Origin of the sequence: Actinocrispum sp. NPDC049592 (assembly GCF_040675465.1) — a bacterium.
Taxonomy (GTDB): Bacteria; Actinomycetota; Actinomycetes; order Mycobacteriales; family Pseudonocardiaceae; genus Kibdelosporangium.
This window is the reverse complement of the sequence record NZ_JBFAPA010000012.1, coordinates 1-57,255: the sequence shown is the minus strand read 5'-3', so window position 1 is coordinate 57,255 and position 57,255 is coordinate 1. Positions and strand designations below refer to the sequence as shown.

Genomic DNA, 57,255 nt, shown 5'->3' with positions numbered 1-57,255 from the left:
GTGGTAGACCGAACCCGGGTTGGCCGGGTGCAGGATCTCGCGGTCGATGTCGCCGTCCGGGGTGGGCACCTTGACCGTCAGGTAGCCCTCGGGGATCGGTGCCGAGCCGGACCAGCCGTAGCCGTAGACGCCCATCGTGCCAAGGTGGACCAGCGCCGCGTCGACTCCGGTGGTGACCATGGCGGACAGCAGGTTGTGTGTCGCACGCACATTGTTGTTCACGGTGTAGCGCTTGGCCCGCGGCGAGCGCATCGAGTACGGCGCGGCCCGTTGCTCGGCGAAGTGCACGATCGCGTCCGGACGCAGCCCGGCCAGCAGGCTGACCAGCAGGTCGTGGTCCTCGGCCAGGTCGAGCCTGCTGAACCCGATCTCCCGGCCGGACACTTCCTTCCACGCGCGCAGGCGTTCCCCGATCGGGCGGATCGGGGTGAGCGACTCGACCTCGAGCTCCAGGTCGATGGCCCGGCGGCTGAGGTTGTCCACAATGGTCACTTCGTGGTCACGTGCGGACAGGTGCAGTGCGGTCGGCCAGCCGCAGAAGCCGTCGCCGCCCAGGACAAGGATGTGCATGTTCGGTTCCCGTCTCTCTTCTCTGCAGGGGTGAAGCGAGATGCCCGGGGGCGGTCCTGGCGCGTCCCGAGCTGGGTTTATTAGGAAACCTTCTTTACTATTGATACTCCGCCTGTCGGGAACCTGTCAATCACCAAGCGTCTCGATTCGGTAGCGGGCGGTGTCCTGCCACCGGGGTTGACGTCAAGGTCGATGTTGGGGTACCTATGTGCCAGGTTTGTTAGGAAACAAAGTTAACAATTGCCCGGTTCGTCGCATCTGGCCTGCCTGTGCGGGTCCTGAGCCCGGTCCTGAGCGGTTCTCACGCGGCGGCGGGCGCGACATCCTCTTTCTGTTCATTGTGTTCAGCCGCCAGCGGGATCCCGGTGCCCTGTCCGTACCGGGCTGTGCCGTGCCCTGCCGCACGGATGCTGGAGGAGGCGAACGTGGCCGCTGCCGGAGAACTCGGCGCGCACGCCGGAACCACCGCCGAGGACGTCATGGCCTGGACGGCCGACGTGTTCGGCGACAAATGGATCGTCGCGTCGAACATGCAGGACGCGGTGCTCATCCACCTTGCGGTGCGAGTGAAACCGGATGTCGAGGTGCTGTTCCTGGACACCGGCTACCACTTCGCCGAGACGATGGGGATGCGGGAGGCCGTCACGCTGGCCTATCCCCGGATCCGCGTGGTGGACGCCCGCGCCGAGCGGTCGGCCGGCGAACAGGAAGCCGAAATGGGACAGCTGTACCGGGACGATCCGGACAGGTGCTGCCATCTTCGGAAGGTCGTGCCGCTGCGACGGGTGCTGTCCCGGTATGACGCGTGGGTGACCGGGGTGCGCCGGGCGGACTCGCCCGCGCGGGCCGGCACCCCGCTCATCGGCTGGGACGAACGCAATGGTCTGGTGAAAGCGAATCCGCTCGCGCTGTGGTCGGACGCCCGCCTGCGGGCCTACATCGACCACCACCGGATTCTCGAGAACCTGCTTGTCTCACAAGGATATCCGTCGATCGGCTGCGCGCCGTGCACGGCCAGGCCCGACCCCGGCGCCGATCCGCGCAGCGGGCGCTGGGCCGGCCGCGCGAAGACCGAGTGCGGACTGCATGGATAGGGGATGCGGGATGCCTGTTACGACTGTACAGACTGCGATGGGCAAGCTGGACGCACTGGAGTCCGAGGCGATCCACATCGTCAGGGAGGTGGCCGGCGAGTTCGACCGGCCGGTGCTGTTGTTCTCCGGCGGCAAGGACTCGACGGTCCTGCTGCACGTTGCGGTGAAGGCCTTCTGGCCCGGCCGCATACCGTTCGGACTGTTGCACGTGGACACCGGGCACAACTTCCCCGAGGTGATCTACTTCCGGGACCGGACGGTCGAGCGCCACGGGCTGCGGCTGGTGGTCGCGAACGTGCAGGACTGGATCGACGACGGGCGGATGAGCGAGCGGCCGGACGGCACCCGCAACCCGTTGCAGACCATCCCGTTGCTGCACTCGATCACCACGAACGGGTTCGACGCCGTGTTCGGCGGCGCTCGGCGCGACGAGGAACGCGCCCGGGCCAAGGAGCGGATCTTCAGTGTCCGCAACGGTTTCGGCCAGTGGGAGCCGCGCAGGCAGCGCCCGGAGCTGTGGAACATCTACAACGGCAAGCACAAGCGCGGTGAGCACGTGCGGGTGTTCCCGTTGTCCAACTGGACCGAGCTCGATGTCTGGCACTACATCGAGCGGGAGGGGATCGACCTGCCGTCGATCTACTTCGCCCACCCGCGCGACGTGTTCCGCCGCGACGGGATGTTGATGACGGCCGGCCCGTGGGGCGGTCCACGCGAGGGCGAGGAGGTGCTCAGTGCCACCGTGCGCTACCGGACCGTCGGCGACGGTTCGTGCACCGGGGCGGTCGAGTCGGCGGCGGCGACCGTGCCCGAGGTGATCGCCGAGATCACTGCCAGCAGGCTGACCGAACGGGGTGAGTCGCGTGCGGACGACCGGTTGTCCGAGGCGGCCATGGAGGACCGGAAAAGGGAGGGCTACTTCTGATGAGCAGTCGAATCGGCACTGGACTGTTGCGGCTGGTGACCGCTGGGAGCGTGGACGACGGCAAGTCCACTCTGGTCGGACGGCTGCTGTACGACACGAAGTCGGTGCTCGCCGACCAGCTCGACGCCGTGCACCGGGCCAGCGAGCACCGCGGTCTGTCCACTCCGGACCTCGCGCTGCTGGTCGACGGCCTGCGCTCGGAACGCGAGCAGGGCATCACCATCGATGTGGCCTACCGTTACTTCGCCACTCCTGAGCGGTCTTTCGTCCTGGCGGACACTCCCGGGCACGTCCAGTACACGCGCAACACAGTCACCGGCGCGTCGACCGCGCAGCTCGCGATCGTCCTGGTCGACGCGCGCAAGGGCGTGCTGGAACAGACCCGGCGGCATGCGGCCGTGCTCGCGCTGCTCGGCGTGCCACGGATCGTCCTGACGGTCAACAAGATCGACCTCGTCGGCTTCGAGGAGACCGTGTTCTCCGTGATCGCCAAGGAGTTCCTGGACCATGCCACCGGTCTGGGCTACTCGGAGGACGACGTCCTGGCGATCCCAGTGTCCGCTTTGGACGGTGACAACGTGGTCACCCCGTCGCTCCGGACGCCGTGGTACTCCGGGCCGACGTTGTTGCGGTACCTGGAGACCGTGCCGGTGGACGCCGAGTCCGGCCATGGCCCGCTGCGGTTCCCGGTGCAGTACGTGATCCGCATCCCGGACTACCGTGGCTACGCCGGGCAGATCGCCGCCGGCAGGGTCACGGTCGGCGACGAGGTCGTCGTCCTGCCTTCGCAGCGGCGCAGCCGGGTCACCGGGATCGAGACGATGGACGGCTCGCTTTCCGTTGCCGGCACTGGACGTTCGGTCACGCTGCTGCTGGCCGACGACATCGACATCACCCGCGGCGACATGCTCGTGGCCGCGGACAGCCTGCCGGAGCTGACCGACTCGTTCGAGGCGACGTTGTGCTGGCTGGGCGACCGGCCGCTGTCCTCCGGTGATCGCGTGCAGGTCAAGCACGGCACCCGCACGGTGACCGGGCTCGTGACGGACCTGCTGTCCCGGTTCGACGAACAGTCCTTGTCTCATGTGGAGAGTCCGAACTTCCTGTCGCTGAACGAGATCGGCCGGGTCCGGCTGCGCGTGGCGGAGCCGTTGCCGACGGACTCCTACCGGGCCAGCCGTCCGACGGGATCGTTCGTCGTGATCGACCCGGCCGACGGCGGCACCCTGGCCGCGGGGTTGATCGGGGCAGGCAGATGAGGACGCCCGCGGTCGCCCTGTCCGGCGTGGGCAAGACCTTCCGTCCCGACGTGACCGCACTGTCCGGTGTGGACCTGTCGGTCGCGCCCGGCGAGTTCGTCTGCCTGGTCGGCGCTTCCGGCTGCGGCAAGTCGACGCTGCTGAACCTCGTGGCGGGCCTGGACGATCCGACGGCCGGGCGGGTCGAGCTGAACTCTGGCCGCCCGGCGGTGATGTTCCAGGAGGCGGCCCTGCTGCCGTGGCTGACCGCGGCGCGCAACGTCGAACTGGCGCTGCGGCTGGCCGGGGTCGGCCGGGTGGCGCGCCGCCACCGGACGATCGAACTGCTGGACCTGGTGCGGCTGGGCGGATCGGCGCGCAAGCGTCCCCACGAGCTGTCCGGCGGCATGCGCCAGCGAGTCGCCCTGGCCCGCGCTCTGGCCTGCACCGGTCCCGGGGCTTCGTTGCTGCTGATGGACGAGCCGTTCTCGGCGCTCGACGCGATCACCCGGGACATGTTGCAGGGCGAGCTGTTGCGGATCTGGCGGAGCACCGGCTGCGCGGTGCTGTTCGTGACGCACGATGTCCGCGAGGCCGTCCGATTGGGACAACGCGTTGTCCTGCTGTCCTCCCGTCCCGGCCGTGTGGTGCGGGAATGGAGCGTCGATGGCCTGACCGTCGTGGGGGCGGCCAGGACCACCGACGAGATCAACATCCAGCTCCGCGAGGTGATCTCCCAGCATGCCTGAAGCCCTGCTCGAAGCCCCGGACGAGGTGGTCGGCGCCGGCCTGGACGCACTCGAACTGCCCGTCGCCGCTCCTCGCCGCCGATCCGTCCTGCGCCTGGTCCTGCCACCGTTGGCCGCCATCGCTCTGCTCATCGCCGTGTGGCAGGCGTTGTGGGCGGCCGCTTTCTGGCCGGAGTACCAACTCCCCGCGCCACTCGATGTCGGAAAGGAGCTGTGGAGCCAGATCGTCTCGGGCGACGTGTGGTCGATCATCTGGACATCCGTGCACCGGGCCGTTCTCGGCTTCGTCACCGGAGTCCTGATCGCCACCCCGGCGGGCCTGGTCATCGCCAAGGTCTCGTGGTTGCGGTCGGCACTGGGACCATTGCTGTCCGGGCTGCAGAGTTTGCCTTCTGTGGCCTGGGTTCCCGCGGCGGTCCTGTGGTTCGGGATCACGCCCTCGGCGATCTACTTCATCGTCCTGCTGGGCTCGGTCCCGTCCGTCACGACCGGCCTGATCTCCGGCATCGACCAGATCCCGCCCATCCTGCCGCGGGTGGCCAAGGTGCTGGGTGCGGGCCGGTTCGCAACGGCCTGGCACATTCTCCTACCGGCCGCGTTGCCCGGCTATCTCGCCGGGCTGAAACAGGGCTGGGCCTTCTCCTGGCGTTCCCTGATGGCCGCCGAGATCATCGCCACCTCGCCGCAGCTCGGCGTCGGCCTGGGCGCGTATCTCGACCAGGGCCGGAACTTCAATGACATGCCCACTGTCATCGCCGCGATCGCCCTGATTCTGCTGGTGGGCATGGGAATCGAGCTGCTCGCGTTCCGGCCCGTGGAGAAGGCGGTGCTGCGCGCCCGGGGTCTGCGGGTCTGAGCGCGAGCCGAGGCGGACGCCCTGATCGGGCGCGAGATCAGGGTGCCGTCTCCCAGAACCGGACGATGTTGTCACGGCCCTGGCCCGCCAGCAGGGATCCGTCCGGGGCGAAGGCCAGGGCGTCGACGCTGGCGTCGAACATCTGCAGGCGTGCGCCGGTGGTGGTGTCCCAGAGGCGGACGGTGCCGTCGCCGCCGCTGGACGCGAGCAGGGTGGCGTCGTCGGACCAGGCGACCTGCCAGACGTCGTTGTCGTGCCGTTCGGCGGACTCGGCGATGAGCGAACCCTTCCGCCAGAACTGGATCAGGCCGTCGTCATCGCCCGTGGCCAGAATGCCCGAGAGCGAGAACGAGGCCGCCACGGGACAGGCGCGGCCGGGCAGCTCGACGGACCGCAACCCGCCGGTCTTCGAGTCCCACCAGGTGATCTCGCCGATTCCGCAGGCCACCATCGTCCTGCCATCGGGCGAGAACAGCACGCGGGTCAGCCAGCCCTCGCGGCGGGCCGACGCGATCAGCGCTCCGGATCGGGTGTGCCACAACCGGATCTCGTGCGGGCTCACCGCGCCCAGGAGACTGCCGTCGGGGGACAGGGCGTGGTCCTCGATGTCCTCGCCGCCCACCCGGAACGCGCCCACCCGTTGTCCATCCGGGACAGTCCACACCGTGACGGTGTCACCCTGTGTCACAGCCAGATCGCCGCCGTCGGCCGAGAAGACCAGCGAGCCGACGATCTCCACGTCGAACGGTTCACGCAGGGCGTCACCGGTGTCGGCGGCCCACAGCCACAGGTTGTGGTCCATGTCGTTGGTCGCGAGCAGGCATCCGTTGGGGGAGAACGCGGCCTCCTCGAACGGCTCGATCGCCTTGGCGTCGATGACGTGATTTTTGCCGACATCCCACCAACGTACGACGCCGTCCTCCGACGCGGACATGAACATGCTGCTGTCCAGGGAGAACGCGATCGCGGCGATGTCCTCGTCGTGCGCGGGCAACTCGATCACGTCAGGGAGTGTAGGACGGATGGTGCGCCACAGTTTCACGGTGTGGTCGCGGCACCTGGTGGCCAGCAGGCCACCGTCCGGAGCGAACGCGATGCCGTCCATGTCGCCGGGGACCGGTTCCTGGAGCGGATCACCCGTCCGCGGATCCCAGAGCCGGGCGGTGCCATCGCAGGACGCGAGCATTGTGCCGTCCGGCGACCATGACAGTTGCCAGATGGTGTTGTGATGCTTGGCGGTGGCGGCCCGGATGCGTCGCCGGTCGGCCACCGACCAGAACTGGATCGTGCCGTCCCAGCAGCCGGTGGCGATGACGGTTCCGTCGGGGGAGAAGGCCATGCTCGAGGGATGGCCGGGAACCTCGATGCTGGTCGTCCCCAAGGCGAGTTCGTCCCCGCAGGTGGCCATCAGATCGCCGCTGAACACCACCCGCATCGGTTGCGGCACATAATGTTCGGCGACGACCGCGGCAGAGCTGGTGTCCCAGACCATGGCCGACTGGTCCTGGGTGACGAACGCGGCGAGCCGCCCATCGGACGACAGGGCCGCGTCGACGATCATGTCGTCCGTGGCCAGAACGGCGATCGGCTGCCCATCCGGGATCCGGACCACGTGCAGGTCGCTCTCGTTGTTGATGGCCACAACCTTGCCGTCGGCCGAGAACGCCAGCGTCCCCAAGGCACCGACCCGGAACGGCGAGCGGATCTGCGAGCCGGTCGCCGCGTCCCAGATCCACAGCATGCGATCGCCGCCGTTGAACACGATCAGGCTGCCGTCCGGCGTCACACCCGCATCGGAGAACGGATCGCCGCTCCGCGAGCGCACCGGCTCACCGGAGACCGGGTCCCACCAGCGAACCACACCGTCCACACTGGCCGTGACGAACTGCGTGCCGACGAACCCCATCACGGCGACCCGCGAGGAGTGCGGGCCGAAGGTGTGGACCAGTTCCGGCACAGTTCCCGGCGGCAACCGGTCCTGCACGTATTTCACCCCGGCCGGGGTGAGGTAGAGCTCGCGGTGCTGGTTCTCGGTGAGCAGGCCCAGTTCCTTGCCGCGGTCGACGATCGCGTCGCCGTCTTCCTGGCTCAGCTCAAGGTAGTGGTAGCAGGTGGCCCGCCACCGTCCCCGCGTAGTGACCCCAGGGCCCAAGGACGTGTAGAGCCAGTGCAGGAACTCGTCGATCACGAACGAAAGCGTAGCCGTCAGGCCAGGACCGCTGAACCCATCGCATAGACGGCCCGGGGGCGTTGCAGCGCGGCCGGATCCGCCAGCGGGTCACCGTCCACAACGAGCACGTCGGCGTCGAACCCCGCCGCCAGACGGCCTTTCCGGTGTGCGAGCCCGACGACGTCCGCGGCCACAGAGGTCATCGTGCGCACGGCGTCCAGCGGGGACATGCCCATGGCCAGCAGGTCCGTGGTGGCACGAGGAAGGACGTTGTGCGGCTTGACCGGCCCGATCCCGGCGTCCGTCCCGGCCACGATGACGGCACCGGCCTCGTACAACCGCCGGCTGGTCTGCTGGAACATCGCCATCCTGGCCAGGATGGCCGGCGGTGGCGGGGTGCCGTCGCCGGGGACGAAGCCGATGGTGGCGCCGACCGCGATCCGCCGGAACGCGATCTCCTTGATCAGGTCCGGCCGGTCGTCGATGCCGTCCGCGGTCCAGAACGACACGTGTTCCATGCCGTCGACCCCGGCCTCGATCGCGTCGGCGATGGCCTGCGACCCGTGCGCGTGCGCGGTGACCGGCAGGCCGTGCCGATGCGCCTCCTCGGTCGCCGCCCGCAGGTCCAGCGCGGTGAACTGCGAGTCCTCCTGCCGGGTGCCGGGGGTGAGGGTGCCGCCACTGGCCATGATCTTGATGACGTCACAGCCGCGTTCGACGTGTTCCCGCACCGCGGCCCGCACGTCCTGCGTGACCCCGCCGAGGTAGTGGCAGTGCCCGCCCGGCGTGGTGATCGGCGGTCCGGCGGCGACGATCGTCGGCAGGCCCGGCCGGTCCCGCAGCTGCAGCGACAGGTAGTCGCGGTCGCCGAGGTCGCGGATGGTCGTGATGCCGGCCCGCACCGCCAGCCGCGCGGCCTGGTCCATGGCCGCAAGCGCTTCACTGTCGTCGCGAGCCGCGAGCGCGCCCACACAGTCAGGGCTGGCGTCGAATGCCAGGTGGACGTGGGTGTCGATCAGGCCGGGCAGCAGGGTCGTGCCGGGCAGGTCGATGACGTCCGCCCCGGCGGGAACGGTGCCGATCGAGGCGATTTTGGTTCCGTCGAGCACGACGACCGCGTCGGAACGGTGGGTGGTGCCGTCGAACAGCCACTGGCCCCGCAGTGCGGTGAGCCGTGGCCGGGGAGTGACTGTGCTGGTCATGGCGTTGAGACTCGTCGTCGCGCGGGCCTCGCACATCGGTGCTTGTACGGATACGTACTACGGACTTGTGGTTCGTAGGGCGCCGGACAAGGCTGTCTGCCGGAGGTGCGAGATGCGGATTCTGACGCAAGCCTTGATCGTCCCCTTTGTCCTGGTCGCCGGTGCTGTCCCCGCCGTCGCCCACCCGGACCGGGGCATTGACCACATCGTCGTGATCTACGAGGAGAACCACAGCTTCGACAACCTCTTCGGCGGCTGGGAACGGGTGGACGGCCTGCGCGGCGCCCATCCACAGACCCAGGTCGCCCCGGACGGCACGCCGCTGTCCTGCCTGCCACAGAACGACGTCAACCTCACCTCGCCGCCGCTGCCGGTGACCTGCACGGGCCCGATCAGCTCCGCGTTCGCGAACCGGCCGTTCAAGATCGACAGCTACATCGACGCGGCCGACAAGACCTGCCCGAAGCCGGGCCAGTTCGCCGCGAACGGCATCCCGAAGGGCGAGGGCCTGCCCGGCGGCTGCACGCGGGACATGGTGCACCGGTTCTACAACGAGCAGTACCAGATCAACCACGGCGCCATGAACCGCTACGTCGCCGGTAGCGACGCCGTCGGCCTGACCATGGGTTACTACGACACGCGCGGGCTGCCGATCTACGAGTTCCTGCACGGCAAGCACGCGCCGAACTACGCCATCGCGGACCGGTTCTTCCAGGGCGCGTTCGGCGGGTCGTTCCTCAACCACCAGTGGCTGATCACCCCGCACACCCCGACCTGGCCGGGCGCGGTCACCTCGGGACCCGATGACCTGCACTCCGTCGTCGGACCGGATGGCTTCCCCGCGGGCACGCCGCTGCACCCTGCCACCCCGGGTACGGCAGACCGTGCGTTGACCCAGGCTGCTAACGCCGACGGCAGTTGCGTCGTGCCGACGGGTGTGGCGGCACCTCCGCGCGGTACGGCGTGTGGTGACTACGCCATCAACACCATCCAACCGCCGTACCAGCCGTACGCGCCTGGCACTGCTGTGTCACGACGGCTGCCCCCGCAGACCACGCCGACCATTGGTGATCGTCTGTCGGCCGCGCACATCGACTGGGCCTGGTACTCCGGCGGCTGGGACAACGCCAACGGCAACGTCGGTGGCCCTGGCTGGACCAACGGCACTACCCCCGGTACCTGTACCAGCCCCCGTACGGCCACGGGTGCCGTGTACCCGAACTGCCCGGACGCGACGTTCCAGTACCACCACCAGCCGTTCAACTACTACGCGTCGTTCGCACCCGGTACCGCCGCGCGCTCGGCACACCTGCGGGACGAGGTGGAGTTCATTGCCGCGGCGAAGGCCGGGAAGCTGAAGCCGGTCAGCTTCATCAAGCCGGTCGGCGAGGAGAACGAGCACCCCGGGTACGCCAGCGAGGACGCGGGCAGCCGGCACCTGGTCGACCTGCTCCAGGCCGTGCTGAAGGGCCCGGACGCGGCGCACACGATGATCATCGTGACCTACGACGAGTTCGGCGGGCAGTGGGACCACGTGCCACCGCCGCGCGTGGACAAGTGGGGACCGGGCACCCGGATCCCGGCGTTCGTGATCTCCCCGCAGCTGTCCCGTCCGTTCACGGTGGACCACACACCGCGGGACACCACGTCGATCATGGCGACCATCGAACACCGGTTCCACCTGGCACCGTTGGGCTCCCGCGATGCCCGTGAGGCCGATCTGTTGCACCTCCGATGAGAGTCGCGGTCGTGGGCGGTGGCGTGCTCGGCATGTCCATCGCCCACCACCTCGCGCGGCGCGGAGCCGGGGTCGTGCTGGCCACAGAGAACACCTTGGCCAGCGAGGCGTCCGGGCGGTCACTGTCCTGGCTGAACTCCTGGGCGGTGCGATCCCCTTGGTACCACGAGCTTCGGCTGGAGGGGATCGCCCGATACCGGGCGCTGCAGCCGGTTGTCGGCAAGCAGTGGCTGCGGTTCGACGGCGGCCTGGCGTGGGGCGACACCGACGAGATCTATGCGCACCACCAAGCGATCGGGTATCCGACCTCGCGGGTCCCGTCGGCCAGTGGAGTCGTGGTGCCGCCCGGCGGCGCCTTGTACAACCCGCTGGAGGGATGGGTCGATCTGCCGTCGCTGATCGCCTATCTGCGCGGGCAGTTCTCCGGCCGGATCGTCGAACAGGCCGGTCCGGTCAGGCTTGCCACCGAAGGTTCCCGGGTGACCGGGATCCACGCCTTCTCGCAGTTCTACGGGGCGGATGTCGTCGTGCTCGCCACCGGTGCCTCGGTCCCCGTCGCGCTGGGCGAGTTCGGCCTGTCCATCGGCGCGGCGACCGCACCGGCCGTCCTCGTGCACACCGCGCCCGTGCGGACCGGCCTTGAGGTCGTGGTCAACACGCCCGAGATCTCGCTGCGGCCCACCCCCAACGGCGGCCTCGCGCTCGGAGCTGCCTGGGCCGAGAAAGAGGTCCATGCCGACGGCTCCGTCGATTCGTCCACAGTGGACAAAATGCTGGCCGCCGCCCGCGCGGTGCTGAGCGGCCACCCGGAGTTGTCCGCGTCCTTCGTCGGCGCCGGCCTCAAACCCATCCCGGCCGACGACGAGCCGGTCCTCGGCCCGGTGCCGTCGGTTGACCGGCTCTACGTCGCCTTCACCCACAGCGGCGCCACGCTCGCCTTGATCATCGGCGAACTCGTCGCCGGCGAGATCCTCACCGGCAAAGCCGATCCCCGGTTGGCGCGCTACCGGGTGGACCGGTTCGTCACCACCTGATCGTCACGGTGGTGACGCCGAGGCGGGGCTTGAGCTTGAGCAGGGTCCCGCCGAAGGGGGCGGGTTTTGTGGTCCATCCGGTGGGTTTGTCGGTCAGCTGCGCGGTTTCCGCGGTGGGACGGCCGTCGATGAGGACCTGTTTGGGGTTGGTCTGGGTGAGCAGGAGCTGGGTTTCCTGTGGGGCGCCGGTGAGGAGGATGGTGGAGGTGTTGTTCGTCGTGGCCGCGAGGAGAGTGCCGCCGGTGGGGCTGGTGGCGATGGTGTGGCCAGCGGCGGGTGCGTAGGTCCAGCCGGTGCGGTCTTGGCGGTCCAGATCGTTGAGGTTCCACGGTTGCGGCCAGACGCCGTCGATCCTTTGGTTGAAGCCGATGGCCGCGCCGGCGCGGAGGTAGAGCGGGAAGTCGTCCAGTGTGGACTGTTTGACGAGGTGCGTGCCGCCGTTCTGGACCTGGCCGGTGTAGAGGTCGATCCATTGGCCCTGGGGCAGATAGACGTCGACCGGGGTGGGCTGGCCTGCCGCGGCGTCGGTTTCGTTGCGGTCCGCGGAGACCGGGACGGCCAGCAGGTCCGCGCCGATGAGCATGTGCTGGTCGGCGGTCCAGGCCTGTTCGTCGCCCGGGTAGTTGTAGGCCATCGGGCGCACGATCGGCTCACCGGTGCGGGCCGAGTGCTGGGCGAGTCCGTAGAGGTACGGGAACAGCGCGTAGTGCAGGAGAACGTTGCTACGGAACCGCTCCACGGTCTTGTCGTCGTACAACCACGGCGTGGCATTGCGTCCGGCGCCGCCGACCTCGAACACCGGTGACACCGCGGAGAACTGGCTCCAGCGGGTGAACAGCGTCGGGCTGGGCGCGCCGGAACCGCCGCCGTTGAACCCACCCGTGTCGGTGCCCCAGGCGGGATGCCCGGACAGCCAGGAGTTGAGCCCACGCCGGACGGACAGCCGGAACCCGTCGTAGGTCGCCTGCGGGTCGCCGCCCCAGACTCCGTTCACAATGGACGGCAACCCGGTGTAGCCGCCGCGCCAGAGCGTGGTGAACTCGTTGCCGTACAGCTTGCGCAGAACGTCCGTTGTGGACTTCGCGTAGCGCACCGGGTTGGTGTTCATCAGCTCGGTGCCCGGACCGGCCGCGAACGTCGCGTCCTCCAGTTCGAACTCCTCGCCGCGGTCGCCCTTGACCATGTCGATGCCCAGTGAGAACAGCTTCTCCAGCTTGGCCTCGAAGTGTGCGCGGGTGGCCGGGTTGGTCAGGTCGAGCTGCAGCGGGTCGGTGGTCCGGCTGGTCTGGATGAACGATCCCGGCGGGTAGTCGGTCTTGGGGCATGGCCGTTCGGCGGCGACTTCCCGGACGTGCGGGGAGACCCAGATCCCCAGGTGAACGCCCTTCGACCGCAGATCGGCCACCATCTGCCTGGGATCGGGGAACTGCACGGGATCGAACTCCAGGGTGCCATTGCAGGCGTACCGGCTGTTCTGGCTCTCGTTCGGCAGCTTGGTCGAGGTCTCCCAGGGGTTGTCGATCCATTCGGTGGCCATCGGGATGCCCCGGTTGAGCATCTGCCGCACGTCGTCGACGACCGTCGCCTGGTCCTTGACCGTGTCCCGCCAGTGGGTCAACGCGAACTGGCGGGTGGGCGGAAGCGTTGGCAGCCCGGCCTTCGCGCTGTACGCACGGACCACTTCGGACGGTCCGCCCGCGTAGATCTCGTAGTCGAGCTTGTTGGTCTTGAAGCAGAGCTGCGTCCGGTCCGGTTGTCCTAACTGGACCGGGCAGGGCTCAGGAGCAGGTGCGCAGCTCGGCGGGTCGTCGACCGCGTTCGGGAACGCGATGCGGCCGATGGCCTCCGTGTCCGGGAACACCGCGTACCGGTGCGAGCTCAGGAAGAACGGGCTGGGCGCGCCCGACTTGTTGCACCGGCCCAGCGCGGACGCGCCGGTGAAGTAGGCCTTGTTGAGCAGGACCCGGTGCCGCAGGTCGGTGAAGATGAAGTTCGAGCCACCGCCCAGGAAGTGCTCGCTGTCGTCGCCGGTGAGCGTCTCGTACACCTGCGCCACATCAAGGGCCGGAGTCAGCCGCCACTCCACCCGGATCCGTCGCGGTGTCGCCCGGACCGTCACCTGGGCCGTGCGGGCCGGTTCGTCGGTCGCGACCGTGTAGACCGTCGAGCCGCGATCATGGTTGGTGCGCAACAGGTTCGTCAGCCGATGCGTCGTGCCGTCCCGCAACGCGTACGCCATCCGCCCGCCGGGCCCGGCCGCGGCGCCGGTCTGGCCGGTCAGCTCCCGGTCGCCGTCGAGGAACTGAAGCCGGAACGGTGCGTGCTCGACCTGCCAGTGCAGCCCAGCAACCGTCGCCCCGGCCGCGGCCGGCACGCCAAGGGCCAGCAGCGCGACCGCCGTGACCATCCGACCCCATCGCCCCATGACCGACCTCCCTGTCGACGCCCAGGCACCATACCCATCCGATGTCTCGGGGCGAAAGGTCCGAAGAAACAAAATGTATTCGTTTACATCCACGAACACATCCAAGGGGTTCAACGCATACTGTCGCGGAAGGCGCCGGGCGTGGTGGCGGTGTGCCGGGCGAAGAACTTGCCGAAGTTGGTCGGTTCGGTGAAGCCGAGCTGGCGGGCGATCCTGGCGATCGGGGCGTCGGTGTGCGCGAGCAGGCGTTTCGCTTGCAGGATCACGCGTTCGTCGATGAGCTGCTTGACCGGGTGCCCGGTCGCGTCGAGACAGGCGCGGGTCAACGTGCGAACCGTGTAACCCAGTCGCGCGGCGTAGTCCTCGGCGCGCCGAGTGGTGAGGTAGGAACGCTCCAGCTCGGCCAGGAACCGCGTGTAGACCTCGTTGCCCGACCCGGAGTCGTCGTGCGGCAGCCGGTCGATCTCCACCAGCAGTGCGCCGAGCAGGAACTGGAGGATCTCGCGCGAGACGTCGGTGCGCTGGTACTCCGCGATCAGCTGGCTGAACAGCAGGTCGATCGCGGGACCGACCGCGTCCCACCGGGTCAGGCCACGCGCGGCGGTGAGCAGCCGGTCGGCGGTGCCGAACCGCGGCGGGAACGCGGCGGTGAACACCATCATCGGGGCGTCCAGCTGGGTGTCCGCCTCGAACCGCTGGACCTGACCGGGCCGGATCCACAGCAAGGTGCCGGGGGAGCAGGGGTAGGTCACGAAGTCGACGGTGTGCTCGCCGCGGCCGGCGCGCACGAGGGCGATCGAGTGGAAGTCGGTGCGGTGCGGGTGCAGCGCCCAGCCGGTCGGCACGCGCCGGGACACCGCCGCGATGGACATCGCCTCGAAGTCCAGGCCAGGGCCGCGCAGCGGGGCGAAGCCGACCGCGGGAATGCTCATGTACACCTGTCCACATGTCCGAAAATGACCATTGACGGACCTCAGCGTACCTCGATCAGCAGCCAGATCCGCACGATCCTGTGGTGGTCAAGACCGCAACCAACCATAAGGGGTGAGTCCCATGCGGGGCGCGATCACCGTGATCGACAAGGGCGCCGTGAAGGTGCACAGCTACATGTCACCGGCGGACAGCCTGAACGTGACCACCCAGCTCATCGAAACGCCCGGCCGGGTGATCGCCGTGGACGGGCAGTACGCGCTGGCCTACGCCGACGAGGCGGCGGAGTACGCCAGGAGCCTCGGCAAACCGCTGGACCGGCTGATCGTCAGTCACGCTCATCCGGACCACTTCCACGGCGCCGGCCGGTTCGGCGTGCCGATCCACTCGCTGGCCGTGGTGCACGACCAGATCAAGGCCCAGGGTGACGGCCAAGACCCCAGCGGCGTAGTCATCCCCGCCGACTCGTTCCTTCCGACGGTCACTGTTGAGCCAGGGACTGAGGTCATCGACGGCGTGACGTTCGTGTTCGAGGCGGTGCGTGGCGGCGAGGCCGCGGACGAGCTGGTGATCCGGCTGCCCGAGCAGGGCGTCCTGGTTGCCCAGGACCTGGTCTACCACCGCACTCACCTGTTCATGGGCAACAACGACATCAAGGGCTGGCTGGCGGCGGTGGACAAGTTCGCCGCCGAAACCGGCTACGACACCATCCTCGCCGGGCACGGCCTGCCCGCCGACCGCGGTGTGCTGGCCGAGCTGACCGAGTACCTCACCGCCGCGCACGAACTGCTCGGCGACGACGGCGAGGCCTACAAGAAGGCCATCCTGCAACGGTTCCCGGCCTACGGCGGCGAGTTCCTGATCGACATCGGCAACGGGTACCTGTTCGGCTGAGGTGAAGGGCGGCGGGTCCGTCCCGCCGCCCTACCGAAGCCCCGTCCGTGGCCTGTCGATCCCCTGTGTGGCGACCCCGTTCCTGGCCATCAGCTCCACAGTGGCCACCACGGCGGCGCTTTCCACGGCCAGCAGGGCAATCAGCACCAGCACCTGAGTGGCACCGGCCTGGATCGGCGACGCTCCACCGAGAAGGACGCCCACGAAGGCGCCCGGCAGCGTCACGAGCCCGACCGTCCGGGTCTGGTCCAGTGCCGGAACCAAAGCGCTGCCCGCACTCGGCCGCGCGATCAGCAAAGCGGCGTCGCGGGGCATGAACCCCAGTGCCAGCGCGGCTTCGTACTCGCCGTGCCGCGTTCGCAGCTCCTCCCGCACCCGCCGCCCGGCCAACGAAGTGGCTGTCATCGCGCCGCCGATCAGGATGCCGGCGATCGGCACGACCGCGATCGGGGTCGCTGGGACCAGCCCGGACGCGAGCACCAGGGCCAGCACCGGGACCACCCCGCAGGCCAGGGCCGGGGCGGTCCAGCGGCCGTCCGACCAGGTCCCGATCCGCCGGGCCGAGGTCAGGCAGGCGATGGTGAACATCATCAGTACGAACCCCGCGGTGAGCCGGTCCGACCGCAGCACGGCCGTGATCAGCAACGACACGGCCGCCAGTTGTATGACCGCCCGGGCCGAGGCGGTGAGCACCGTGTGCCACGTGCCGACGCGGCCGACCCAGACAATCACCGCGCCAAGGCCTGCCAGCAGTACCAGGACGATGGCCAGCACCGGCCCCACCGCGATGGTTCCCGTCATAGGTCCAGGGTGGACTATCAGGTGTGCCGCAGCAGAGCGCCGATGCCGTCATCGAGGGGTTCGCCGACCGGGATGATGTCGGCGTCGACGGCCAGGGCGGCCACCGGCAGTGCCTCGTCGGCGCGGGCCTGCTGAACTTCGGTCATGCCAAGGTCGATCAGCTCGGCCTCGCTCAACGCGACCACATTTCGTTGCGGGCCAAGCCAGATCGGCCGCTCGCCGTCGAAGGCCTCGGAGATCAGCAAGGCGTCGACGTTGGCCATGGACAGCGCGTTCAAGGTGTCCTTCAAGCCGTGCACGTACAGCTGGCCGCCGCGGCGGGACTCGATCTCGGCGGCCACCTCGGCCTCCGCCTTGGTGGTCACCAGGGTCACGACCTCCTGGTCGAGCTCCTTGGTGTTCCAGCCTTCGCCGCGGCGGCCGATGTCGGTCTCGACCGCGATCTGCTTGGCGCGCGGTGGAAGCCGGCCGAGCAGCTCCGCCCGGGACTGCACCTCGCCGGCCACGATCAGCAGCCGCGCGCCCTGTTCGTCGCACAGCTTGGCCACTTCGCGGGCCACGTGGTCCATGTTCTGCCGGGCGACCTCCTCGACCCGGGCCTGGATGTGGTGATGCGCCCAGCCGCCACCGCGCACCTTGTGCACCGGGAACTCCCGGCCCTGCACGGTTTCCGCACGCCGGCCGCCGATCCGGACGTCGGCCCCGGTGCGGTCGGTGATCACCACGACGTACGGCAGGTCTCGGGGTGCCAGCCGCGCCAAGGGAAGCAGGTACGGGACGGCGGAGTAGCGCGCCTCGGGGAGCACGGGCGGGACCGCCAGCTCCTCGTCCAGCAGCACGGTACCGCGGGCGGCCACGAGGGCGCGGCCGGGTGCGGGATCAAGGGCGGCCTTGTCCATAGCCTCCAGCGTCGCCTCGTCCGCGCCCTGCTGTTTCAGCTGGTCACGGGCCGAGCGCCAGCGCAGCTCCAGTTGCCGTTCGGCGTCCTCCGTTTCGTGCGAGCCGTCGTAGTAGGCCGCGGCGAACGGCCCGTCGGTTTCGGTGATCCAGTGCAGTGCCCGCATGTGCGCGGAGTACCCGCGATCACCCGGCGATATTCGGGTACCCGGTGGCATGACCGACTGCCTTTTGCTGGATGTGGACGGAACCCTGGTCGACACCAACTACCTGCACACGGTCGCCTGGCACCGCGCGTTCCTGCGGTTCGACCTGGTGGTCCCGGACTGGCGGATCCACCGCGCCATCGGCATGGGCGGCGACCAGCTGGTCCGCTCGCTGGTGGGGGAGCGGGTCGACGAGGAGGCCGGGTCGGAGATCCGGGAGGCCTGGGCCGACGAGTACCGCCCGCTGATCGAGTACGTGCGTGCGCTGCCCGGCGCGCATCGCCTGCTGGGCGCGGCCGCCGCCCAGGGGTTCACCGTGGTGCTGGCCAGTTCGGGGCCGGCCGAGCACGTCGAGCACTACATCGACCTGCTCGACGCCTGGGAGGTCGCGGCCGCGTGGACCACCGCGCAGGACGTCGAGGCCACCAAGCCCGAACCGGAGCTGCTGCAGGTCGCACTGGACAAGGTGGATGTGGACCGCGCGGTGGTGGTGGGCGACTCGGTGTGGGACTGCGAGGCCGCCGGCCGGATCGGCCTGCCGTCGGTGGGCGTGCTCACCGGCGGCACCAGCGGGCCGGAGCTGACCCAGAGCGGCGCGCACGCGGTCTACGAAAAGCTCGACGACCTCCGCGAGGACCTCGCCGACCTGCCGTTCGCACTCGTGTAGTGACGCTCACCTTCCGTGGCCCCGGTGAACCGGGGTACAGTTTGTTGAAGCTTCAACATTTGGAGGGTGACGGAAATGGGTGTCTTCCGGCTGAACCACGCGGTCCTGTTCGTCCGGGACGTGACCGAGAGCGTGGCGTTCTACCGTGACGTGCTCGGGTTCGGCTACACGGAGGGTGGTGACTCCCACAAGGGCGCGGCGTTCCTGCGGGCGCCCGGGTCGACCAACGACCACGACCTCGGCCTGTTCGAGATCGGCCTCGACGCGCAGCCGTCCGGCGCCGGGCGGACCTCGGTCGGCCTGTACCACCTGGCCTGGGAGGTGGACACGCTCGGCGACCTGGAGGAGACCGCGAAGCGGCTGTCCGAGGCGGGCGCGCTGGTCGGCAGCTCCGACCACGGCACGACGAAGTCGTTGTACGCCAAGGACCCCAACGGCATCGAGTTCGAGGTCGTCTGGATCATCCCGCGCGACCGGCTGACCGAGGCCGACCTGGCCAAGCGCTCGGTCATCGGCCGCCTCGACCTGGAGCGGGAGCTGGCCCGCTACGGGCGCGACGCGCGCAGTGGCGTGGGTATCTCCCGATAGCCCGTTTTGTCGCACTGACCTGCGCGGACATCGTCCCGACAGCCGCCGTTCACCGGCGCGCAGCATGGAAGTCGGTCCCTGGTGACAGGGTCGGCGACCACTTCGCCGACGAGAGGGGCGCACCGATGCGCAAATGGCAACGCACCATGCTGGTTCTCGCCGCGGCCGGTTCGCTGGCCGCCGCGGGACCGGCGGCGGCCGGGACCGGCGACCACGACGGGCACGTCTTCGCGGTGATCGGCGACATTCCCTACGGCGACGCGCAGATCGCGAACTTCCCCAAGGTGATCGCACAGATCAACGCCGACCCGCGGGTGCAGTGGGTGGACCACCTCGGTGACATCAAGAGCGGCTCGTCGCTGTGCACCGACGACTACCTCGCGATGATCAGGTCCGACTTCGACCGGTTCGCCGACCCGTTCGTCTACACCATCGGCGACAACGAGTGGACCGACTGCCACCGGGCCAACAACGGCGGCTACAACCCCCTCGAACGGCTGGCCGCACTCCGCAAGGTGTTCTTCGGGCAACCCGGCCGGACCCTCGGACAGCATCCGGTGCGCGTGCGATCCCAAGCGGACCAAGGGATTCCGGAGAACGTCCGGTGGGAACGCGCCGACGTCCAGTTCAGCGCGGTGCACATCGTGGGCAGCGACAACAGCCTGCTGCCGTGGACCGGGCAGACCGCGCCCACCCCGGAGCAGACGGCCGAGGTGCTGGGCCGGACTTCCGCGGTGATCCAGCAGATCCACGAGACCTTCGCGGACGCCCGCGACCACCACTCCAAGGCCGTCGTCCTGTTCACGCAGGCGGACATGTTCGACCCGACGGTGGCGGTACCGTCCTTCGCGGACTTGTACGGGTTCCAGCCGATCGTGGCCGCCATCGCGCGGGAGTCGGTCGCGTTCGGGCGCCCGGTGTACCTGTTCAACGGCGACAGCCACGTCTACAACAGCGACAACCCGCTGGCGGCCGGCTCGAAGTGGCTGGCGCTGTACCAGGTCGGCCCGGTGGGGAACCTGGCCCGGATCACCGTGGACGGGTCGACCGGCGTGAACGACTACCTGCGCGTCACGGTCCACCCTCGCGGCGGGCAGGTGCTGAGCTGGGAGCGGATCCCGTTCGCCACCGGATGACCTGCACCGGCCACTGGAGATAATCTGGGGCGGTGAACCTGGGCCGCCTCGATGACGCCGACTACCCGACGTACACCATCGGGCAGGCCGCGGAGCTGCTCGGCGTGCAGCAGGCGTTCCTCCGCAGCCTGGACACAGCCAGTGTGGTGAGCCCACACCGGTCGTCGGGTGGGCATCGCCGCTACAGCCGTCGTCAGCTTGAGCTGGTCATACGGGTGCGGGCGCTGTTCGACGAGGGGCACACCCTCGCGGCCACCGCCCGCATCGTCGACCTCGAGGACCGGCTGTCGGCGGCCCACGCCCGGATCGTCGAGCTGGAGGCCCGGATCACCGGCGAGGGTCGAAGGTAGAGCTCGCCGCCAGCTCGCCGAACAGGCGTTTCTGCTCGTCGGTAAGGGTCTTGGGGAGCACGATCCTGGCCTCCGCGTACAGGTCGCCGGCCTTGCCGCGGGGGTTGGGCAGGCCCTTGCCGCGCAACCGCAGGCGGCGGCCGGTGGAGGTGTCCGCGGGAACCTTGACCTTGGCCTCACCGTCCGGGGTGTCGACGGCGACGATCGTGCCGAGCGCGGCCTCCCATGGGGTCAGCGGCAGCTCGACGGTCAGGTCACGGCCATCCACGCGGAACTTGTCGTGCGGGGCGAGGTGCACCTCCAGGTAGATCTCGCCGATCTCGTGCGGCACCCGGATGCGTTGTCCCTCGGTCACACCCGCGGGCACGTTGACCTGCACGGTGTGCGCGCCGTCGACGCTCAGCATCCGCTGCGTGCCGTGGTAGGCCTCCTCGACGGTGACCTCGATGTCGGCGTGCATCACCATCGGCATGGACGTCATCCGGCTGGTGAACATCCCCCCGCCGAACAGGTCGCCGAAGTCGAACGCACCGAAGTCCGGTTGCCGCCGGCGCGCCTGTGCCTGTTCCCAGGCGTTGACGTCGAAGTCCTCGGGCACCTGGCGGAAGTCGGCGCCGAACTTGTCGTAACGTTCCCGCAGCTCCGGCTTGGACAACACCTCGTAGGCCTCGGAGATCTCCTTGAACCGGTCCTCCGCACCGGGATCCTTGCTGACATCCGGGTGGTGGCGGCGGGCCAGGGTCCGGTAGGCGCGCTGGATCTCCTCCTGGCTCGCGGTCCGGGCGACCCCGAGCGCGGCGTAGAAGTCCCGGTCGGCCACTCGCGTCACCCCTTTCTCGTGTCGATGACGGTGGTCATCTTGGTTAACACGGTGGAGGGGCGTTTATGTTCCTCGGTGATGTAGAAAACCTGCAGTAAGTGCTGCAGGTTCAGTCGAATGGAGCCTGTCAGGGCTGATGCCGAGTGGCGGCCACGGAGGTTCTCTCGATCTCGTCGGAGAAGCACCGAAGTCCTTTCCTCGCGGGGAACAGCGGCAGGTTGGTGCCGGGCGCGGCCATTGCGGGCCCGGTGCCTTTGTGCTGCCTTGCGGTGACCGGGGGTGCGGGCGATGATCGTCGCCGTGACCAGCCCGATCGAGCCGCAGCCGGTGCTCACCAGCCTGACCGCCGCGGCGGTGTTCCTTGTGTTCACAGTGGACGAAGGCGGTGAGGACACGGTCCGGGACGTGCTCACCGACGTGGCGGGGCTCAGCCGGTCGGTCGGGTTCCGGGCCTTGGAGGCCGGGCTGGTGTGCGTGACGGGGATCGGGTCCGATCTCTACGACCGGTTGTTCGACGGGCCGCGTCCGGATGGCCTGCACCCGTTCCGGGAGATCGTGGGGCCGGTGCACACCGCGGTGTCCACGCCGGGCGACCTGCTGTTCCACATCCGCGCCAAGACCATGGATCTCTGCTTCGAGCTGGCCGACCAGATCAGCACGCGGCTCGCGGGCGCGGCGACCGTGATCGACGAGGTGCAGGGGTTCCGGTACTTCGACCAGCGCGACCTGCTCGGGTTCGTGGACGGCACGGAGAACCCGACCGGCCGCACCGCCGAGGCGGCGGTGTTCCGCGACGACCCGGACTTCCCCGAGAGCACGTATGTCATCGTGCAGAAGTACCTGCACGACATGGCGGCGTGGAACAGGCTGTCCACCGAACAGCAGGAAGGCGCGATCGGCCGCACCAAGCTCGCCGACATCGAGCTGCCCGAAGGCGTGCAGCCGCCGAACTCGCACGTGGCGCTGGCGAAGGTCGAGGACGCGGACGGCAACGAGCGCAAGATCGTCCGGGACAACATGCCGTTCGGCCGGATCGCGACCGGCGAGCGCGGCACCTACTTCATCGGCTACGCCGCCGATCCCGGGATCATCGAGCAGATGCTGGTGAACATGTTCGTCGGCAACCCGCCGGGCACCACCGACCGGATCCTGGACTTCTCCACCGCGGTCACCGGTTGCCTGTTCTTCGTGCCCAGCCAGGATTTCCTGGACAATCTGCCCGAGCCTGCTAAGGTGCGCTGAACGCGAATAGTTCTCACGTTCAGCGAGGGGCCTGCTGTGCGCCGATGCCTGCTGTTGCTGACCATCCTGTCGTTGCTGGTCATGGCCCCTCCCGCCGGGGCCACCGCGCCGCCGTCCGATGGCGGGCCGCTGACCGTGTCCGGTGGCGTGTTCCGCGACTCCGCCGGCCGCGAGGTCGTGTTACGCGGGTTCAACGTGTCCGGCGAGGCCAAACTCGCCGAGAACCACGGGCTTCCGTTCGCCACGACCGCCGACGCGCAGGTCTCCGCGGCGGCGATGCGGCGGCTGGGCGGCGCCAACGCGGTGCGGTTCCTGGTGACCTGGGCGTGGGTCGAGCCGTCCCCCGGCCAGATCGACCGCGACTACCTCGGCCGGGTCGCCGAGCAGATCACCGCGTTCACCGGCCAGGGCATCCGCGTGTACCTGGACTTCCACCAGGACCTGTACTCGCGGTACCTGTTCAACCCCGGCAGCTGGTACACCGGCGACGGCGCGCCGGCCTGGGTCGTGCGCGCGGGCGGGTACCCGGCCGAGTCGTGCGGGCTGTGTTTCCACTGGGGCCAGAACATGAAGAACAACAAGGCCGTCACCGGCGCGGTCTACGACTTCTGGCACAACCGGCAGGTCACCACCGCCGCCGGGCCGATCCGGATCCGCGACGAGTTCCTGTTCCAGGCCGGGGAAACCATGCGGTACCTCAAGGACACGCTGCCGCAAGAGGCTTTCGACCTCATTGTCGGCGCGGATCCGTTGAACGAGCCCTATGCCGGGCGCTACGACTCGGGCCAGGACGGCGTCTCGTGGGAACGGGACCTGCTGTGGCCGTTCTACCAACAGTTCCGGGCCCGGATGGACTCCTCCGGCTGGGCCGCCAAGCCGGCTTTGGTGGAGCCGCTGGTGTTCTGGAACCAGAACGTGGACTTCTTCGCCGAGCCGGGCGGGTTGACCGGCGTGTCCACTTTGGGCGACCGGTACGTGTTCAACACGCACTTCTACGACGGCAAGGCGCAGTCCGGGATCCTCAAGCCGGGCAAGGCGAACGACGGCGAGTACAGCGCCGACTTCGGCAAGATCCGCGACCGCGCGACGGCTCTGTCGACCGCGGCGATCGTGTCCGAGTTCGGCCACCCGGTCGAGGGGTACACCTCGGACAAGGCGCCGTCCGTGCTCAAAGCCATGTACCAGTCGCTGGACTCGCGGCTGAACGGCGCCTCCTGGTGGGCCCAGGCAGCCATGTCTGGACATGTACTGTCCGGCAGCCAGTGGCACTGGGACATCTACTACAACCGGCACCACGAGCTCATGAACGACAACCCGGACAAGGTCAAGACCGACGGCGACGCCATGAACGACGAGCACTTCTCCGCGGTGCGCATGGACGGGCCGAACGCGGTGGCCACTGTGGACGCTCGGTTGTTCGACCGGGTGTTCCCGCAGGCGGTCGCCGGCAACACCCTGGCCTTCACCTACGAGGACCGGGTTGTGCAGGCGTGGAACCAGATCCCCGCTTCGATGCCCGCCGTGCGGCGGCTTGCCGGTACCGGCCAGTACGCGGTGCTGGTGTGGCGGTCCGGCGGTTCGGCGCCGACCGAGCTGCACCTGCCCGCGTCGTTCACGCCGTCCCGGACGACCGTTGTGAGCGATCTTGGTTCTGTCGTGGGCATACCGGCCTACACAGGTTCCGAGCCGGTCGCCTACGCTTCGGACTCCGGGGGCAGCCGGCTGCTTTTGTCCACTTCGGGCAGTGGCGTGCACTTCGCTCTGGTCGCCGCCGACGGCACCGAGGCGCCTTCGGCCGCCCTTGCCGAACTCCGGTCGTGGGCCTCGACGTTGTGGCCTTCTTCGACACTTGGCTGACGGCAAGCGATTCGGCTGTCGCGGAAACCTTGCGTGACGCTACCGGCCGGTTCGGTAAGAGAAGCCAGGTCACGCTGCCGGTGCGTGGCCGAGTTATTACTGAGTGCAGATGTCCCTTTGATACCAACGCCAATACAGTGAAAACTACCGTCGTGAACGTGGCACCATAGACGGTCAGATCGAAGGTGAATTCAAGGCTGGAGAAGGGGAGACGCGGATGCCGGCCGAAGCTGAGCTCAAACAGCGCGCAGCCGGCCTTGATTCGTTGGTCTCCGCGGCCGTCGCGGGCGAGGCCGACGCCATCGGGCGGGTCATCGAAGCGATCAGGCCATTGGTCGTCCGGTACTGCCGAGCCAGAGTCGGTCGCGCGGAAAGGTCTTTCGCCTCTGCCGACGACGTCGCGCAGGAGGTATGCCTCGCGGTGCTGACCGCCCTGCCGAGCTACCGCGACCAAGGCCGGCCGTTCCTCGCGTTCGTCTACGGTATCGCCGCGCACAAGGTCGCCGATGCCCACCGCGCCGCCGCCCGCAACCGCACCGAGCCGGTCGCCGACGTCCCCGACGAGCCGGAGACCGACGCCACCCCCGAGCAGGCCGCGATGCGCAGCGACCTCGCCCGCCGGCTGACCAAGATCCTCGACGTGCTGCCCTCCAAGCAACGCGAGATCGTCGTCCTGCGCGTCGTCGTGGGCCTGTCGGCCGAGGAGACCGCCGACACCATCGGCTCCACCCCCGGCGCCGTCCGCGTCGCCCAGCACCGCGCCCTCGCCCGCCTGCGCCGCACCATCGCCGAGGGCGACGTGGTCTGACCCGCGCCGCTCTCGTCCACAAAGGACGCGTCGAACACGGCGGTCCAGCCCTCCCGGATCACCTGCTGCCGGACTCGCCGCGGGAGCGGTTCGGATCTTGACGCCGATTTTCGGGAAGAATGGGGGAATGGCGTTTCCCATCTCCATCCCCGGACCTCGGACCGTTCTCGGCTGGGCGGCGCAGGCGCTCAGCCTGCCCGGCAGGGTGCTGGGCCTGCTCAGCGCGGCGGAGGAGGCGGTGCGGCGGGCGAACGAGCTGGTCGGGCGGACCGACACGGTGGTGACCTCGGCGGAGGCGGCGGTCGAGCACGCGCGGCGGGTCACTGTGGCCGCAGAGGAGGTCATCGAGGCGACCAGGCCGATGGTGCGGTTCGCCGCGGAGATGTCCGCGCACGAGGTGGAGGCCGCGATCCGGCTGGTCGACGAGCTGCCCCGGCTCGCCGAGCACCTGACCGACGACATCATGCCGATCCTGGCGACCCTCGACCGCGTCGGCCCGGACATCCACGAGCTGCTCGACGTGGCCAAGGACGTCCGCCAGGCGATCCTCGGCATCCCCGGCTTCGACTTCCTCCGCCGCCGCGGCGAGGACAAGGAGGAGAAGGCGGAGAAAGAGGACTAGAGCTGCACGATGACCTGTTCGTTGTCGATCGTGTAGCCGACGTAGGAGAACTTCGTGCCGGTGCGCTCGACGTACTCCAGCCAGGCCTTGTGCTCGTGCTCGGGCCAGCCGGGGTAGTTGAAGTACTCGTCGAACACCACGACCGAGCCCTCGTGCAGCCGCGGCCCGACCTGGGTGAGCACGGTTTCGGTGGACGAATACAGGTCGCAGTCCACGTGCAGGAAATCCACCGGCCCGGGATGCTCGGCCAGGAATCCTTCGAGGGTGTCGTCGAATATCCCGACGATCAGCTCGGCGCCGGGAATCTGGGGCAGCTGGTCGGTCGCGAAAGTGCCCGCCGGAAACCCGGCCCGCCATTCCTCGGGCAACCCGTCGAACGAGTCGAAACCGTACACCGGTTTCTCCTCGCGTAACTTGGCGATCACCTCGAGCGTCGACCCGGTGTACACGCCGAATTCCAGCGCCATCCCGCCCTGCGGCGCGACCGACAGCGCGTGCTCCAGCGTCTCCCTCGGCGATCCCAGCTCACGCGCGGTCGACATGTGCTCCTGCACGAACTCCGCGCTCTCCGCCGTGGCCTTTCTCTCACTCGCGTGCCGCATATTCCGTTGCGCGCTGTAGAGCGCCTCGCCGATCGCCGGGCGGAAAGCCGCGGACTGCTCGGCCACCACCGCGCGCAGTTCCGCTATTTCCCGTCTGAGCTCGGCGATCTCGTGCTCGTGCCGCTCGGCCTGCGCATTCGTCGCATCCTGGACGGCCCGGACGAACTTCTCACGGAAATCGCGGAACATTCCCCGAGGTTAGCCGAGGATGTCGTGCGGCGAGCGGGGGAGGACCTCGTAGGAGGTGTCGAACTGGCCGCTGAAGCCGGTGACCAGCAGCGCCTGGCCGAGGTGGTAGCGGCTGACGTCGATGCCGGTCTGGGTGTTGACGAAGATCTGGACCTCGCCGGTGCCGTCGTTGATCCAGAACTTGTAGCCGTACGGGAGGTCGCTGGCGGGTGCTTTGGTGACGCGGCCGGCGACCAGGACGAGACGGCCCTCGGTGGACTCGCTGACACCAGCGGTGGTTGTCCACCGAGGGAACACCGGAAGTCCTTGGCGGCCAAGGGAAACATCGGTGGGAACGAGAATGAGCAGGCCGAAGCTGTCCTTGAGGGTGCCGGTCACGCTGGCGCGGCGGCCGGGGGTGGCGTGCACGTCGTCGGCCGCGCTGACGTAGATCCCGGCGGTGCCGTCCTGCAGGCCGAAGCCCTTGTCGAAGAAGCTGGACTCGAAGGCCCCGGACGGGGTCGTCACCGTCCCGCCGACGGTGACGACCGAGCCGAGCGGAAGGGCTCGCGCTTTGGCGATGGTGAGGGTCTGGCCCGCGGCCGCCGGCAGCGCGGGTGCGACCAGGGCGAACACTAGGGCAAGCAACAGCGAGCGCATGGGAGCCCTTCCTCAACGCTGGAAACGAGAACAGCTCACCCTAGTGGAACTTCAAGCGGGGACTGGGACCGCCTGCGGACGCCGGCCCGGCACGATCAGCGACACCGCGACCGCCGCGAACCCGACCACGGCGAACAGCAGGAACCCTTGCGTGTAGCCGGTTTCCGCTGGCAGGCCGGTCGCCTGCGTCGTCCCGGTGATCAGGCTGCTGAACAGCGCCGTGCCCACCGCGCCGCCGATGTTGCGGATGTTGGTGTTCATCCCGCTGGCCACGCCGGTCTGGTCCGGCGCCACGCCCTGGATGATGAGGCTGCTCATCGACGCGTAGACCAAGCCGAGGCCCAGCCCGAACACGCCGCTGGCGAACGCCACCTCCCACTGGAAGTGGTGGAAGAACGCCAGCCCGGCCGCGGCGATCGCGCCGAACGCCGAGCCGATGCCCAGCTGTGCCTTGAAACTGACCGGGATCCGGGCACTGAGCAGCCCGGCGATGCCCATGGTCACCAGCAGCGGCAACAGGATCAGCCCGGACTGCGTGATGGACAGCCCGAAGCCGTAGCCGGTCGCGGTCGAGGTCTGCGCGAACCGCGGCACGAAGGCGTAGATCGCGAACATCGAGGCGCCGAACAGCAGAGCGACCAGGTTCGTGGTCCAGACCGCGGGCAGCCGCATCATCTTCAGGTCGATCACCGGCTCACCGGCCCGCGACTCGACGTACACCCACGCCAGGAAAAGCACGATGGCCAGCGCGAACAGGCCCAGCACCGGGTCGCTCGACCAGCCCCAGCCGGCGCCCTTGCTCAACGGCAGCAACAAAGCGACGAGCCAGCCGGCCAGCAGCGAGGCGGCGAACCAGTTGATCCGGCCGCCCGTGCGGCTCGGTGACTCCGGCACGAACCGCCAGACCAGCGCGGCCGCGGCCAGTTCGACGATCATCGGCAGCCAGAACAGCCACCGCCAGGACAGCGCGCCGACGATCGGGCCGGCCAGGATCGTGCCGACCCCGCCGAACACCGACAGCACGGCGGCCATCGCGCCGATCGCGGACGGCACCCGTTCGGCCGGGAACTCGTCGCGGATGATGCCGAACGACAGCGGGAACACCGCGCCGCCAAGGCCTTGCAGCACCCGGCCGATCAACAGGACGCCGACGTTGGGTGCGATCGCGCAGATCAGGCTTCCGGCGACGACGGCGCCGAGGGCGAGCAGCAGTGCGCGTTTCTTGCCGACCATGTCGCCGGCCCGGCCGAGCAGCGGGGTCGCGATGGCGGCGGACATCAGCCACACGGTCAGCACCCAGGTGACCGTGGACTGGGAGGTGTTCAGGTCCTGCTGGATGGTCTGCAGGACCGGGTTGAGCAGGGACTGGAGGGCAGCGAACGCCGCAGCCGCCACCGCCAGGATGGCGAAGGTCCGTGACGGTGCCACGGTCCGGATCGGGGCCGTACGGGTCGCAGTGAGCATTGCGAAGCCTTTCGAACCACTACACTGGAGGTGCCCTCCGGATTAGTGGAGGACTCCTCCAGATTAATCGTAGGTGGCTCCGTTTTACAAGGAGACCTGGCTTACAGCCGCCGTCGAGGCGCGTTTGACGAGGTGAGTGCCCAGTTCGATGTGCAGGGCGTCCACCGTGTGCCGGTCGATCAGGCGCAGCAGCAGCGACACGGCGATCCGGCCCATCTCCTCCAGCGGCTGCCGCACGGTGGTCAGCTCGGGCGTGGTGCTCCGGCTGATGTCGCTGTCGTCGAACCCGGTGATCGACAGGTCGGCCGGGACCCGCAGGCCCCGCTCGTGGGCGGCTCGCAACGCGCCGACGGCGATCTTGTCGTTGAACCCCACCAGCGCGGTCGGCCGCTGGTCGAGCAGGGAGACGGCCGCGCGGTAGCCCTGTTCGGTGGTCGGCTCGACGCTGCGCAGCAGGTCCGGCTCGGGCAGCACGCCGACGTCCGCGAGCGCCGAGGTGTGCCCGACCAGGCGCGCCTGGCTGGACAGCCATTCGGTGGGGCCGCCGATGAACCCGATCCGCCGGTGGCCGAGCGCGGTCAGGTGCGCCGTGACGCTGCGCGCGCCGGTCGAGTGCGCCGCCGAGACGGACGCGATGTCGGCCGGGAGTGTCGTGCGCGGGTCCACCACGACGAACGGAAAGCCTTGGGAGCGCAGGGATCGCAGCTCCTCGTCGGGTTCGGGCGGCAGGATCAGGATCGCTCCGGCGACGGCCGGATCGCGCGAGAGGTTCTGCAGCGCGGGCGTCTGCTGCGCGGCCTCGCCCGCGTTCAGCACCAGCCGGCGGTGGTGCAGGTCAAGGGTTTCCGCGATGGACGACACGATGATGCCGAAGTAGTCGGTGAGCACGTAGGGGCAGCGCACGAAGATCGCGCCCTCGCGGACCGGCCGCCGCGCCCGCACGCCGAGCCGCTCGACGGCCTGGTGCACGAGCTCCTGGGTCTCCGGCGCGACCGGGGCCTTGCCGGTCATCACCCGGGAGACCGTCGCGATCGAGACACCCGCCTCCGCGGCGATCTCCCTGACCGTCGGCCTAGCCACGTGTTACACCTGAGTGTTTCATGCCTGGCAGGGTAACCCGTTCGTTGATCTCTTGACACCCTTCAATACGCGCGCCTAGCGTCGGACAGCTGTTTCAGATGTGTTTCACGATGTTTCATCAGGAGACGACATCATGCGCCCTGTTCTCACCCTGTTCAGCGCATTGGCCATCGCGGCCGGCGCCGCTCCCGTGGCGGCCGCCGGCCAGCACGAGTCCGCGCGGGTCTGGATCACCACGCCGGACGGTGCCATGAAGATGGCCGACGCCGGGCAGGTCGACTTCACGTCCACCCCAGCCACCGTGCCGACGGTCGTCGTGGACGCCAGCCGCACTTTCCAGACCATGGAAGGGTTCGGCGCCTCGATCACCGACTCGTCGGCCGCGGTCCTGTACCGGCTCTCGCCGCGAGCCCGGTTCGACGCCATGCGCGACCTGTTCGACACCCGCACCGGCGACGGCCTGAGCTACCTGCGTCAACCCGTTGGCGCGTCGGACTTCGTGGCCGAAGCCGCCTACACCTACGACGACGTGCCCGCCGGTGAGACCGACTACGACCTGCGGCACTTCACCATCGCGCACGACGAGAAGCAGATCCTGCCGCTGCTGCGGACCGCGAAGTTCTTCAACCCGGGCCTGCGGATCAACGCCACGCCGTGGAGCCCGCCGGCGTGGATGAAGACCGGGGGTTCGCTGATCGGCGGCCGGTTGATCGACGACCCGCGCATCTACCGCGCCTACGCGGCCTACCTGGTCAAGTTCATCCAGGCCTACCGCGCGCACGGGATCACCGTCGACACGATCGCCGTGCAGAACGAACCGCAGAACCGCACGCCCTCGGGCTACCCGGGCACGGACCTGCCGTCCTGGCAGGAGGCCAAGGTGATCGAGCAGCTCGGCCCGATGCTGCGGGACGCCCACCTGCGCACCAAGATCCTCGGCTACGACCACAACTGGGTCGAGCACCCCGGCGACATCGGCCACACCCCGCCGGACGAGACCGCGGACATCAACGCCTACCCGCAGAACCTGATGAACTCGGCCGCGGCCAAGTGGATCGGCGGTATCGCCTACCACTGCTACGCGGGCGACCCGAGCGCGATGTCCGCCTTCCACAAGCAGTTCCCCAAGGTGGACCTGTACTTCACCGAGTGCTCCGGGATCACCTCGGCCAACCCGGCGGACACCTTCTCCGACACGCTGAAGTGGCACACCCGCAACCTGGTCCTCGGCAACACGCGCAACTGGGCCAAGACCGTGCTCAACTGGAACCTCGCGCTGGACCCGACCGGCGGCCCGCACGTCGGCGGCTGTGGCACCTGCACCGGCGTGATCACGGTGAACCCGGACGGCACGGTGACCCGCAACGCCGAGTACTACACCCTGGGCCACTTGGCCCGCTTCGTGAAGTCCGGCGCGGTCCGGATCGCGAGCACCTCGTTCGGCACCACCGGGTGGAACGGCCAGGTCATGACGGCCGCGTTCCGCAACCCGGACGGCTCGACAGTCCTGGTGGCGCACAATGAGAACGACAACCCGCAGGCGTTCGCGGTGCGTGACGGTGACCGCGACTTCAGTTACACACTGCCAGGTGGCGCGCTGGCGACGTTCGTCTGGCGCGGGCACTCGGGTGCGCGTGCGTTGGACCCCGCGGGCTGGACCGCGTCGGCTCCCGCCGCGGTCGACGACGACGCGACCACCAGTTTCTCCGCTCCGCAGACCGCGGGCGCGTCTCTGCAGATCGACTTCGGCTCGAATGTCCGGGCGCGCGAGGTGGTTCTGGACACCGGTGTGTCCATTCAGGACTACCCGCGTGGCTACACCGCCGCGATCAGCTCGGATGGTGTGACCTGGACGACCGTGGTCGCCGCTGGCGTGGGGAACGGTCAGTTCACGACCGTTAACCTCCGGGGCGAACGTGCACGCTTTGTCCGGTTCACTCTGACGGCAGCGGCGGCTTCCCCGTGGACTGTGGCTGACGTGCGGGCATATTCCTGACAATCCGGCCGCTCCCGGCCTCCGAAGACACCGTTGGGGAAAGAAACTGTCGAATCCGATGATCGGATGCGACGTTCCCCGTAGGATGCCGCGCGGAGGTCGGGAGAGGGGCGCACGTGCGAATCTTCGGCAGGCGTGGGTCGGCAAGTCTCGGGGCGGCGTCACTGGGCGTCGTGTTGCTGGCCGGAGCCGCGTTGGGCAGTGGTGTGGCCAGGACCGCGGTCGATGTCACCGACGGCCTGACCTGGCTGCCCGACAACCCCCGGGGCGAGGTCGTCCAGGTGAACCCGAGTTCGGGCCGCCCGGAGACGCGATTACAGGTCAGCGCGGGCGAAGCGCTGCTGGACATCACGCAGAAGGACGGCCTGCTGGTGGTTCTGGACCGGCGGACCGGCCAGATCACCAGCATCGACCTGGCCACCCTGCTGGCCAGCGGCCGCCGCCAGACCGTGCCGGGAACGACGAAGGTGCTCGTCTCCGACGGGCGGGTCTATGTCGTCGACCGCGCCGAGGGCAGCGTGCACAACGCCGACCCCGTGACGCTGGTTGATGTCGGAACGCCGTGGCTGGCCGGAAAACCGCTGGCTGACGCGGTTGTCGACGACAAGGGCCTGCTGTGGGCGGTCGACCAGGACGGCGTTCTGCACGCCCTGGAATGGGCGGAAACGCGGTTCGTCGAGAAGTCCCAGCGGCACATCGACGGCGCCGGGCCGCGCACAGTCCTTGTCCCGCACCAGAACGGCGTGACCCTGCTGGACCTCGGCAGCGGCGTCGTCGTGCAGGAGGGCACCGGCCAGAACATCCAGACCTCCACGCTGACCCTGCCCGGCGACGTCCTCGGCGCGCAGACCAGCCCGGCCTCGCTGGTGCCCGCCTCCGTGCCGGACTCGTCAGTCGTGGTGATCGTGAACGGTTCGAACGTGCTGCAGGTGGACGTCGGCGCGTTGGAATGCGCGAAGCCCGGGCGGCCGGTGGTGTTCCACGACAAGGTGTACGTGCCGTGCCGGGGTGCCGGGCGGGTGATCCTGATCGACCGCCGCGGCGAGCGTGCCGGGCCCGACGTGCGCACGCCGGGCAACGGGGATCCGGAGATCTCCGTGGACGACGGACGGCTGTTCATCAACGCCCCCGGCGCCGACCAGGGCGTTCTGGTCGACTCGGACGGCAACACCAGCGAGATCGCCGTGCGCAGCCCGGATTTGCCGGTGGTGGACCCGGACCGGCCGCGGGAACCCGAGGTGCCGATGCCGCCTCCGCCGCGTCCGCCTCGCCCGGATCCCAGCCGGGACAACAACAGCAACAACAACATCGCTCCGCCACCGTCGTCGGTGTCTTCCGTGGCGCCGCCGCCTTCGTCGAACCCGCCCGGGCAGGTGCCGCCGGCACCACCAGGTGTTTCGGTGTCGTTGGCCAGCCGGAGTGACAGCGAGCTGACGGTGACCGTCAACTGGGGTCAGGTCGGTGGCGATGTCGCCGGGTACTCCGTTGTGGCGACCGGGTCCTTCGCCGGTGGCAGGCAGTCGACGCAGACCATGGGGACGAGCGCTCAGCTCACGATCCCTTGTGGTGGCGGGAGTTTCTGTTCCGGCGGCCGGCTGGACATCGCGGTGAGCGCGGTCAGCTCGGCGGGCACCGGTCCGGCCGGGACGAGTTCGTGGACGGTGCCGCCGCCCCAGAGTTCGCTCGCGCCAAGGCCTTCGACTCCGGCACCGCCCCCGCCGACCACGACTACGCAGCAACCACCTCCTCCGCCACCACCGCCCCCTCCCACAACGACCACGCAGCCGCCGCCGCCTCCACCTCCTCCTCCACCGCCGCCGTCGATGCCGGCCGCGGGCGCAGTTGTCTTCACCACGCAGCAGAAACTGTCGTTGTACAGCTACCGGTTGAACATGGCGCCGCCTGCTGACTGGGCAGGGCACGATGGCTCCTGCGAGGTCGTGAACACGACGTTCGCCTACAACTACTCGGTCGCGTGCTCGGCCACCTCGGTCAACGTCGAGGTCGATGTGGGCAACAACAGGTTCGTCATGCGAGCGCACGCGCGGGACGGCAGCAGGACGGTCGACTCCGCGGCGAAGACCATCCGGGTCGTCGACCCCGAGCCGAACTGCGGCAGGTTCAAGTGTTTCCGGGCGACGACCCCGGTTTCGTTCGGCGCGGGCGATGCGGGCGTTGGCCTGCTGGCGTTCTCCGTGCTGTTGGGTGTCCGGGACCGGCGGCGGAGGCAGCGATGACCACGATGGCGTTGGACGAGCAGGAGATCGCCGGGTTCCGGGTGGTGCACGCCCAGGTCGCGGACGCGATCGAGACCGCGGTGCTGGGCAAGCGCGAGGTCGTCGACCTGGTGCTGGTGGCGCTGTTCGCGGGCGGCCACGTGTTGCTCGAAGACGTTCCGGGGACAGGGAAAACGACGCTCGCACGGGCCGTGGCGAGTGCTTTGGGCGGGCAGTCCCGGCGGGTGCAGTTCACGCCGGACCTGCTGCCGTCCGACGTGACCGGGACTTCGGTGTACGACCCGCGGACGGGAGAGGTGCGGTTCCGGCCTGGGCCGGTGTTCGCGAACGTCGTGCTGGCCGACGAGATCAACCGCGCGGCCGCGAAGACCCAGTCGGCGCTGCTGGAGGTGATGGAGGAGCGAACGGTCACTGTGGACGGTGTGCCGCATCCGGTCGGCGAGCCGTTCCTCGTTGTCGCCACCCAGAACCCGATCGACCTGGACGGCACGTACCGGCTGCCGGAGGCCCAGCTGGACCGGTTCATGCTGCGCACTTCCATCGGGTATCCCGCGCAGCAGCACGAACTCGACGTGCTGCGGCCGGGAAGTGGCGCCGGGCGGGTGACCGACGTGCCGACCGTGACCAGCCCTGAGGCGGTGGCTCACTACGGCCGGTTGCTGTCCACTTTGCACGTTGCCGAGCCGATTCTCGAGTACATCAGCGCGATCGGCGCCGCCACTCGAGCTTCGGACCAGTTGCGGCTCGGGGCTTCGACTCGTGGGTTGCGGGCTCTGGTTCGGTGTGTGCAGGTGTATGCGGCCGCTCAGGGGCGTCATTTCGTTGTGCCCGGCGACGTGCAGACGCTTGCTTCGCCCGTTCTGGCGCACCGCTTGGTGTTGTCCCGGGAGGCGGTGCTTTCCGGGACCACCAGCTCGGAGGTGCTGGCCGCCGCGGTCGAGAGCGTGCCTGTGCCTCGGCCGGTCCCGTGACCACCCGGCTGACCCTGCGGGGTCTCGGGGCTCTGGTGCTCGGGCTTCTGTTGCTGGGCTTGGGCATCTGGTGGCGGTATCCGGGTGTGATCGGGTTCGGGGCGGCGCTGACCGTGCTGGTGATCGCCGGGTATGGCTCGGTGCTGCGGCCCGCTCCCGTTACGTCGCACCGCGATGTGCGGCCTCGGACCGTGCACCGGCTCGGGGCCTGCACGGGGACTTTGGAGTTGACCAGCACCGGCCGGGTTCGCTTGGCGGCGACCGACCACATCGCCGGGACTCCGATGGACATCGCTGTGCCGGTTCTCGGGCCGGGGGAGCGGACGTCGGTGGACTACCGGATCCCGACCTCCCGTCGTGGCGTGTTTCAGGTCGGGCCGTTGGTGTTGCGGCGGCTGGGGTTTGCGGGGCTCGCCGTGTCCCGGACCGCACTTGGGTCTACTTTGGACGTTCGGGTGGTGCCTCGGGTGTTGCCGGTGCTCGGGCTGCCTTCTGGGGTTCGGCGCGGTCATGTTGGGGCTGATGAACGGGTCGAACGCGGTGGCACGGACTTGGTCTCGTTGCGGGAGTACGTGCCCGGTGACGACCTCCGGCGACTGCACTGGGCCACGAGCGCCCGGACCGGCACGCTCATGGTCCGCGAGGATGCCGACCCGGCTCGCCCGCACGTCGCCGTGATCCTCGACGCCTCGCCGGACACCGACCCGGAGATCTTCGAGGAGGCCGTCGAGGTCGCCGCATCCCTGCTCACCGCGGGTATGTCCGCAGGTCATCCGGTTCGCCTGATGTCCGCGACCACCGACATCGAGGTTCCCACCGCCGACCCCGACCAGTTGCTGGCCGCCCTTGCCGACCTTCAACCCTCGGACCGCCCCCGAAAGTCCCTCCCTGCACGAGATCTCGACGTCGTCGCGGCCGTCTGCGGGCCCAACGCCCCGCTCGCTCCGCTCCTCCTCGACGCCGGCCGTGCTTCCGTGGGTGTCCTGCTGATCGTCGACCCCGCGGTGTCGGCCACGTCGATCTCCGCGATGGGCTCCGCCACCGCGCTGCGCGCCGCGGACGCCGAACACCTCATCGCCGCCTGGGACACGGTGATAGCCCGATGAACCCCGGCCTGGGGGTGGCGTGATGGCCAGGGTTGTGTGGGCTGTTGCGGTGCTTGGGGTAGGGGCTGGGCAGTTGGCTTTGGGGTGGCAGGGGTTGCTGCCAGTCGCCGTGTTCTTGGCGGCGATTGTTGTGGTGCACGGGGTCGTGGCATTGGCTCGGCGGGTCGGGATCGGGGCTGGCTACACCGTCCTTTGTGTCCTGTCGGTTTCCGTTGCGGGGGCCTACTTCGCCGCTCGGGAGCTGGGGTTCCGGGATGCCTTGATGGGTGCGGTGCCGCGGTTGCTGACCGTTCCGCGTCCGGCGCATGCCACACCGTCCTTGCTCACTCCGGGTGTGTTGCTGGTGGTTGTGGTGTCGTTGGTCGCGGCTTTGGCTGTGAAGACGTTGCTAGCACCGGCTGTGGGCGCGGCGATCCTGTATGTGGCTGGGGCGTTGTTGACTGCGGGGCAAGCCGATCGGCACGGCTTGGTGGCCGTGGCGCTGGTGGTGCTGATCGGGTTGGGCTGGGTGATCTTCGACCAGCGCGTGCACCTGGTCCGGCCGATCGCGTTGCTGGTCGTGGTGGCCGCGCTGGCCGGCGTGGCCGGGGTTTTGCCCGCCGTGAACGCGTTCGAGCCGCGCAAGCTGGTGACGCCGCCGGTGACCGAGTTGACCGTCGCGAGTCCGTTACCGCAGCTGTCTTCGTGGGCTTCGGCTGGTGGCGCGGAGCTGTTGCGGGTTCGCGGCCCGCAGGTTCCGTTGCGCCTGGTGGCTTTGTCGGACTACACCGGTGCGACGTGGCAGGCGGCCTCGTTGTACGGACCGATCGGCGTGGCGCCGCCGGATCTGCCCGACGGGATCCAGACCGAGCACGCCAAGCTGGAGGTCACGATCGAGGGTCTGACCGGACCCTGGCTGCCGACCTCCGGCCGTCCGACCTCGACCACGGCGGATGCCGCTGTCGCGGACCCGGATTCGGGCGCGCTCGCTCTGGCCGCCGGCTTGTCTCGTGGCCTCAAGTACGATGTTGAGTCTACTGTGGACGCACCGAACGATGACAGTCTGCGGACTGCGACCGTGCCCAAGGGCGTTCGACGGTACTTGTCGTTGCCTGGCTTGCCTTACTCGCTCGCGGAATATGCGCGGCGGACCGTGGCCAACTCCCGGACGCCGTTCGAGCAGGCGGTCGCGATCGAGGAAGTGGTTCGCGCGGGGCGTCGGCCTGCGGCGGATGCGCCGGTCGGGTCTTCCTACGCGCGGCTGGAGGCGTTCTTGTTCGGCGGCGGTGCCGGGGCGAACGTGGGCACGGCCGAGCAGTTCGCCTCGGCGTTCGCAGTACTTGCCCGGGCTGTGGGATTGCCGTCTCGCGTTGTGGTCGGGTTCCGGCCGCCCGCACCGGGACCGGACGGCGTGGCCGCCGTGCACGCGAGCGACGCGACCGCGTGGCCCGAGGTGTACTTCGACACCTGGGGCTGGGTGGCGTTCGACCCGGTGTCCGGCAACGACTCCGGCCCGAGTTCGGCGGCCCGGCGGGAGGTGCTCAACCGGCTGGCTTCGTTGCCGCCCGCGCCTGTCGCGCCGCCCGGACCGACCGGGCCGGTCACTTTGCCGGTCATCACCGTTCCTGCGCCCGTGAGCAGCTCGGACGCTGGTTTCTTCTGGTTGTCCGGGGTCCTGCCGCTGATTTTGCTGGTGTTGTGGGGTCTTCGGGCCGGGCGTCGGTCGCGGTTGCGGCGTGCTGGTGCTCCTGGTGCTTGGGCGTATTTCCTCGACGGGTTGTTGTTGGCGGGTCGCACGCCTGCCGGGCACCTCACCGCCGCGGATATCGGTCGTTCGTTGGACTCACCAGCGGCCGTGCGGCTCGCTGAACTGGCTGAGCGGGCGGCTTTCGCACCTGGTGGTGGTTCGGCGGAGGATTCCTGGCGGCTGGCGGTCAAGGCGCGTTCGGTGGTGCGCAGAAGTGTTTCGTGGCACCGGAAACTGGTGTGGACGCTGGATCCGCGCCCGCTTTGGCGGCGTTAGCGGCTGGTGCAGACTTTGTCGGAGGCGCCGCGTTTGCCGGCCGGGTCGTCGGTGCTGATCGCGAGGACCTGGAAGCAGTAGCGGGTGGAGGCCCGGTCGAGCCCGTCCACCGTGAACGACGTCGTGCCGGCCGGGATCTGACGCAGCGCTTGGGGTTTCGCACCGGTCACGTTGACCACCACGAACTCGGCCTTGCCCGCGGCCGGGTCGGTCCAGTCGATCTGGATGCTGGTGCCGCGGTCGTCGAAGTTGACGATCTTCGGGGCGAACGCCGGATCACCGCCGCCACCACCCGACTGCGTTGTCGCGGTGGGCGTTGTGGTGGTGGTTGTCGTCGCTGGCGGCGGTGGGGGAGTCGCGGTTGACCGTCCACTGAGGACAACCGCCGTCACGCCCGCTGCGACGCCGATGACGAGCGCGATCAACCCGTAGAGGACACCGCGTTTGCTCTTCGGCTTCGGCGGTTGCTGTTCTTCGATGATCGGTTCTGGGGTGGGGGCTTCGATGCGTTCGATCGGCGGCGGGCACTCGGCGTGCTCGGGGCGCGGGCCGAAGTCGGGGACCGCCGTGGGTTCATCGGTGATCGCGGTCGGGGGCTCGTCGTCCAGGCGGGTGGTGGCTTCGCCGATGTCCTTTGGCAGCAACGGAACCCAGCCTTGGGGCCGGGTCGGCACCGCGGCCAGCGCCGCCCGCAGGATCGCCGCGTCGGGGTACCGGTCGGCGCGGTCCTTGCGCAGACACGTGAGGATCACGTCCTGGAGTTCCGGCGGGACATCCGGACGGGTCAACGGGCGGGGTTCGGCCGAGCGCAGGCGTCCGATGTAGGACAGCACGGTGTCCTCTTCGGGGTTGTCCGACGCGTAGGGCGCGACCCCTTCGAGGAGCGTGAACATCGTGGAGCCCAACGAGTAGATGTCGTCGGTGACGTCCGGCGGCTGCCCGTCGACCATCTGCGGCGCCGCGTGCCGGTAGCTGACCATGTGCAGCGACGTCGAGTGCCCGCTGTCGGCCATCCGCGCGATCCCGAAGTCCGCCAGCACGTACGACGTCGGCAACATCAGGATGTTCTGCGGCTTCACATCCCGGTGCAGAAACCCCTGCCCGTGCGCGAAGGACAGCGCGTCGGCCACCGCCATCCCCGCGGCCACGACATCGGCGACCGGCAACGGCCCATACCCCCGCAGCCGATCATGCAAAGACCCCAGGTCGTAGTACTCCATGACGATACAAGGCCGGCCATCCGGCACCGTCCCGGTCGCCAGCACTGTGACGATGTGCGGATGCTGCCGCCCCAGCCGCACGGTGATCTCCAGCTCCCGCCGGAACCGCGCCACCCGCGCCGGATCATCGACGTTGATGACCTTCACCGCCACGAACCGGTCCAGCCCGTCCTGCCGCGCCCGGTAGACAATCCCCTCCCCACCCTCAGCGATCTTCGTGAACTCGCTGTACCCCGGCAACCGCATCTCCGCCACCGGCGCGGGCGGTTGAGGTTGGCCGACGATCTCCGTTGCCTGCTGCGCCTCGGTCGGCCACTTCGGCACGATCGCCGTCGGCGGCTCGTCTGGCTCGGTGACCTCCGACGCCCTGAGCTGCGCCGCGGTTGGCTGCGGCGAGCCCTCGGCGGACTCCCGTGGATCGCCCACGTCGGCTGGATCGGTCGCCTGCGGTCCTCCGGGCTGCGCTTCCGCGGCTGAAGGCGCTGCAGGCGTCGGCTCGGCGGGCGGTTTCCCCGTCGCCGGGGGTTGGGCCGATGGCGCCGGCGGTTCGTCCTGGCGGCTTGGGGGCTCGGTGGGTTTGGGTGCCCAGTACTGGTCGGGCGCGGGTTCCGCTTCCTTCTCATGGGTGGGCTCGGGGGTGTGGGTTTTGCGGGGAGGTGTGCGGCCGGGGGCCCAGGCGCGCAGGTCGGCGTCGCTCGGGTCCGCATCTTGCCCGGTCAACCGCTACGCCCGTCGCTCACGTGGCGCGGGCCGGATGCCCTCGCGCCGCCCATCCCATCGTATCGTGACCGGCCTGGGCACAACCGGATCTCCGGCCGTCGCTGGAAGTTTCCGGTTCGTGGCGTGCGAGGTGATCAACAACGATAGGGTCCTGCGGGTGGGCCTTTACTCGCTGCTGACCTTCCTGGTCGTCCTGGTGACCGCCGTCATCGTGATCTCGGTCAGCCTGCGCAAACGGAACGCGCCCACGCAGCAGTACATGCCGCCCTACCAGCAACAACCGCCGATGATGCCGCCGTACCCGCAGCAGCAGATGCCGTACCCGGCGTATCCGCCACAACAGGTCCAGTACCCACCACAACAGGCGCCGGCCCAGATGCCGCCGGGGTACCAGCCGCGGCCGACCGACCAGGCCGTCACCGCGGCCAACGGCTACCAGCTGCTGATCCCGCAGTTCGGCCCGCAGAACCTGAACGTGATCATCAGCGTCGCGGTGGTCGCGCAGGGCAAGGTCTTCTTCCGGGCGATGCCCAACGGCACGGGTGTCTTCCGCGGCGGTCTGGACCTGGTCAGCGGCCGCCGCCAGGCGCAGGAGGACGCGCTCACGACGGTCCGGCGTGTGCTCGCCGAGGAGACCGGCGGCTGGACCGGCCGTCCCATCGCGACGGTCGGGTACGCCTCCTGGGATCTCGGCAACGGCAAGGAGACGGACATCTGCTACGCGGTCCTGCTCGACCTGCCGCCCAACGGCCAGCTGCCGGCCGCGGGGATGGGCACGTGGGCGGCGAAGGCCGACCTGCCGCAGTTCCGTGACCTGGGACCGCGGGCGCAGATGGCGTGCAAGTTCGCCGAGGACGCCCTGTCCGCCTGCGGGTTCTAGGACCGCGCCCGCGCAACCGGGTGCACCGGCTGGCCTTCGATCACGGTGTTCGAGATGGTGCCGAGCCCGGTGACACTCATCGTCACCGTGTCGCCGACCTTGAGCGGCGGCGGGTCCTGGGCGCCCCGACGCCCCCAGAACTCGACGAGACACCCATCGCCGCAGGTCCCGGAGCCGAGAACATCACCAGGCCGGACCACCGTGCCGCGGCTCGCGTAGGCGATCAGCTCCGGGAACGACCAGGCCATGTTCGCCAGCGAGTCCGTGCCGAGCTCGGTTTCGTTGATCGACACGGTCATCGTGAGGTCGTAGCGGTCGCCGTCCCGGTACGGTTCCAGCTCGTCCGGCGTGACCAGGTACGGGCCCAGCGTGGACGCGGTGTCCTTGCCCTTGGCCGGTCCCAGGCCGATCCGCATCTCGTGCGCCTGCAGGTCACGCGCGGACCAGTCGTTGAAGACGCTGTAGCCCGCGATGTGCTCCGCGGCGTCCTCGACCGTGAGGTTGCCGCCTTCGGTGCCGATGATCGCGGCGACCTCCAGCTCGAAGTCGAACACCTGACAGCCCGGCGGCACCGGCACCGGGTCGGTCGCGCCGATCAGCGCGTGCGGGTTGGTGAAGTAGAACGTGGGGATCTCGTACCACTCCGGCAGCACGCCGTCCCGGCCCAGCCCGCGGCCCGCGCCCTCCATGTGCTTCTCGAACGTGATGAAGTCCCGGATGGACGGTGGCCGCACCGGCGGCAGAAGCCGTTGCGGCGCGACGGGTTTCTCGCATCGGGCGAGCACCTGGTCCGGCGGCGCCGTCAGGACCGGGAACAGGTCGGTGCCCGCGGGCAGCGGGTGCAGGAGGTCCTCGTGAACGAGCGCGTGCCGGTAGCGCCCGTCGATGCTGATCGCGGCGAACTTCACCTGGCTGACTGTACGTACGTACAGTACACTCGGCAAGTGCCCCGTGACCGCCGCGACACCATCCTGAGAGCCGCCGAGAAGGTGTTCGCGCTCGAGGGCTACCACGGCACGACCATGCGCCAGATCGCCACCGAGGCCGGCGTCCAGCTCTCCCTGGTGGTCTACCACTTCACCGCGAAGATCAACCTGTACACCGAGATCTTCCGCAGCCGCCAGTACATCAACGACGACCGCCTGGCCCGCCTGGCCGCCGTGGATCTCACCGCCCCGGACGCGGTGGACAACATCGTGAAGGCCTTCGTCGACCCGGTCCTGGCCCTGCACGACAACCCTGGCGACGTGTGGTTCGCGCGCCTGGTGTTCCGCGAGGCCGCCGACCCCTCGAGCCAGCAACGAGCCATCATGGCCGAACTGTTCGACCCCATGGCACGCCAGTTCATCGCCGCCCTCCGCACCGCCCTCCCGGACAAGCCGCCGGGCTTCCACGAATGGGCCTACCTGTTCAGCGTCGGCGCCCTCACCCAATCGGCCTTCGACACCCGTATCGCCCGCCTCACCGACACCCCCACCGGCGACAAACACGCGTTCCTGCGGTCCTACATCGTCGGGGCGCTGGTCAACCCTTGACGACGACGGCTTTGGCGAACAGGCCGATGCCGCGGGCTTCCTCCCACGCGTACTTGCGGTTCAACCGGTTGGTGCCGCCGACGTCGTCGATGACGACGTAGTCGTCGTTGAAGTCCTGCAGGCGGGTCCAGTGGTAGTACTGGCCGACGGCGACCGGGCGGCCGGCGTCGAGGATGGGTGTGTAGGTGTCCTTGACCCATTGTTTGTAGCCGTGGAGGTCGACCTTCTCCTCCTGCTCGTCGAGGTCCTTGACGTGGTGGCCGGCTTCGACGACGTCGGCGTCGCCGGACTTGCCCTGGCGTTCAAGGCTTTGGCGGGCGCTGGCGGTCTTCCAGATGCCGTCGCGGTATTTCTTGCCGATCGCGGTGAGGTCGTCCTGCTCGGGGCTCTTGATCACCTCGGTGCCCACGCCGAACCGGCGGAACAGGACCATCAGGGGGTCGGCGCCGGTGGCGATCCAGTGGTTGAGCGCCTCGAACCGGGCCTTCTCGATCTGTTCGTCGGTGGGGTCGCCGACCGACAGTTTCTCCACAATGGACGCCAGCTGCATGAAGTCGGCCAGCCGCGAGCCGGAGTCGATCTCGCTGCCGGTCTGCGCCTCCGCCCACCGCTCGACGGCTTCGAGCTTGTGCCGGTCGCCGGTGTAGTCGCCGGCGCTCTTGCCCATCTGCTCAAGGCACAACGCGACCGTGGTGATGTTGCACGTCGAGTTGCGGACGATGCTGACGTCCTTGTGCAGGATGTTGGTGTTGGCGAACTGGGTGTAGAACGGGGCGATCGCGCTGACCCGGTGGAAGAACTCGGCTTTCTTCGCCGGATCGGTCAGCCCGTTGATCGCGGTCCGCACGTTGCCGATGCCCTCGACCAGTTCGGCGCGCCCCGGCCCGCTCTCCTCGTACGCCTGCTGGCCGCCCTTGCTGCCCGGGGTCGCCTTGCGCCCCAACGCCTCCAGCCGGTTCAGCTCCGCCTCGATGGCCGCGGGATCGGCCGGAATCGGCCCTGAAGGCGCAGGAGCAGCCGGTGCGACCGGGGCACTGGCAGCAGCGGGTGCACCGGGAGCGGCTGGAGCCGCAGCGGAGCCGGAGTCCGAAGAGGACGCATGCGTCCTGGTCAACGCCCGCAACGTCCGCCCACCCGGGTCGACCCGCCCGTCGGGATGCGGGAAGTGCAGGACCTCCTTCTGGAACCGGCTGATCGCCGCGTTCAGGTCCGCGTCCGCATAACCGGCCGCGGCCAGCAGCCGCAACACGATCAGCATGTCCCCGGGGTTGTTGTCCCCTTCGACCCCGACGGACCCGCTCAGCTCCTGGCCTACGAGCCCTTTCACGACAGCGCCGGCGACGGTCCCCGCTGTGTCGATCGCCGACCCGAGGCTCCAGAGCTGCGCGAACACCATCGGCTGCGAGCCCGCGAGCCGGGCCGCCGCCTGGTTGCCCACCCCCAGCATGACCGGGGAGGGACCCGCCGGGCGCGCCTCGGCCGAGCCGGTCTGGTCCGGCGACACCTCCCGATCCATGTGCCGCATGACCCAACTCTCCGAGCATCCCGGAACGCGCACAAGTCCCGATGGGCTGCCCGAAAGGACGAGCCCCCGCAATCATGGACCTGAAGCGCTAGACGCGGTAGCTCTCGCTGGCCTCGGCCAGCACGATCTCCTCGGCCGAGTACAGCTTCTTGGCCAGGCCCTGCGCGTGCGAGTAGCGGGCGAACGTCTCCAGCACGTGCCGGTTGGGTTCCAGGCCGTAGTCCCAGAAACCGGGGCCGAGCTCGGCGAGGGTCTCCTCGACGTGGTCGTGCAGCCACGGCAGCATCACCTTGAGCGCGCTGCGCTGCAACAGGTCGTCGTAGGCGATCCGCAGCGCGGAGTCGAACGCCTTGTACAGCTCGCGCGCGACCCACGGGTTGCGCTCGTACACCGACCGCTTGATCACGACGGTGTGCATGATCGGGAAGATGGCCGTGCGGCGGAAGTAGTCCTGTTCGACCGCGCGGAAGTTCTCGAACAGGTGGCGGATGTGCGGCTCGCGGCCGAAGCAGGACGGCTGCGGGGCGGTCAGGATCGCGTCGAGCTGACCGGACGCGAGCATCGCGGACAGGTTCTGGTTCGGCCCGATCGGGGTGACGTGGATGGTGTCCGGCAGCTCGAGGGGGATCTTCTCGAACCGGCCGCGGCCCTCCAGCGCGCCGGTCCAGTAGTTCATGCTCTCCACCGGCACGCCGTAGTCGTCGGCGAGGATGCCGCGCTGCCAGACCCCGGCGGTCAGCTGGAACTCGGGCGTGCCGATGCGCCTGCCGGCCAGGTCGCCGGGTTTGCTGATGCCGCTGTGCGCGTTGATGTAGATGGACTGGTGCCGGAAGAACCTCGAGGGGAACACCGGCAGTGCGACGAATGGCGGGTCCGGCTGGTCCAAAGTGAGCAGGTACGACGACAGGCTCATCTCGCTGACGTCGAACTCCTGGTGCCGCAGCTGCCGGTAGAAGGTCTCCTCGACCGGCAGGACGAGGTGGGTGAGGTCGATGCCTTCCGGGCGCACGCGCCCGTCCTGCAGCGGGCGCATCCGGTCGTAGTCCCAGCAGGCGAAAGACAACGGCAACTTGGGCATCCGGCCACCGTAGAGTTGGCGAACGATTTACGTCAACGTTGACCGAAAATGTGACTCCGCGGCCGGAACGGCGCAAGATCTGATGTCATGACCCTGCGCTACGCCCTGCTGGCCCTGATCGAGGCCGGCCCGATGACCGGCTACGAGCTGGCCAAATGGTTCGACCAGTCGGTGGCCTACGTCTGGCACGCGCAGCACTCGCAGATCTACACCGAGCTGCGCCGGCTGGAGGCCGAGGGCATGATCGAGGCGGAGACCCTGCCCCGCGGCGAGAAAGCCACCAAACGCGCCTACGCCCTTACTCCGGCCGGCTGCAAGCAACTGCAGCAATGGGTGTCGCAAGTGGAGGCCCCACCGGCGCTGCGCGATCCGGCGTACGTCAAGGCGACCTACTTCGAGTACGGCAGCTACCGGGAGGCCAGGGCCCAGTTCCGCGCGCACCGCAAGCACTACGAGGCCCTGCGCGACCACTACGAGGAGCACGTCGAGCAGCTCGAGCAGCGCGCCACGGCGTTGCTCAAGCGCAGGCTGGCCAAGTCTCCGGCGTCCTCCCATGACGCGATCGTCGCCTACAAGGCGCACGCGTACCGCGGCCTGATCGAACGGGCCAAGAGCGAGATCGCCTGGGCCGAGCGCGGGCTGGAGCTGGTCGACCGGCTGGCCGCCGGGCAGGGGGTCGACGAGCCGGTGCTGGACCCGAGCCCTTAAATTTAGGTCAAGTGTGACCTAAACTTAGACGGGCGTTCCACCCAGTCGCGGAACGCCTGGAGGTGGGGACCCGGCATGGACACGCTCGCCCACCACTGGCGCCTGCTGATCGGCGGGGAGCTGCGGGAACCCGTTCTGCGCCAACGTTATCCGGTCGTGAACCCGAGCACCGGCAGCACGCTCGCCGAGGCGCCCGACGGTGACGAGCACGACGTCGACGTCGCGTACCGGGCAGCGGCACGCGCGGCGGGGGAGTGGGGCCGGTTCGCGCCGCGGGCCCGGGCCGCGCTCGTCCGGGATCTCGCGCGGATCCTGCGGGACAACGCGGCTGACCTGGCCACGTTGGCCGCGTCCGACCACGGCTGTCCTCTTCGGACGATGCTGCTCGACGTCGAGGACGCCGCCGTGTCGCTGGAGATGTTCGCGGACTACGCGCCCCAGCTCGCGGGCACGGTCGTCCCGACCGGTGACGACACCGTGCACTACACCGTCCGGGAACCGTTCGGCGTGACCAGCGTGATCGGTCCGCCCAGCAGGATCGCCGCGCCGCTGGTCGCCGGAAACGCCGTGATCCTCACCGCCGGCCGCCAAGCGCCGCTGACCGCGTTGCGGATCGGCGAGCTGTTCGCCGATGGGTTGCCGCCCGGGGTGTTGAACGTCGTGACCGCGTCGCCGGATTCGGTCGCGGCGCACCGGTTGATCCGCCGGATCGCCTTCACCGGCAACGGACGCGCCGGGCGGTCGGTCCAGGTCCTCGCCGCGCGGGCGGCGGTCAAGACCGTCACGCTGGCCGTGAGCGGGAAGAACGTGATGGTCGTCCTCGACGACGCCGACCTGGCCGCGGCGGCGTCCGGTGCCGCGCGGGAGCTGTGCCCGGGCACGGCGACCCTGCTGGTGCACGAGTCGATCGCCGACGAACTGGTCCGCCTTGTCGTGCACCGGATCCGGGCGCTCACCGTCGGCGCCGCCGTCAAGTCCACTGTGGACATCGGCCCGCTCGGTGCCGAGACCCAGGCCGACCAGATCCTCGCCTACATCGCCGCCGCCCAGCGCGATGGCGCGACCGTCGCGTGCGGTGGCGGGCGGCTGCCGGGACCGGGTTTCTTCGTCGAGCCCACCGTGCTCACCGGCGTCGGCCCCGGGATGACGGTGTTCTCGGCGGACATCCCCGGGCCAGTGCTGTCGGTGGTGACCTTCACCGCTGACGAGGAGGCCATCCAGCTTGCCAACGCCGTTGACCACGGTGTGGCCACCAGCGTGTGGACGCGGAGCCTCGACCGCGCGCACCACTTCACCAGCGCGTTCGAAGCCGGGTCGGTGTGCGTGAACGGATCCACCCGGCGAGTACCCGGCGTGGCCGAGTGCGTGGCGGAGTTGCTCAGCTTCACCCGGACGAAGGCGGTCACCGTGTCCGTTTTGGGGGATGCCGCTGACCCGATGTCGCGAGGCAACCACTCACGAGGTCAGCAGGCCCCTGAGTAGTTCCGGCTGATGCTGGGAAAACTGTTGGTGCGTAACGTTTTTCAGCATGAGTACGCTGGTCTGGAACTACCTGGACGAGTACGACAACGAGCGGGACGACATCCTGGCCGCGGTCGACTCGGTGTTCCGGTCCGGCCGGCTCGTTCTCGGCTCGAGTGTTCAGGGGTTCGAGCGGGAGTACGCGGAGTATCTCGGCGCCCGGTTCTGCGTGGGGGTGGACAACGGGACCAACGCCCTCAAACTCGGCCTGCAGGCGCTGGGGATCGGGCCGGGCGACGAGGTCATCACCGTGTCCAACACGGCGGCGCCGACCGTCGTGGCCATCGATGCTGTTGGGGCGACGCCGGTTTTCGTCGACGTCCACGAGGACAGCTACCTGATGGACACCGATCAGGTCGCCGCCGCGGTCACCGGCAGGACTCGATGCATCCTGCCGGTGCACCTCTACGGCCAGTGCGTGGACATCGCCCCGTTGCGGATGCTGGCCGCCAAGCACGACCTGGAGATCCTGGAGGACTGCGCCCAGTCACACGGCGCCCGGCACCACGGCGAGATGGCCGGGACTCTTGGTGACGCGGCCGCGTTCTCGTTCTATCCGACCAAAGTCCTTGGCGCTTATGGCGATGGCGGCGCGACGGTGACATCGCACCCAGAGGTCGCGGAAAGCCTGCGGTGCCTGCGTTACTACGGGATGGCCGACCGCTACTACGTCGTGGAGACGCCCGGTCACAACTGCCGGCTCGACGAGGTCCAGGCCGAGATCCTGCGCCGCAAGCTCCGCAGGCTCGACGGCTATCTCGAAGCACGGCGAGCGATCGCGCACCGCTACGCCGAAGCCTTGGCGGACACCGAACTCGTGCTGCCGAAAACGGCCGAGGGCAACGAACACGTCTACTACTTGTACGTGGTAAGGCATCCACGGCGGGACGACATCATCGAGGCGATGAAGCAGTACGACATCTCGCTGAACATCAGCTATCCGTGGCCGGTGCACACCATGTCCGGGTTCGCCAAGCTCGGCTACCCGATGGGCGCGCTGCCGGTCACCGAGGCGCTCGCGGGGCAGATCTTCTCCCTGCCGATGTACCCGTCACTGCGGCGCGAGACCCAGGACCGGGTGATCGAGGCGTTGCGGGCGATCCTGGCCCGGCTGTAGGAACCGCCGTGCCCCCGGCCCTGCTGCCCGACCAGGATCCCCGCACCCCTGCGCGGATCGCGGCCTCGATGCACCCGGTGCTGGGCCCGGACGCCGTTCGCGCCTGGTTCGACGAGTACGCGCGGTATTCGTCCGCGACCGTGACCACCACGAACCTGAACCGGTTGGAAGGCTGGCTGATCGACCCGTTCACCGGTGACATCCGCCACCGGGTGGGGAAGTTCTTCACGATCACCGGGCTGGCGGTGGACTTCCCGGGTGGCCCGGTGCCGCGCTGGCAGCAGCCGATCATCATCCAGCCGGAGATCGGCATCCTCGGGATTCTCGTGAAGGAGATCGACGGCGTCCTGCACTGCCTGATGCAGGCCAAAGTGGAACCGGGCAACCCCAACGGCCTGCAGCTCTCGCCGACCGTCCAGGCCACTCGCAGCAACTACACGCGCGTGCACGGTGGCAAACCCGTGCCCTACCTCGAGTACTTTGTGGACGCTCGACAGGTGATCGCGGACGTCCGCCAGTCCGAGCAGGGATCATGGTTCCTGCAGAAGCGCAACCGCAACATGATCGTCGAGGTCGACGAGGACATCGAGGTGCTGGACGGGTTCCGGTGGATGACCCTCGGCGATGTGCACCAGCTGCTCGCAGTGGACGATGTGGTCAACATGGACGCCCGGACGGTGTTGTCCTGCCTGCCCTTCGCCGGGGTGTACGACGGCGATGGCCGGCGGGAGTCGCTGGTCCGGTCGTGCAGCGCCGGCGAGGGCAGCCTGCACTCGATGGGGGAGGTCCTGAGCTGGATCACCGAGCGCCGGACCCGCACCGAGATCAGCACCCGGACCATCCCGTTGGCCGAAGTCCGTGGCTGGTACCGGGAACCGGCGCGGATCCGGCACGAGGACGGGCTGTTCTTCGACGTCATCGGGATCGGCGTGACCGCGACCGGCCGCGAGGTCGGCAACTGGATGCAACCCATGCTGCGGCCGCACGGCACCGGACTGGTCGCGTTCCTGGTCCGCGAGATCGCCGGTGTCCTGCACGTGTTGGTGCACGCCAGGGCCGAGCCCGGGTACGTGGACGTGGTCGAGCTGGCGCCGACCGTGCAATGCGCGCCGGAGAACTACAAGCACATACCTCCACCGCCCTATTTGGACTCGGTGCTGGCCGCCGGACCGGACCGGACGCGGTTCAGCGCCATGCTGTCCGAGGAGGGCGGCCGGTTCTACCACGCCAGGACGTCCTACCGGGTCGTCGAGACCGACCTGGACCCGCTGGACGAGCCGCCGGACTTCCGCTGGCTGACTGTGCACCAGCTGCTGGATCTGCTGCGGCACAGTCACTACGTCAACGTCCAGGCCCGAACCATGATCACCTGCCTGCACGGCATGGTCGCCGGCCTGGCCGGGGAAAGGACGTCCCGATGACCATCTGCCGAGTCTGCGCGGGACCGCTCCAGGAGTTCGCCGACTTCGGCCGACACCCGTTGTCGGATGCCTTCCGCCGGCCGGAAGACGACAGCGAGGAGTTCTTCTTCCGGCTCGCCGTGGGCAGCTGCGCTTCCTGCACGATGGTCCAGCTGGTCGAGGAGGTCCCGCGGGAACTGATGTTCCACGAGGGATATCCGTACTATTCCTCGGGATCGGCCTTCATGCGGGCCCATTTCGAAGCCGCCGCCCGCGGTTTCCTGGACCGGGCCGGGCCGGACGGGTTCATCGTCGAGCTGGGCTGCAACGACGGCGCCATGCTGCACGTCGTGGCCGAGGCGGGCGGGCGGCACCTCGGGATCGAGCCGTCGGGTGCGGTCGCGGCGGTGGCGGCGAGCCGAGGCGTGCGGGTGGTCGGCGAGTTCTTCGACGAGGACCTGGCGGCCGGGATCCGGGCGTGCGACGGTCCGGCGGATGTCATCTTCGCGGCGAACACCTTGTGCCACATCCCCTACGTGAACTCGGTCCTCAAGGGAGTGTCCACCCTGCTCGCCCCGGACGGGATCTTCGTGTTCGAGGACCCGTACTTCGCCGACATCCTGGCCAAGTCCTCGTTCGACCAGATCTACGACGAGCACTTCTACTTCTTCACGGCGGGATCGGTGGCGAACCTCGCCGCGCGGCACGGCCTCGAACTGGTCGCGGCCGAACGGCTGCCGGTGCACGGCGGCGAGGTTCGGTACACACTGATGCGGGCGGGGGCCGGGTTGCCGTCCGCATCAGTGACCGATCTGCTGGCCGCCGAGGCGGTGTACGGGGTCACCGAGGAGGCCACCCTCAAGCAGTTCCAGTCCACAGTGGAAAGAATCAGGACGGACCTGACCGGTCTGTTGTCACTCCTGCGGGACAAGGGCAAGACGGTCGCCGGCTATGGGGCCACGGCGAAGAGCGCGACCGTGACGAACTTCTGCGGCATCGGGCCGGACCTCGTGTCGTACGTGTGCGACACGACCCCGGCCAAACAAGGCAGGCTGACCCCCGGCGTCCACCTGCCGGTCCGGCCACACTCGGCCTTCGCCGAGTCCTATCCGGACTACGCGCTGCTGTTCGCCTGGAACCACGCCACCGAGATCATGGCCAAGGAACAGGAGTTCACCCGCTCCGGCGGCCGGTGGATCACCTACGTCCCCGAGGTCACCATCACTCCTTGACGGCCGTGACCCGAACAGGCCCGGCACTGCACTCCGCGACGACCTCGACCTGACCACACCCGGCGGTGTGGCCTTGGTCGAGGCCTCAGCCGGCTGTCCATCGTGGTGTTCCTAGGTGTTTTCGTTGGTTCCTAAGGGGAAACGAGGGCTTCGGGCGGGCTCGGCGGCAACGTAACGTCCGGAATTGTGGCCGGAAACAACTTCGATGTGGCCGTTGTCGGCGGCGGGTTCTACGGGTGTTTCGTCGCCGGGCAGGTCGCCGCGCGCCACCCGGACCTGTCGATCGTGTTGCTGGAGAAGGAGAACGCCCTGTTCGCGCGGGCATCCGGCACCAACCAGGGCCAGCTGCACATGGGCTACATGTACAGCGCGGACGTGGAGCTGGCCGAGGAATGCGCCCGGAACTCCGCCCGGTTCGCCGAGCAGTACCCCGAAGTGGTCGACGGCGAGGTCCGCTCGTACTTCGGCATCCACCGTGCCTCGGAAATCTCCCCGCACGAGTACATCGAGTTCTGCGGCTCGCTGGGGCTCCCGCTCTACCCGGCGCCACGCCGACGGTATTTCGGCGATGGCGTGATCGAGGCTTTCCTGTCCGTGGAACGCACTTTCAACGGCGTGAAGCTCGGCCGGATCCTGCACCGCAGGCTCGGCGGTGTGCAGATCCAGGTGTCCCGGCACGTCCACAGGATCGAGCCCGGCGAGGTGCACTCGATCATCCTGTCCGACGGCGATGTCGTGACCGCGAAGACCGTCTACAACACCACGTTCGCGGACATCAACCCGTTGCACGACCGGTCCGGCCTTCCCCGGGTGCCGATCCGCTGTGAGGTCTTCCTGCATTTCCTGCTGCAGTTGCCCAATGAGTACGACGGAATCGGGATCGCGGTGATCCGGGGCCGGTTCGCCTCCGCGCTGCCGTCCAGCGTGCACGGCGGGCATCTCCTCGCCGCGGCGGCCTTCCGGCGGCTGGAGATGAGCGACTCGGTGTCGTTGTCCGAGTACGTGGACCAACGACAGGTCGACAAGACGCATGCCGAGGCCATCCGCGAGTGCTCGGCCTACCTTCCGGCCCTGCGCGATGGTGTCTACAAAGGACATGTGATCGGCACGCGGGCGGCGTTCATCGACACCGCGACCGGCGAGACCACCAGCCGGGTGACGTCGCTGCTCGACTTCGCCGGGATCCGGGACTACCACGTGATCCTCGGCGGCAAGGTCCCGTGCCTGTTCGAGGCGCTGGAGCCGGCGCTGGCCGGGATCAGGCGATGAGCTGGGGGACGACGTCCGCGGGGGCGGGCATCGTCTCGATGTCCTCGCGCAACCGTTGCGCCGCATCGGCGTAACCGGGATCGGACAACAGCTTGTCGATCGCGTCCCGGACGTCGGCGGCCTCCTGGTGCCGCAGGTGGATCGCCGCTCCGGTCTGGGCGAGGCGGCCGCCGACCTGCTCGTCCAGGGGTTCGCGGGTGATCACGAGGTGCGGTACGCCGAGCGCGGCCGCGGCCATGGCGGTGCCCTCGCCGCCGTGGTGCACGACCGCGTCGCAGTGCGGCAGAACGAGGTTCAGCGGAGCCCCGGAGACGTACCGGACGCCCTGCGCGGGCGTGCCCAGGGCCGAGACCAGGCTCGGACTCGCGAGCACCAGGACCTCGGCGCCCGCATGAGCGATGGCGGTGATCGTGTCGGCGAACGGGTCGGCAGCGCCCGTTCCCAGCGCGCCCTCGGCCACCATTCCCCAGGTCACGCAGACCCTGGGCCGAGCCCCGGTGAGCCCGTCAGGAGCCAGACCTGGGCCGTTGTAGGGCACCCAGCGCATCGGTATGCACGGCCGTTCAGCGCCGAGGAACATGCTGGCCGGCATCGTGTCGACGAACAGCGCGCCCTGCGGCGGTTCCTGGCCGAAACGGGCGAACATCTCCACGTACTCGGGCAGCGGTTCGCCGGACGGCCGCCGCTCCACGCAGAACACGTCCTGGGCGCCGTGCGTGTACCGGACGCAGGGCACGCCCGTCAGCTCGGCGCACAGGGCGAGGGTGTCGTGCACGATCAGGTCGGGCCGCCAGTGCCGGGCGAACGCGACCAGGTCGTCGGCCATGGCGTCGGCGGCCGCGACCGAGTACCGGCCGAGGACCTCCAGCAGCTTCAGTTGCCCCGATGTGAGGCGTTCGGGATGGGCCGGCCAGTCAGTCGGCCAAGGCGGCTGACCGTAGGCGGTGGTGACCAGTTCCTCGCGCGCTTCGGCCGACAGCTGGGGTCCCTGGCCAATAGTGACAATGGACAGTCCGGTGTGCGCCATCGTGGTGGCCGACTTCGGTGTTCCGGCGAGCCGGACCTCGTGCCCGGCGGTCCGGAACGCCCACGCCAACGGTACCAACGGGTACAGATGGGACGGTCCACCGGCCACCGCGAACAGCACCCGCATGGCTAACCCCCGGCCAGAGCCCGAACCACCTCGGCCGGGGTGGGCTGGGCCTCGATCTCGTCACGCAGGCGCTCGGCACCTTCCCGATAGGCCGGCACCGACACCAGTTTCTGGACCCCTTCCCGGACCATGGCGTGACTTTCGTAGCGGATCGCGATCCCTGCTCCGGCCGCGGTGATCCGGCCACCGCACATGTCGGCTTCCGGGCTGTTGGCGATGATGAGCTGCGGGACGGCCGTGGTGGCGGCGGTGAGCGCCGTCCCGTCGCCGCCTTGGTGCACGATCGCGTCGCAGTAGGGGAGAACCAGGTGCAGCGGAACCGAAGCCAACGCTCTCGCGGCCGGCGGGAGCGGGCCGAGAAGCTCGATTTCCCGGGCGGGAGCGGCGATGAGACAGTCCATGCCCTGGACCGCGATCGCGTTGATGACGGCACGGAACGGCAGTAGCCCATCGCCCGTGTCAGACATCGTGTGTCCCCAAGTGACACACACCCGTGGCCGGGACCGTTGGCCCATGAGGCCTTCCGGCGTACCGCCGGGGCCGTTGTAGGGGATGTAGCGCATGGGGTGTAGCTTCGGCGGTGTCACCAGCCGCATGGCCGGTGGCGTCGGGTCTACTGTGGACGATGGGTCGGTGGTCGCCGGCACACCGAAACGGGCGAACAGCGAGACATACTCCGGCAGGGGATCGTTGGTGGGTTGGCGCATTTCCAGGCGCTGAGCGGAATCCGTGCCCGACAGATGTCGTACACCGGGAACTCCCACAGCAGCCGCGGCGACGGGCCCGGCGTAACTGAACGAGTCGTAGACGACCAGGTCCGGCCGCCAGGAACGGGCGAAAGCGACGAGATCGTCGACCATCGCGGCAGCTGCGGCAATGAGATAACGGCCGATGGATTCCAGGCAGGCCAGCCGTTCCGGCGTGAGGCCGGCCACGTTCGCGGCCCAGTCGGACGGCCACGGTTGCTGGGAGAACACGGCGACCGCGAGGTCATCGCGTGCGTTCGTGGTCACCTGGGGTGGGCCGCCGACGGCGACCGGTGGGAGCCCGGTGTACGAGATGTCCGTTGTCCAGCGTGGGGTGCTGGCCAGCCGGACCTCGTGGCCGGCCGCGCGGAACGCCCACGCGAGCGGGACGAGCGGGTACAGGTGCGGCCGGGTCCCGAAGACGGTGAACAGGATGCGCACGGGAAGGACGTTACGAGCCAGGCTGATCACCCGACAGGCCCGGATTCTACCTAGCAGTGGGCGGCTCTACCTGAGTACGCGTGCCGCCCACACACCCGTGAGCGCGACGACGATACCAGCGAACAGGAAGATCGTGTCAATCGGTCCGAAGTGGACCCCGAGGACCGTCGTGTTCAGGTCCCGCAAAGCCACCGAAGCCAGCCACGCGGTCAGGCCCGCGGATGTCAGGGACGCCAGGTGGATCGCGGGCTGCAGGACACCGCTGACCCGGCCGATCAGGTGGTCCGGCGCGGCTCGCATGATCAGCGGCCCCACCATCGAGTTCACCGCCGCCACCGGAAACCCCACGAAGAACACCACGATGAGCGCGCCGATCGGCCCGGTCATCCGCGAGTACAGCATCAGCAGCATCCCGACCAGGATGAACCCACAGGAATACACCCGGCGCGCCTTGAGCCGGGGCGCGAACACCGCCGACAATGCGGCCCCGATCAGCGAGCCGATCCCGAAAGCCGTGCCCAGCAAGCCGTACACCTCCGGCGGAGCCCGGAGGTTCGTGGTGACGAAGAAGATGTCCAGGGTATTGAGCGCGGTCACCCCCACGACGACCATGACCGTCGTGACCAGCATGACCCGCAGCAGCTGATTGCCCGCGAAGAACGTAAGCCCGTCCCGGAGCTCCCGCCACACACTCGTCGAGGAGCGCCGTCCACTATCGACACGAGACGCGTGAACCCGGGAAACGGCCAGAAAGGACACCACGAAGGTCGCCGCAGTGGCCAGCAACGCCCACTGAACGTCGGCAACCACAAGCAGACCCGCGGCAACAGTCGGTCCCACGATCGTGGCCATCGCGGCGGTTCCGGCCGTCAGGCTGCCCATCCGTTCCCGGTCCTCGTCGGCCACGACTGTCGCAAGCAGACCGTACCGCGCCGGGTTGAAGAACTGGGCCGCGATCGCGCACAGGGCCACGACACCGTAGATCGCGGCAAGCCTTATCGCCACGGGTAAATCCTCCCCGGCGAGCAACAGGATCGCCAGCCCGGTCACAAGCGTTCCCCGGATGGCATCCGTGGTGAGCATGATCCGGCGGCGGTCCCACCGGTCGGAACACACACCACCCATCGGTCCCACCAACAGAACCGGCACCGTCCGCGCGGCGAGCACACCCGAGGCCGCGGCCGGGCCCCACGAGTCCCCTCCGGCCGCGACAAGACCGAGCCACAACATCACGGCGGTCTCGAGCACCTCGTCGCCCAGCAACGACACCGCCTGACCGAGCCACAACCAGCGATAGTTCCGGTTGTGCCGCAACGGGAGGGCCGCACGAGTCATAAGTTGTCCACATCGGACCTTCGGATCACCACTACGGCAACGACGTTACCCATGATCCCCGGCGACCCGATAGGAAGTGCTTTTACCTAGGGAATGAGCGGCGGGTGACTGGGATCCAGCAGGCCCTGGGCGGAAAGCTCGGTGTAGAGCGGAGTACTGGCCGGATAGTGCCCCCACTGGTGATCACCCGACCCGTCCCCGGCGAACCCGAGCAGCTGCCGTTGCACCGGGTTGAGATCCTGGAACCATGGCTGCTCCAGCAGATCGCCAGTCTCGTCGCGGATGGCGATCCAGCGGTAGGTGTACCCGAAGAACACGACCTTACGCGTCACCTGCGAGTAGTTGTCCGCACGCGCATGCCACAACCTCCGGTCGAAGAACAACACATCCCCGGGGTTCACCGTCACCTCGATCGCGCCTTGCGGCTGCGGCCACACCATCCCGCGCTGCGGCGGCCCCGGCAACCAGTTGGTCCTGTGGCTCCCCGGCACGATCGTCAGATTGCCCCGCCCAGGCACCGACACATCCGACAACCAGAACGCCGTCTTCACCGACATCCGCGGCCGCGGATCCGTCTCGATCTCACGGTTCTGCCGCCCACCATCCTGATGCCACTGCCACCAGAACGGCTCGCGCCCCTCAATCCGCGGATGCACATCAATATGCGAGTGATACGTGTGCACATTCCACCCCAACGCCGACCACACCCGCCCGAACACCGACGGATGGTCGATCAGCCCAGCCAACGGCGGGCAGCTGGTCACCGCGCTGAGCAGGTGCAACGACGCACCCGACGCAGCCTCCGGCGAAGCCGCGTAGACACGGTCGACCACCGCCTTGTAGTAGTCGACCTCCGTCGCGTTCAGCGCGTTGCGGATGATCAGGTAGCCGTCCTGCTCGAACTGCTCGCGCTCGGCGGAGGTCATCGGCGTCCATCGGGTCATCGAGTGCGTCATGCCCCACACCCTGCCTTTGCCCAGGTCACAGCAACGTCGGCCGATCAGCCCGACCACCCCGGCCACCCGGCCGAGACAACATCAGCCAATCGGCCGAGAACCACCCACCCGTATTGATCCCGGCGCGGGACCGCTCCGAGGTGTGGTGCCGAGGTGTTCTGGCTCGCGGGCACGCCCAGCCAGCCGACGAGCCCATCGCGGCGCCTGGTGAGCACGCACGCGGTTCGATTTTGTGCGGGGTGGCGGCGCACATAAGCTTTCCGGCGGGGCAGGTCGCAGACCTGCCCCCTTTGATCTGCCCCGTGCGCCGCAGG

General features: G+C 68.9%; 49 protein-coding genes (1 of these 49 only partly in view). 29 read left to right on the top strand and 20 right to left on the bottom strand.

The window, feature by feature from the left end; genetic code table 11:
- Positions 1–570, bottom strand: the beginning of a protein-coding gene (locus tag AB0J95_RS28005) for an NAD-dependent epimerase/dehydratase family protein (RefSeq protein WP_364763922.1). The gene continues 633 nt to the left of window position 1, outside the view; the window shows 570 of its 1,203 coding nt (coding positions 1–570); the start codon lies at positions 568–570; its stop codon lies off the left edge, out of view.
- A 407-nt stretch (positions 571–977) separates the two neighbouring features.
- On the opposite strand from AB0J95_RS28005, the gene AB0J95_RS28000 reads away from it, so the two are divergent.
- From AB0J95_RS28000 to AB0J95_RS27980, 5 genes are read left to right on the top strand one after another with little or no spacing between them, the layout of a single operon-like run.
- Positions 978–1,664, top strand: coding sequence for a phosphoadenylyl-sulfate reductase (locus AB0J95_RS28000; RefSeq protein WP_364763919.1), 687 nt, complete (start codon positions 978–980; stop codon positions 1,662–1,664).
- 10 nt (positions 1,665–1,674) lie between these two features.
- Positions 1,675–2,589 carry a sulfate adenylyltransferase subunit CysD gene (cysD, locus tag AB0J95_RS27995; protein WP_364763916.1) on the top strand — a complete coding sequence of 305 codons (915 nt, stop codon included), beginning with the start codon at positions 1,675–1,677 and terminating at the stop codon, positions 2,587–2,589.
- Positions 2,589–3,848, top strand: a complete 1,260-nt coding sequence (locus tag AB0J95_RS27990; RefSeq protein ID WP_364763913.1) for a GTP-binding protein — start codon at positions 2,589–2,591, stop codon at positions 3,846–3,848. The genes cysD and AB0J95_RS27990 overlap by 1 nt, the downstream gene beginning before the upstream one ends.
- Positions 3,845–4,576 carry an ABC transporter ATP-binding protein gene (locus AB0J95_RS27985; RefSeq protein WP_364763910.1) on the top strand — a complete coding sequence of 244 codons (732 nt, stop codon included), beginning with the start codon at positions 3,845–3,847 and terminating at the stop codon, positions 4,574–4,576. The genes AB0J95_RS27990 and AB0J95_RS27985 overlap by 4 nt, the downstream gene beginning before the upstream one ends.
- Positions 4,569–5,432, top strand: coding sequence for an ABC transporter permease (locus AB0J95_RS27980; RefSeq protein ID WP_364763907.1), 864 nt, complete (start codon positions 4,569–4,571; stop codon positions 5,430–5,432). The genes AB0J95_RS27985 and AB0J95_RS27980 overlap by 8 nt, the downstream gene beginning before the upstream one ends.
- 37 nt (positions 5,433–5,469) lie before the next feature.
- Here the strand turns inward: AB0J95_RS27980 and AB0J95_RS27975 are convergent, their stop codons facing one another.
- Both AB0J95_RS27975 and AB0J95_RS27970 read right to left on the bottom strand, forming a co-directional pair.
- Positions 5,470–7,620: a WD40 repeat domain-containing protein gene (locus AB0J95_RS27975; RefSeq protein ID WP_364763904.1), complete on the bottom strand. Its 2,151-nt coding sequence runs from the start codon at positions 7,618–7,620 to the stop codon at positions 5,470–5,472.
- A gap of 17 nt (positions 7,621–7,637) precedes the next feature.
- Positions 7,638–8,804: an amidohydrolase family protein gene (locus AB0J95_RS27970; protein WP_364763902.1), complete on the bottom strand. Its 1,167-nt coding sequence runs from the start codon at positions 8,802–8,804 to the stop codon at positions 7,638–7,640.
- A gap of 112 nt (positions 8,805–8,916) precedes the next feature.
- On the opposite strand from AB0J95_RS27970, the gene acpA reads away from it, so the two are divergent.
- Both acpA and AB0J95_RS27960 read left to right on the top strand, forming a co-directional pair.
- Complete coding sequence (acpA, locus tag AB0J95_RS27965) at positions 8,917–10,542, top strand: acid phosphatase (protein ID WP_364763900.1); 1,626 nt, start codon at positions 8,917–8,919, stop codon at positions 10,540–10,542.
- The gene (locus tag AB0J95_RS27960) at positions 10,539–11,576 is read left to right on the top strand and encodes an FAD-binding oxidoreductase (protein WP_364763898.1); all 1,038 of its coding nucleotides are present in this window, start codon (positions 10,539–10,541) and stop codon (positions 11,574–11,576) included. The genes acpA and AB0J95_RS27960 overlap by 4 nt, the downstream gene beginning before the upstream one ends.
- On the opposite strand, the gene AB0J95_RS27955 is transcribed toward AB0J95_RS27960, so the two are convergent.
- Together AB0J95_RS27955 and AB0J95_RS27950 are read right to left on the bottom strand one after the other, a co-directional pair.
- Positions 11,566–14,001 carry a glycoside hydrolase family 31 protein gene (locus AB0J95_RS27955; protein ID WP_364763896.1) on the bottom strand — a complete coding sequence of 812 codons (2,436 nt, stop codon included), beginning with the start codon at positions 13,999–14,001 and terminating at the stop codon, positions 11,566–11,568. The two genes, AB0J95_RS27960 and AB0J95_RS27955, sit on opposite strands and share 11 nt — an antisense overlap.
- 110 nt (positions 14,002–14,111) lie before the next feature.
- Positions 14,112–14,933: an AraC family transcriptional regulator gene (locus tag AB0J95_RS27950; RefSeq protein ID WP_364763894.1), complete on the bottom strand. Its 822-nt coding sequence runs from the start codon at positions 14,931–14,933 to the stop codon at positions 14,112–14,114.
- Between the two features lie 121 nt (positions 14,934–15,054).
- Between AB0J95_RS27950 and AB0J95_RS27945 the strand changes: the two genes are divergently transcribed.
- Positions 15,055–15,825: an MBL fold metallo-hydrolase gene (locus AB0J95_RS27945; protein WP_364763892.1), complete on the top strand. Its 771-nt coding sequence runs from the start codon at positions 15,055–15,057 to the stop codon at positions 15,823–15,825.
- A gap of 30 nt (positions 15,826–15,855) precedes the next feature.
- Here AB0J95_RS27945 and AB0J95_RS27940 read toward each other — a convergent pair whose 3' ends face one another.
- Both AB0J95_RS27940 and AB0J95_RS27935 read right to left on the bottom strand, forming a co-directional pair.
- Complete coding sequence (locus tag AB0J95_RS27940) at positions 15,856–16,626, bottom strand: ABC transporter permease (protein ID WP_364763890.1); 771 nt, start codon at positions 16,624–16,626, stop codon at positions 15,856–15,858.
- Between the two features lie 17 nt (positions 16,627–16,643).
- Positions 16,644–17,690 (bottom strand): Vms1/Ankzf1 family peptidyl-tRNA hydrolase, encoded by a 1,047-nt coding sequence (locus tag AB0J95_RS27935; RefSeq protein ID WP_364763888.1) that lies wholly within the window; start codon positions 17,688–17,690, stop codon positions 16,644–16,646.
- A gap of 49 nt (positions 17,691–17,739) precedes the next feature.
- On the opposite strand from AB0J95_RS27935, the gene AB0J95_RS27930 reads away from it, so the two are divergent.
- From AB0J95_RS27930 to AB0J95_RS27915, 4 genes are all read left to right on the top strand, one after another.
- Positions 17,740–18,396, top strand: a complete 657-nt coding sequence (locus AB0J95_RS27930; protein ID WP_364763886.1) for an HAD family hydrolase — start codon at positions 17,740–17,742, stop codon at positions 18,394–18,396.
- Positions 18,397–18,471: 75 nt separating this feature from the next.
- Complete coding sequence (locus AB0J95_RS27925; protein WP_364763884.1) at positions 18,472–18,984, top strand: VOC family protein; 513 nt, start codon at positions 18,472–18,474, stop codon at positions 18,982–18,984.
- 125 nt (positions 18,985–19,109) lie between these two features.
- Positions 19,110–20,120 carry a hypothetical protein gene (locus AB0J95_RS27920; RefSeq protein ID WP_364763882.1) on the top strand — a complete coding sequence of 337 codons (1,011 nt, stop codon included), beginning with the start codon at positions 19,110–19,112 and terminating at the stop codon, positions 20,118–20,120.
- A gap of 32 nt (positions 20,121–20,152) precedes the next feature.
- A complete protein-coding gene (locus tag AB0J95_RS27915) occupies positions 20,153–20,470 on the top strand; it encodes a MerR family transcriptional regulator (RefSeq protein ID WP_364763880.1) in 318 nt (105 codons plus the stop codon).
- On the opposite strand, the gene AB0J95_RS27910 is transcribed toward AB0J95_RS27915, so the two are convergent.
- Positions 20,448–21,290, bottom strand: a complete 843-nt coding sequence (locus AB0J95_RS27910) for a DnaJ C-terminal domain-containing protein (RefSeq protein WP_364763878.1) — start codon at positions 21,288–21,290, stop codon at positions 20,448–20,450. The genes AB0J95_RS27915 and AB0J95_RS27910 overlap by 23 nt on opposite strands.
- A 288-nt stretch (positions 21,291–21,578) precedes the next feature.
- Here AB0J95_RS27910 and AB0J95_RS27905 point away from each other — a divergent pair, with 288 nt between their 5' ends.
- The 4 genes from AB0J95_RS27905 (at position 21,579) to AB0J95_RS27890 (ending at position 25,819) form a co-directional block, all read left to right on the top strand.
- Positions 21,579–22,532 (top strand): Dyp-type peroxidase, encoded by a 954-nt coding sequence (locus AB0J95_RS27905; protein ID WP_364763876.1) that lies wholly within the window; start codon positions 21,579–21,581, stop codon positions 22,530–22,532.
- Positions 22,533–22,568: 36 nt separating this feature from the next.
- A complete protein-coding gene (locus tag AB0J95_RS27900; protein ID WP_364763874.1) occupies positions 22,569–24,389 on the top strand; it encodes a cellulase family glycosylhydrolase in 1,821 nt (606 codons plus the stop codon).
- Between the two features lie 217 nt (positions 24,390–24,606).
- Positions 24,607–25,197, top strand: a complete 591-nt coding sequence (locus AB0J95_RS27895) for a sigma-70 family RNA polymerase sigma factor (protein WP_364763872.1) — start codon at positions 24,607–24,609, stop codon at positions 25,195–25,197.
- Between the two features lie 127 nt (positions 25,198–25,324).
- The gene (locus AB0J95_RS27890; protein ID WP_364763870.1) at positions 25,325–25,819 is read left to right on the top strand and encodes a hypothetical protein; all 495 of its coding nucleotides are present in this window, start codon (positions 25,325–25,327) and stop codon (positions 25,817–25,819) included.
- Here AB0J95_RS27890 and AB0J95_RS27885 read toward each other — a convergent pair.
- From AB0J95_RS27885 to AB0J95_RS27870, 4 genes are all read right to left on the bottom strand, one after another.
- Complete coding sequence (locus AB0J95_RS27885) at positions 25,816–26,610, bottom strand: class I SAM-dependent methyltransferase (protein WP_364763868.1); 795 nt, start codon at positions 26,608–26,610, stop codon at positions 25,816–25,818. The genes AB0J95_RS27890 and AB0J95_RS27885 overlap by 4 nt on opposite strands.
- Positions 26,611–26,619: 9 nt before the next feature.
- Entirely contained in the window at positions 26,620–27,249 is a 630-nt protein-coding gene (locus AB0J95_RS27880; RefSeq protein ID WP_364763866.1) for an OB-fold nucleic acid binding domain-containing protein, read from the bottom strand.
- A 51-nt stretch (positions 27,250–27,300) separates the two neighbouring features.
- Positions 27,301–28,677: an MFS transporter gene (locus AB0J95_RS27875; RefSeq protein ID WP_364763864.1), complete on the bottom strand. Its 1,377-nt coding sequence runs from the start codon at positions 28,675–28,677 to the stop codon at positions 27,301–27,303.
- Between the two features lie 120 nt (positions 28,678–28,797).
- Positions 28,798–29,793, bottom strand: a complete 996-nt coding sequence (locus AB0J95_RS27870) for a LacI family DNA-binding transcriptional regulator (protein ID WP_364763862.1) — start codon at positions 29,791–29,793, stop codon at positions 28,798–28,800.
- A 133-nt stretch (positions 29,794–29,926) separates the two neighbouring features.
- Between AB0J95_RS27870 and AB0J95_RS27865 the strand changes: the two genes are divergently transcribed.
- From AB0J95_RS27865 to AB0J95_RS27845, 5 genes are all read left to right on the top strand, one after another.
- Entirely contained in the window at positions 29,927–31,789 is a 1,863-nt protein-coding gene (locus tag AB0J95_RS27865) for a glycoside hydrolase family 30 beta sandwich domain-containing protein (protein WP_364763860.1), read from the top strand.
- Positions 31,790–31,905: 116 nt separating this feature from the next.
- Positions 31,906–34,026 (top strand): hypothetical protein, encoded by a 2,121-nt coding sequence (locus AB0J95_RS27860; RefSeq protein WP_364763858.1) that lies wholly within the window; start codon positions 31,906–31,908, stop codon positions 34,024–34,026.
- Positions 34,023–34,997 (top strand): MoxR family ATPase, encoded by a 975-nt coding sequence (locus AB0J95_RS27855; protein WP_364763856.1) that lies wholly within the window; start codon positions 34,023–34,025, stop codon positions 34,995–34,997. Before AB0J95_RS27860 ends, AB0J95_RS27855 begins: the two co-directional genes overlap by 4 nt.
- Positions 34,994–36,103, top strand: coding sequence for a DUF58 domain-containing protein (locus tag AB0J95_RS27850; RefSeq protein WP_364763853.1), 1,110 nt, complete (start codon positions 34,994–34,996; stop codon positions 36,101–36,103). Before AB0J95_RS27855 ends, AB0J95_RS27850 begins: the two co-directional genes overlap by 4 nt.
- A 22-nt stretch (positions 36,104–36,125) precedes the next feature.
- Positions 36,126–38,105: a transglutaminaseTgpA domain-containing protein gene (locus tag AB0J95_RS27845; RefSeq protein ID WP_364763851.1), complete on the top strand. Its 1,980-nt coding sequence runs from the start codon at positions 36,126–36,128 to the stop codon at positions 38,103–38,105.
- On the opposite strand, the gene AB0J95_RS27840 is transcribed toward AB0J95_RS27845, so the two are convergent.
- Complete coding sequence (locus AB0J95_RS27840) at positions 38,102–39,751, bottom strand: protein kinase (RefSeq protein ID WP_364763849.1); 1,650 nt, start codon at positions 39,749–39,751, stop codon at positions 38,102–38,104. The genes AB0J95_RS27845 and AB0J95_RS27840 overlap by 4 nt on opposite strands.
- Before the next feature lie 451 nt (positions 39,752–40,202).
- Between AB0J95_RS27840 and AB0J95_RS27835 the strand changes: the two genes are divergently transcribed.
- Complete coding sequence (locus AB0J95_RS27835; protein WP_364763846.1) at positions 40,203–40,925, top strand: hypothetical protein; 723 nt, start codon at positions 40,203–40,205, stop codon at positions 40,923–40,925.
- Here AB0J95_RS27835 and AB0J95_RS27830 read toward each other — a convergent pair.
- The gene (locus AB0J95_RS27830; RefSeq protein ID WP_364763844.1) at positions 40,922–41,833 is read right to left on the bottom strand and encodes a fumarylacetoacetate hydrolase family protein; all 912 of its coding nucleotides are present in this window, start codon (positions 41,831–41,833) and stop codon (positions 40,922–40,924) included. The two genes, AB0J95_RS27835 and AB0J95_RS27830, sit on opposite strands and share 4 nt — an antisense overlap.
- Before the next feature lie 36 nt (positions 41,834–41,869).
- Here AB0J95_RS27830 and AB0J95_RS27825 point away from each other — a divergent pair, with 36 nt between their 5' ends.
- Positions 41,870–42,460: a TetR/AcrR family transcriptional regulator gene (locus AB0J95_RS27825; protein ID WP_364763841.1), complete on the top strand. Its 591-nt coding sequence runs from the start codon at positions 41,870–41,872 to the stop codon at positions 42,458–42,460.
- On the opposite strand, the gene AB0J95_RS27820 is transcribed toward AB0J95_RS27825, so the two are convergent.
- A complete protein-coding gene (locus AB0J95_RS27820; RefSeq protein WP_364763838.1) occupies positions 42,450–43,985 on the bottom strand; it encodes a hypothetical protein in 1,536 nt (511 codons plus the stop codon). The genes AB0J95_RS27825 and AB0J95_RS27820 overlap by 11 nt on opposite strands.
- Positions 43,986–44,073: 88 nt before the next feature.
- Positions 44,074–45,063 carry an ABC transporter substrate-binding protein gene (locus tag AB0J95_RS27815; RefSeq protein ID WP_364763835.1) on the bottom strand — a complete coding sequence of 330 codons (990 nt, stop codon included), beginning with the start codon at positions 45,061–45,063 and terminating at the stop codon, positions 44,074–44,076.
- 87 nt (positions 45,064–45,150) lie between these two features.
- On the opposite strand from AB0J95_RS27815, the gene AB0J95_RS27810 reads away from it, so the two are divergent.
- The 6 genes from AB0J95_RS27810 to AB0J95_RS27785 all read left to right on the top strand — a co-directional run bounded on the left by AB0J95_RS27810 (position 45,151) and on the right by AB0J95_RS27785 (position 52,310).
- The gene (locus tag AB0J95_RS27810; RefSeq protein WP_364763832.1) at positions 45,151–45,771 is read left to right on the top strand and encodes a PadR family transcriptional regulator; all 621 of its coding nucleotides are present in this window, start codon (positions 45,151–45,153) and stop codon (positions 45,769–45,771) included.
- A 75-nt stretch (positions 45,772–45,846) separates the two neighbouring features.
- Entirely contained in the window at positions 45,847–47,253 is a 1,407-nt protein-coding gene (locus AB0J95_RS27805; RefSeq protein ID WP_364763829.1) for an aldehyde dehydrogenase family protein, read from the top strand.
- Between the two features lie 46 nt (positions 47,254–47,299).
- Entirely contained in the window at positions 47,300–48,409 is a 1,110-nt protein-coding gene (locus AB0J95_RS27800) for a DegT/DnrJ/EryC1/StrS family aminotransferase (protein WP_364763826.1), read from the top strand.
- A gap of 8 nt (positions 48,410–48,417) precedes the next feature.
- Positions 48,418–49,830, top strand: a complete 1,413-nt coding sequence (locus tag AB0J95_RS27795; RefSeq protein WP_364763823.1) for an NDP-hexose 2,3-dehydratase family protein — start codon at positions 48,418–48,420, stop codon at positions 49,828–49,830.
- Entirely contained in the window at positions 49,827–51,041 is a 1,215-nt protein-coding gene (locus tag AB0J95_RS27790) for a class I SAM-dependent methyltransferase (protein WP_364763820.1), read from the top strand. The genes AB0J95_RS27795 and AB0J95_RS27790 overlap by 4 nt, the downstream gene beginning before the upstream one ends.
- A gap of 186 nt (positions 51,042–51,227) precedes the next feature.
- A complete protein-coding gene (locus AB0J95_RS27785; RefSeq protein ID WP_364763817.1) occupies positions 51,228–52,310 on the top strand; it encodes an FAD-dependent oxidoreductase in 1,083 nt (360 codons plus the stop codon).
- Here the strand turns inward: AB0J95_RS27785 and AB0J95_RS27780 are convergent.
- The 4 genes from AB0J95_RS27780 to AB0J95_RS27765 form a co-directional block, all read right to left on the bottom strand.
- Positions 52,300–53,463 carry a nucleotide disphospho-sugar-binding domain-containing protein gene (locus AB0J95_RS27780; protein WP_364763814.1) on the bottom strand — a complete coding sequence of 388 codons (1,164 nt, stop codon included), beginning with the start codon at positions 53,461–53,463 and terminating at the stop codon, positions 52,300–52,302. The genes AB0J95_RS27785 and AB0J95_RS27780 overlap by 11 nt on opposite strands.
- A 2-nt stretch (positions 53,464–53,465) precedes the next feature.
- Entirely contained in the window at positions 53,466–54,650 is a 1,185-nt protein-coding gene (locus AB0J95_RS27775) for a nucleotide disphospho-sugar-binding domain-containing protein (RefSeq protein WP_364763812.1), read from the bottom strand.
- 66 nt (positions 54,651–54,716) lie between these two features.
- Positions 54,717–55,985: an MFS transporter gene (locus AB0J95_RS27770; RefSeq protein ID WP_364763809.1), complete on the bottom strand. Its 1,269-nt coding sequence runs from the start codon at positions 55,983–55,985 to the stop codon at positions 54,717–54,719.
- Between the two features lie 86 nt (positions 55,986–56,071).
- The gene (locus AB0J95_RS27765; RefSeq protein ID WP_364763806.1) at positions 56,072–56,941 is read right to left on the bottom strand and encodes a phytanoyl-CoA dioxygenase family protein; all 870 of its coding nucleotides are present in this window, start codon (positions 56,939–56,941) and stop codon (positions 56,072–56,074) included.
- Positions 56,942–57,255: the final 314 nt, after the last annotated feature.

Excerpts from the sequence above, each read along its gene's own strand:
- AB0J95_RS28000 (WP_364763919.1), top strand. The coding sequence starts at position 978 with ATGCTGGAGGAGGCGAACGTGGCCGCTGCCGGAGAACTCGGCGCGCAC.
- cysD (WP_364763916.1), top strand. The coding sequence starts at position 1,675 with ATGCCTGTTACGACTGTACAGACTGCGATGGGCAAGCTGGACGCACTG.
- AB0J95_RS27990 (WP_364763913.1), top strand. The coding sequence starts at position 2,589 with ATGAGCAGTCGAATCGGCACTGGACTGTTGCGGCTGGTGACCGCTGGG.
- AB0J95_RS27985 (WP_364763910.1), top strand. The coding sequence starts at position 3,845 with ATGAGGACGCCCGCGGTCGCCCTGTCCGGCGTGGGCAAGACCTTCCGT.
- AB0J95_RS27980 (WP_364763907.1), top strand. The coding sequence starts at position 4,569 with ATGCCTGAAGCCCTGCTCGAAGCCCCGGACGAGGTGGTCGGCGCCGGC.
- AB0J95_RS27970 (WP_364763902.1), bottom strand. The coding sequence starts at position 8,804 with ATGACCAGCACAGTCACTCCCCGGCCACGGCTCACCGCACTGCGGGGC.
- acpA (WP_364763900.1), top strand. The coding sequence starts at position 8,917 with ATGCGGATTCTGACGCAAGCCTTGATCGTCCCCTTTGTCCTGGTCGCC.
- AB0J95_RS27960 (WP_364763898.1), top strand. The coding sequence starts at position 10,539 with ATGAGAGTCGCGGTCGTGGGCGGTGGCGTGCTCGGCATGTCCATCGCC.
- AB0J95_RS27955 (WP_364763896.1), bottom strand. The coding sequence starts at position 14,001 with ATGGGGCGATGGGGTCGGATGGTCACGGCGGTCGCGCTGCTGGCCCTT.
- AB0J95_RS27950 (WP_364763894.1), bottom strand. The coding sequence starts at position 14,933 with ATGAGCATTCCCGCGGTCGGCTTCGCCCCGCTGCGCGGCCCTGGCCTG.
- AB0J95_RS27945 (WP_364763892.1), top strand. The coding sequence starts at position 15,055 with ATGCGGGGCGCGATCACCGTGATCGACAAGGGCGCCGTGAAGGTGCAC.
- AB0J95_RS27940 (WP_364763890.1), bottom strand. The coding sequence starts at position 16,626 with ATGACGGGAACCATCGCGGTGGGGCCGGTGCTGGCCATCGTCCTGGTA.
- AB0J95_RS27935 (WP_364763888.1), bottom strand. The coding sequence starts at position 17,690 with ATGCGGGCACTGCACTGGATCACCGAAACCGACGGGCCGTTCGCCGCG.
- AB0J95_RS27930 (WP_364763886.1), top strand. The coding sequence starts at position 17,740 with ATGACCGACTGCCTTTTGCTGGATGTGGACGGAACCCTGGTCGACACC.
- AB0J95_RS27925 (WP_364763884.1), top strand. The coding sequence starts at position 18,472 with ATGGGTGTCTTCCGGCTGAACCACGCGGTCCTGTTCGTCCGGGACGTG.
- AB0J95_RS27920 (WP_364763882.1), top strand. The coding sequence starts at position 19,110 with ATGCGCAAATGGCAACGCACCATGCTGGTTCTCGCCGCGGCCGGTTCG.
- AB0J95_RS27905 (WP_364763876.1), top strand. The coding sequence starts at position 21,579 with ATGATCGTCGCCGTGACCAGCCCGATCGAGCCGCAGCCGGTGCTCACC.
- AB0J95_RS27895 (WP_364763872.1), top strand. The coding sequence starts at position 24,607 with ATGCCGGCCGAAGCTGAGCTCAAACAGCGCGCAGCCGGCCTTGATTCG.
- AB0J95_RS27890 (WP_364763870.1), top strand. The coding sequence starts at position 25,325 with ATGGCGTTTCCCATCTCCATCCCCGGACCTCGGACCGTTCTCGGCTGG.
- AB0J95_RS27885 (WP_364763868.1), bottom strand. The coding sequence starts at position 26,610 with ATGTTCCGCGATTTCCGTGAGAAGTTCGTCCGGGCCGTCCAGGATGCG.
- AB0J95_RS27880 (WP_364763866.1), bottom strand. The coding sequence starts at position 27,249 with ATGCGCTCGCTGTTGCTTGCCCTAGTGTTCGCCCTGGTCGCACCCGCG.
- AB0J95_RS27865 (WP_364763860.1), top strand. The coding sequence starts at position 29,927 with ATGCGCCCTGTTCTCACCCTGTTCAGCGCATTGGCCATCGCGGCCGGC.
- AB0J95_RS27855 (WP_364763856.1), top strand. The coding sequence starts at position 34,023 with ATGACCACGATGGCGTTGGACGAGCAGGAGATCGCCGGGTTCCGGGTG.
- AB0J95_RS27845 (WP_364763851.1), top strand. The coding sequence starts at position 36,126 with ATGGCCAGGGTTGTGTGGGCTGTTGCGGTGCTTGGGGTAGGGGCTGGG.
- AB0J95_RS27820 (WP_364763838.1), bottom strand. The coding sequence starts at position 43,985 with ATGCGGCACATGGATCGGGAGGTGTCGCCGGACCAGACCGGCTCGGCC.
- AB0J95_RS27815 (WP_364763835.1), bottom strand. The coding sequence starts at position 45,063 with ATGCCCAAGTTGCCGTTGTCTTTCGCCTGCTGGGACTACGACCGGATG.
- AB0J95_RS27810 (WP_364763832.1), top strand. The coding sequence starts at position 45,151 with ATGACCCTGCGCTACGCCCTGCTGGCCCTGATCGAGGCCGGCCCGATG.
- AB0J95_RS27805 (WP_364763829.1), top strand. The coding sequence starts at position 45,847 with ATGGACACGCTCGCCCACCACTGGCGCCTGCTGATCGGCGGGGAGCTG.
- AB0J95_RS27800 (WP_364763826.1), top strand. The coding sequence starts at position 47,300 with ATGAGTACGCTGGTCTGGAACTACCTGGACGAGTACGACAACGAGCGG.
- AB0J95_RS27790 (WP_364763820.1), top strand. The coding sequence starts at position 49,827 with ATGACCATCTGCCGAGTCTGCGCGGGACCGCTCCAGGAGTTCGCCGAC.
- AB0J95_RS27780 (WP_364763814.1), bottom strand. The coding sequence starts at position 53,463 with ATGCGGGTGCTGTTCGCGGTGGCCGGTGGACCGTCCCATCTGTACCCG.
- AB0J95_RS27770 (WP_364763809.1), bottom strand. The coding sequence starts at position 55,985 with ATGACTCGTGCGGCCCTCCCGTTGCGGCACAACCGGAACTATCGCTGG.
- AB0J95_RS27765 (WP_364763806.1), bottom strand. The coding sequence starts at position 56,941 with ATGACGCACTCGATGACCCGATGGACGCCGATGACCTCCGCCGAGCGC.